Origin of the sequence: Congregibacter litoralis KT71 (assembly GCF_000153125.2) — a bacterium.
Lineage (GTDB): Bacteria > Pseudomonadota > Gammaproteobacteria > Pseudomonadales > Halieaceae > Congregibacter > Congregibacter litoralis.
This window is the reverse complement of sequence record NZ_CM002299.1, coordinates 985,684-1,041,869: the sequence shown is the minus strand read 5'-3', so window position 1 is coordinate 1,041,869 and position 56,186 is coordinate 985,684. Positions and strand designations below refer to the sequence as shown.

64 protein-coding genes and 1 tRNA gene (1 of these 65 running past the window's edge) are annotated in these 56,186 nt (G+C 57.0%); 7 read left to right on the top strand and 58 right to left on the bottom strand.

What is annotated here, in order from left to right:
• Positions 1-645: the 3' portion of a ferrochelatase gene (gene hemH, locus KT71_RS04850; protein ID WP_008292566.1), read on the top strand. Its footprint begins 450 nt before the window's first position; 645 of the gene's 1,095 nt are visible here — the last part of the coding sequence; its start codon lies off the left edge, out of view; it ends in the stop codon at positions 643-645.
• 103 nt (positions 646-748) lie between these two features.
• On the opposite strand, the gene KT71_RS04845 is transcribed toward hemH, so the two are convergent.
• From KT71_RS04845 to rplU, 5 genes are all read right to left on the bottom strand, one after another.
• Complete coding sequence (locus KT71_RS04845) at positions 749-1,654, bottom strand: ZIP family metal transporter (RefSeq protein WP_008292567.1); 906 nt, start codon at positions 1,652-1,654, stop codon at positions 749-751.
• Positions 1,654-2,781, bottom strand: coding sequence for a glutamate 5-kinase (proB, locus tag KT71_RS04840; RefSeq protein ID WP_008292568.1), 1,128 nt, complete (start codon positions 2,779-2,781; stop codon positions 1,654-1,656). The genes KT71_RS04845 and proB overlap by 1 nt, the downstream gene beginning before the upstream one ends.
• Positions 2,778-3,962 (bottom strand): Obg family GTPase CgtA, encoded by a 1,185-nt coding sequence (gene cgtA, locus KT71_RS04835; RefSeq protein ID WP_008292569.1) that lies wholly within the window; start codon positions 3,960-3,962, stop codon positions 2,778-2,780. Before cgtA ends, proB begins: the two co-directional genes overlap by 4 nt.
• 94 nt (positions 3,963-4,056) lie before the next feature.
• A complete protein-coding gene (rpmA, locus tag KT71_RS04830; protein ID WP_008292570.1) occupies positions 4,057-4,314 on the bottom strand; it encodes a 50S ribosomal protein L27 in 258 nt (85 codons plus the stop codon).
• Between the two features lie 12 nt (positions 4,315-4,326).
• Positions 4,327-4,635, bottom strand: a complete 309-nt coding sequence (gene rplU, locus KT71_RS04825; protein ID WP_008292571.1) for a 50S ribosomal protein L21 — start codon at positions 4,633-4,635, stop codon at positions 4,327-4,329.
• Between the two features lie 416 nt (positions 4,636-5,051).
• On the opposite strand from rplU, the gene KT71_RS04820 reads away from it, so the two are divergent.
• A complete protein-coding gene (locus KT71_RS04820; protein ID WP_008292572.1) occupies positions 5,052-6,014 on the top strand; it encodes a polyprenyl synthetase family protein in 963 nt (320 codons plus the stop codon).
• 14 nt (positions 6,015-6,028) lie between these two features.
• Here KT71_RS04820 and KT71_RS04815 read toward each other — a convergent pair whose 3' ends face one another.
• The 3 genes from KT71_RS04815 to KT71_RS04805 all read right to left on the bottom strand — a co-directional run bounded on the left by KT71_RS04815 (position 6,029) and on the right by KT71_RS04805 (position 9,731).
• Positions 6,029-7,381, bottom strand: a complete 1,353-nt coding sequence (locus KT71_RS04815; RefSeq protein WP_008292573.1) for a phosphohexomutase domain-containing protein — start codon at positions 7,379-7,381, stop codon at positions 6,029-6,031.
• Between the two features lie 8 nt (positions 7,382-7,389).
• Complete coding sequence (gene galU / locus KT71_RS04810) at positions 7,390-8,220, bottom strand: UTP--glucose-1-phosphate uridylyltransferase GalU (RefSeq protein WP_023659975.1); 831 nt, start codon at positions 8,218-8,220, stop codon at positions 7,390-7,392.
• Between the two features lie 101 nt (positions 8,221-8,321).
• Entirely contained in the window at positions 8,322-9,731 is a 1,410-nt protein-coding gene (locus KT71_RS04805) for a mannose-1-phosphate guanylyltransferase/mannose-6-phosphate isomerase (protein ID WP_023659974.1), read from the bottom strand.
• A 487-nt stretch (positions 9,732-10,218) separates the two neighbouring features.
• Between KT71_RS04805 and fabA the strand changes: the two genes are divergently transcribed.
• Together fabA and fabB are read left to right on the top strand one after the other, a co-directional pair.
• Positions 10,219-10,734, top strand: a complete 516-nt coding sequence (fabA, locus tag KT71_RS04800) for a 3-hydroxyacyl-[acyl-carrier-protein] dehydratase FabA (protein WP_008292576.1) — start codon at positions 10,219-10,221, stop codon at positions 10,732-10,734.
• Between the two features lie 15 nt (positions 10,735-10,749).
• Positions 10,750-11,976 carry a beta-ketoacyl-ACP synthase I gene (gene fabB / locus KT71_RS04795; protein WP_008292577.1) on the top strand — a complete coding sequence of 409 codons (1,227 nt, stop codon included), beginning with the start codon at positions 10,750-10,752 and terminating at the stop codon, positions 11,974-11,976.
• 83 nt (positions 11,977-12,059) lie between these two features.
• On the opposite strand, the gene KT71_RS04790 is transcribed toward fabB, so the two are convergent.
• The 5 genes from KT71_RS04790 to KT71_RS04770 all read right to left on the bottom strand — a co-directional run bounded on the left by KT71_RS04790 (position 12,060) and on the right by KT71_RS04770 (position 16,683).
• Positions 12,060-13,265: a molybdopterin molybdotransferase MoeA gene (locus KT71_RS04790; RefSeq protein WP_008292578.1), complete on the bottom strand. Its 1,206-nt coding sequence runs from the start codon at positions 13,263-13,265 to the stop codon at positions 12,060-12,062.
• A gap of 9 nt (positions 13,266-13,274) precedes the next feature.
• Positions 13,275-13,805 carry a molybdenum cofactor biosynthesis protein B gene (gene moaB, locus KT71_RS04785; protein ID WP_008292579.1) on the bottom strand — a complete coding sequence of 177 codons (531 nt, stop codon included), beginning with the start codon at positions 13,803-13,805 and terminating at the stop codon, positions 13,275-13,277.
• A 5-nt stretch (positions 13,806-13,810) separates the two neighbouring features.
• Positions 13,811-14,689 (bottom strand): sugar nucleotide-binding protein, encoded by an 879-nt coding sequence (locus KT71_RS04780; protein WP_008292580.1) that lies wholly within the window; start codon positions 14,687-14,689, stop codon positions 13,811-13,813.
• Positions 14,690-14,906: 217 nt separating this feature from the next.
• Positions 14,907-15,419 (bottom strand): single-stranded DNA-binding protein, encoded by a 513-nt coding sequence (gene ssb / locus KT71_RS04775; RefSeq protein ID WP_008292581.1) that lies wholly within the window; start codon positions 15,417-15,419, stop codon positions 14,907-14,909.
• Positions 15,420-15,495: 76 nt separating this feature from the next.
• Positions 15,496-16,683, bottom strand: a complete 1,188-nt coding sequence (locus tag KT71_RS04770) for an MFS transporter (RefSeq protein WP_008292582.1) — start codon at positions 16,681-16,683, stop codon at positions 15,496-15,498.
• 187 nt (positions 16,684-16,870) lie between these two features.
• Here KT71_RS04770 and uvrA point away from each other — a divergent pair, with 187 nt between their 5' ends.
• The gene (gene uvrA, locus KT71_RS04765; RefSeq protein WP_008292583.1) at positions 16,871-19,723 is read left to right on the top strand and encodes an excinuclease ABC subunit UvrA; all 2,853 of its coding nucleotides are present in this window, start codon (positions 16,871-16,873) and stop codon (positions 19,721-19,723) included.
• A gap of 428 nt (positions 19,724-20,151) precedes the next feature.
• Here uvrA and rplQ read toward each other — a convergent pair whose 3' ends face one another.
• The 30 genes from rplQ to KT71_RS04620 form a co-directional block, all read right to left on the bottom strand.
• Positions 20,152-20,544 carry a 50S ribosomal protein L17 gene (rplQ, locus tag KT71_RS04760; RefSeq protein WP_023659968.1) on the bottom strand — a complete coding sequence of 131 codons (393 nt, stop codon included), beginning with the start codon at positions 20,542-20,544 and terminating at the stop codon, positions 20,152-20,154.
• 128 nt (positions 20,545-20,672) lie between these two features.
• Positions 20,673-21,677 (bottom strand): DNA-directed RNA polymerase subunit alpha, encoded by a 1,005-nt coding sequence (locus KT71_RS04755; protein WP_008292585.1) that lies wholly within the window; start codon positions 21,675-21,677, stop codon positions 20,673-20,675.
• Between the two features lie 70 nt (positions 21,678-21,747).
• On the bottom strand, positions 21,748-22,368 hold the full coding sequence (gene rpsD, locus KT71_RS04750; RefSeq protein ID WP_008292586.1) for a 30S ribosomal protein S4: 621 nt from the start codon (positions 22,366-22,368) through the stop codon (positions 21,748-21,750).
• A 14-nt stretch (positions 22,369-22,382) separates the two neighbouring features.
• On the bottom strand, positions 22,383-22,775 hold the full coding sequence (gene rpsK, locus KT71_RS04745; RefSeq protein ID WP_008292587.1) for a 30S ribosomal protein S11: 393 nt from the start codon (positions 22,773-22,775) through the stop codon (positions 22,383-22,385).
• A gap of 93 nt (positions 22,776-22,868) precedes the next feature.
• Positions 22,869-23,225, bottom strand: a complete 357-nt coding sequence (rpsM, locus tag KT71_RS04740) for a 30S ribosomal protein S13 (RefSeq protein WP_008292588.1) — start codon at positions 23,223-23,225, stop codon at positions 22,869-22,871.
• A gap of 135 nt (positions 23,226-23,360) precedes the next feature.
• Positions 23,361-23,477 (bottom strand): 50S ribosomal protein L36, encoded by a 117-nt coding sequence (gene rpmJ / locus KT71_RS19995; protein ID WP_075998814.1) that lies wholly within the window; start codon positions 23,475-23,477, stop codon positions 23,361-23,363.
• Between the two features lie 27 nt (positions 23,478-23,504).
• A complete protein-coding gene (secY, locus tag KT71_RS04735) occupies positions 23,505-24,827 on the bottom strand; it encodes a preprotein translocase subunit SecY (RefSeq protein WP_008292589.1) in 1,323 nt (440 codons plus the stop codon).
• A gap of 60 nt (positions 24,828-24,887) precedes the next feature.
• Entirely contained in the window at positions 24,888-25,322 is a 435-nt protein-coding gene (rplO, locus tag KT71_RS04730; protein WP_008292590.1) for a 50S ribosomal protein L15, read from the bottom strand.
• A gap of 8 nt (positions 25,323-25,330) precedes the next feature.
• The gene (gene rpmD / locus KT71_RS04725; protein ID WP_008292591.1) at positions 25,331-25,519 is read right to left on the bottom strand and encodes a 50S ribosomal protein L30; all 189 of its coding nucleotides are present in this window, start codon (positions 25,517-25,519) and stop codon (positions 25,331-25,333) included.
• Positions 25,520-25,599: 80 nt separating this feature from the next.
• Entirely contained in the window at positions 25,600-26,106 is a 507-nt protein-coding gene (gene rpsE / locus KT71_RS04720) for a 30S ribosomal protein S5 (RefSeq protein ID WP_008292592.1), read from the bottom strand.
• Positions 26,107-26,118: 12 nt separating this feature from the next.
• Positions 26,119-26,469 (bottom strand): 50S ribosomal protein L18, encoded by a 351-nt coding sequence (rplR, locus tag KT71_RS04715; RefSeq protein ID WP_008292593.1) that lies wholly within the window; start codon positions 26,467-26,469, stop codon positions 26,119-26,121.
• A 12-nt stretch (positions 26,470-26,481) separates the two neighbouring features.
• Positions 26,482-27,009 (bottom strand): 50S ribosomal protein L6, encoded by a 528-nt coding sequence (rplF, locus tag KT71_RS04710; protein ID WP_008292594.1) that lies wholly within the window; start codon positions 27,007-27,009, stop codon positions 26,482-26,484.
• Positions 27,010-27,091: 82 nt separating this feature from the next.
• Positions 27,092-27,487 (bottom strand): 30S ribosomal protein S8, encoded by a 396-nt coding sequence (gene rpsH, locus KT71_RS04705; protein ID WP_008292595.1) that lies wholly within the window; start codon positions 27,485-27,487, stop codon positions 27,092-27,094.
• Positions 27,488-27,511: 24 nt separating this feature from the next.
• Entirely contained in the window at positions 27,512-27,817 is a 306-nt protein-coding gene (gene rpsN / locus KT71_RS04700; RefSeq protein WP_008292596.1) for a 30S ribosomal protein S14, read from the bottom strand.
• 8 nt (positions 27,818-27,825) lie between these two features.
• Positions 27,826-28,365 carry a 50S ribosomal protein L5 gene (gene rplE, locus KT71_RS04695; RefSeq protein ID WP_008292597.1) on the bottom strand — a complete coding sequence of 180 codons (540 nt, stop codon included), beginning with the start codon at positions 28,363-28,365 and terminating at the stop codon, positions 27,826-27,828.
• 23 nt (positions 28,366-28,388) lie between these two features.
• Positions 28,389-28,703, bottom strand: a complete 315-nt coding sequence (gene rplX / locus KT71_RS04690; RefSeq protein ID WP_008292598.1) for a 50S ribosomal protein L24 — start codon at positions 28,701-28,703, stop codon at positions 28,389-28,391.
• Positions 28,704-28,758: 55 nt separating this feature from the next.
• A complete protein-coding gene (gene rplN, locus KT71_RS04685; RefSeq protein WP_008292599.1) occupies positions 28,759-29,127 on the bottom strand; it encodes a 50S ribosomal protein L14 in 369 nt (122 codons plus the stop codon).
• Entirely contained in the window at positions 29,124-29,393 is a 270-nt protein-coding gene (gene rpsQ / locus KT71_RS04680; RefSeq protein ID WP_008292600.1) for a 30S ribosomal protein S17, read from the bottom strand. Before rpsQ ends, rplN begins: the two co-directional genes overlap by 4 nt.
• A 2-nt stretch (positions 29,394-29,395) precedes the next feature.
• Positions 29,396-29,587, bottom strand: coding sequence for a 50S ribosomal protein L29 (gene rpmC / locus KT71_RS04675; protein ID WP_008292601.1), 192 nt, complete (start codon positions 29,585-29,587; stop codon positions 29,396-29,398).
• On the bottom strand, positions 29,587-30,000 hold the full coding sequence (gene rplP / locus KT71_RS04670; protein WP_008292604.1) for a 50S ribosomal protein L16: 414 nt from the start codon (positions 29,998-30,000) through the stop codon (positions 29,587-29,589). The genes rpmC and rplP overlap by 1 nt, the downstream gene beginning before the upstream one ends.
• Positions 30,001-30,029: 29 nt before the next feature.
• Positions 30,030-30,698, bottom strand: a complete 669-nt coding sequence (rpsC, locus tag KT71_RS04665; protein WP_008292605.1) for a 30S ribosomal protein S3 — start codon at positions 30,696-30,698, stop codon at positions 30,030-30,032.
• A 19-nt stretch (positions 30,699-30,717) separates the two neighbouring features.
• On the bottom strand, positions 30,718-31,056 hold the full coding sequence (rplV, locus tag KT71_RS04660) for a 50S ribosomal protein L22 (protein ID WP_008292606.1): 339 nt from the start codon (positions 31,054-31,056) through the stop codon (positions 30,718-30,720).
• 28 nt (positions 31,057-31,084) lie between these two features.
• On the bottom strand, positions 31,085-31,360 hold the full coding sequence (gene rpsS / locus KT71_RS04655) for a 30S ribosomal protein S19 (protein ID WP_008292607.1): 276 nt from the start codon (positions 31,358-31,360) through the stop codon (positions 31,085-31,087).
• Positions 31,361-31,408: 48 nt separating this feature from the next.
• Positions 31,409-32,236: a 50S ribosomal protein L2 gene (gene rplB / locus KT71_RS04650; RefSeq protein ID WP_008292608.1), complete on the bottom strand. Its 828-nt coding sequence runs from the start codon at positions 32,234-32,236 to the stop codon at positions 31,409-31,411.
• Positions 32,237-32,250: 14 nt separating this feature from the next.
• On the bottom strand, positions 32,251-32,547 hold the full coding sequence (gene rplW, locus KT71_RS04645; RefSeq protein ID WP_008292609.1) for a 50S ribosomal protein L23: 297 nt from the start codon (positions 32,545-32,547) through the stop codon (positions 32,251-32,253).
• Positions 32,544-33,161: a 50S ribosomal protein L4 gene (gene rplD / locus KT71_RS04640; RefSeq protein ID WP_008292611.1), complete on the bottom strand. Its 618-nt coding sequence runs from the start codon at positions 33,159-33,161 to the stop codon at positions 32,544-32,546. The genes rplW and rplD overlap by 4 nt, the downstream gene beginning before the upstream one ends.
• A 17-nt stretch (positions 33,162-33,178) precedes the next feature.
• Positions 33,179-33,814, bottom strand: coding sequence for a 50S ribosomal protein L3 (gene rplC / locus KT71_RS04635; RefSeq protein WP_023659966.1), 636 nt, complete (start codon positions 33,812-33,814; stop codon positions 33,179-33,181).
• A 141-nt stretch (positions 33,815-33,955) separates the two neighbouring features.
• Positions 33,956-34,267, bottom strand: a complete 312-nt coding sequence (gene rpsJ, locus KT71_RS04630) for a 30S ribosomal protein S10 (protein ID WP_008292615.1) — start codon at positions 34,265-34,267, stop codon at positions 33,956-33,958.
• A 216-nt stretch (positions 34,268-34,483) separates the two neighbouring features.
• Entirely contained in the window at positions 34,484-34,804 is a 321-nt protein-coding gene (locus KT71_RS04625) for a TraR/DksA family transcriptional regulator (protein ID WP_008292616.1), read from the bottom strand.
• Positions 34,804-35,049, bottom strand: a complete 246-nt coding sequence (locus KT71_RS04620) for an HP1242/YdcH family protein (protein ID WP_008292617.1) — start codon at positions 35,047-35,049, stop codon at positions 34,804-34,806. Before KT71_RS04620 ends, KT71_RS04625 begins: the two co-directional genes overlap by 1 nt.
• Before the next feature lie 216 nt (positions 35,050-35,265).
• On the opposite strand from KT71_RS04620, the gene KT71_RS04610 reads away from it, so the two are divergent.
• Both KT71_RS04610 and KT71_RS19635 read left to right on the top strand, forming a co-directional pair.
• Entirely contained in the window at positions 35,266-35,649 is a 384-nt protein-coding gene (locus KT71_RS04610) for an NINE protein (protein WP_023659965.1), read from the top strand.
• Positions 35,650-35,685: 36 nt separating this feature from the next.
• Positions 35,686-36,402: an alpha/beta fold hydrolase gene (locus tag KT71_RS19635; protein WP_008292620.1), complete on the top strand. Its 717-nt coding sequence runs from the start codon at positions 35,686-35,688 to the stop codon at positions 36,400-36,402.
• A gap of 243 nt (positions 36,403-36,645) precedes the next feature.
• Here KT71_RS19635 and tuf (KT71_RS04600) read toward each other — a convergent pair whose 3' ends face one another.
• From tuf (KT71_RS04600) to tuf (KT71_RS04530), 15 genes are all read right to left on the bottom strand, one after another.
• Entirely contained in the window at positions 36,646-37,869 is a 1,224-nt protein-coding gene (gene tuf, locus KT71_RS04600; protein ID WP_008292621.1) for an elongation factor Tu, read from the bottom strand.
• Positions 37,870-37,897: 28 nt separating this feature from the next.
• The gene (fusA, locus tag KT71_RS04595; protein ID WP_008292622.1) at positions 37,898-40,006 is read right to left on the bottom strand and encodes an elongation factor G; all 2,109 of its coding nucleotides are present in this window, start codon (positions 40,004-40,006) and stop codon (positions 37,898-37,900) included.
• A gap of 48 nt (positions 40,007-40,054) precedes the next feature.
• A complete protein-coding gene (rpsG, locus tag KT71_RS04590) occupies positions 40,055-40,525 on the bottom strand; it encodes a 30S ribosomal protein S7 (protein WP_008292623.1) in 471 nt (156 codons plus the stop codon).
• A 169-nt stretch (positions 40,526-40,694) separates the two neighbouring features.
• A complete protein-coding gene (rpsL, locus tag KT71_RS04585; RefSeq protein WP_008292624.1) occupies positions 40,695-41,066 on the bottom strand; it encodes a 30S ribosomal protein S12 in 372 nt (123 codons plus the stop codon).
• Between the two features lie 336 nt (positions 41,067-41,402).
• Positions 41,403-42,161 carry a hypothetical protein gene (locus KT71_RS04580; RefSeq protein ID WP_023659964.1) on the bottom strand — a complete coding sequence of 253 codons (759 nt, stop codon included), beginning with the start codon at positions 42,159-42,161 and terminating at the stop codon, positions 41,403-41,405.
• Between the two features lie 190 nt (positions 42,162-42,351).
• Positions 42,352-46,575 carry a DNA-directed RNA polymerase subunit beta' gene (rpoC, locus tag KT71_RS04575; RefSeq protein WP_008292626.1) on the bottom strand — a complete coding sequence of 1,408 codons (4,224 nt, stop codon included), beginning with the start codon at positions 46,573-46,575 and terminating at the stop codon, positions 42,352-42,354.
• 85 nt (positions 46,576-46,660) lie between these two features.
• Entirely contained in the window at positions 46,661-50,734 is a 4,074-nt protein-coding gene (gene rpoB, locus KT71_RS04570; protein WP_008292627.1) for a DNA-directed RNA polymerase subunit beta, read from the bottom strand.
• Between the two features lie 153 nt (positions 50,735-50,887).
• Complete coding sequence (gene rplL / locus KT71_RS04565) at positions 50,888-51,268, bottom strand: 50S ribosomal protein L7/L12 (protein WP_008292628.1); 381 nt, start codon at positions 51,266-51,268, stop codon at positions 50,888-50,890.
• Positions 51,269-51,331: 63 nt separating this feature from the next.
• Entirely contained in the window at positions 51,332-51,865 is a 534-nt protein-coding gene (gene rplJ, locus KT71_RS04560) for a 50S ribosomal protein L10 (RefSeq protein WP_008292629.1), read from the bottom strand.
• Between the two features lie 381 nt (positions 51,866-52,246).
• Positions 52,247-52,942, bottom strand: coding sequence for a 50S ribosomal protein L1 (gene rplA, locus KT71_RS04555; RefSeq protein WP_008292631.1), 696 nt, complete (start codon positions 52,940-52,942; stop codon positions 52,247-52,249).
• Complete coding sequence (gene rplK, locus KT71_RS04550; protein WP_008292632.1) at positions 52,942-53,376, bottom strand: 50S ribosomal protein L11; 435 nt, start codon at positions 53,374-53,376, stop codon at positions 52,942-52,944. Before rplK ends, rplA begins: the two co-directional genes overlap by 1 nt.
• Positions 53,377-53,542: 166 nt before the next feature.
• Positions 53,543-54,076 (bottom strand): transcription termination/antitermination protein NusG, encoded by a 534-nt coding sequence (gene nusG, locus KT71_RS04545; protein ID WP_008292633.1) that lies wholly within the window; start codon positions 54,074-54,076, stop codon positions 53,543-53,545.
• A 20-nt stretch (positions 54,077-54,096) separates the two neighbouring features.
• Positions 54,097-54,459: a preprotein translocase subunit SecE gene (gene secE / locus KT71_RS04540; protein WP_008292634.1), complete on the bottom strand. Its 363-nt coding sequence runs from the start codon at positions 54,457-54,459 to the stop codon at positions 54,097-54,099.
• A gap of 55 nt (positions 54,460-54,514) precedes the next feature.
• Positions 54,515-54,590: transfer RNA gene (locus KT71_RS04535), tRNA-Trp, on the bottom strand.
• 317 nt (positions 54,591-54,907) lie between these two features.
• Positions 54,908-56,131: an elongation factor Tu gene (gene tuf / locus KT71_RS04530; RefSeq protein ID WP_008292621.1), complete on the bottom strand. Its 1,224-nt coding sequence runs from the start codon at positions 56,129-56,131 to the stop codon at positions 54,908-54,910.
• Positions 56,132-56,186: the final 55 nt, after the last annotated feature.

Genomic DNA, 56,186 nt, shown 5'->3' with positions numbered 1-56,186 from the left:
ACGGGTGGTTCCACCTTCGACGCCGTTGCAGAGGACCTCAGTAAACGACGCTGGATACCTGATTTGCAGTTTGTCGCCAGCTATCACGATCAGCCGGGCTATATCAGCGCGATCGCGGACACCATCAGGAACCATTGGAAAAGCCACGACCGCGCGGAAAAACTCCTGTTTTCCTATCATGGCGAGCCTCGACGCTATCTCGATGAAGGCGATCCCTACCACTGCCAATGTCACAAGACGACCAGGCTGGTCGCCGAAGAGCTCGGACTGGCAGAGGGTGAATATCTCAGCGCATTTCAATCGCGTTTCGGACGCGAAGAATGGTTGAAGCCGTACACCGACTACACGCTCAAGGAAATGGCGGGGGGCGGTGTGCGGTCAGTGCAGGTCATTTGCCCGGGCTTCTCCGCCGATTGTCTTGAGACCATCGAGGAGATCGGGGAAGAGAATCGGGATTACTTTCTTGAAGCTGGTGGGGAGCGCTATGAATACATCCCCTGCCTGAATTCCACGGAAGGACATATCGACTTCCTGGCGAGTCTTGTCAGTGATCGCCTCCAACCGTGGCTGGCAGCAAAGAAGACCGCCCAGGAAGCCCCCACCGCGACCATGGCCGAGGCCATGAAGGCGCGCTCAGCGGCCTAGACCGGCTGGCTCTGACTTACTCTGGCTCATTAAAGCGGTATGTATAGCGGCTTACAGCGGCGTAAATCGGTGTAAACAGACCTGGATCTGGTTTTACTCGCGGTTAAACAGGGCTCAGGGACGCAATAGCATGACTGTGTTTAGCCGCCGTGTTGGCCATCATGAAAGCAAGGGCTATGCCCAAAAGAAACACCGCCGTGAGCTTCACACGATCGTGACTGTGGAACTGAACCTCAGGCAACAGATCGCTGAGGGCAATACACACAAAGGCGCCGGCCGAGAACGCCAGCGCTGATGCAATAACCAGTTCACCGCTGCCGCCAAGTCCCATGGCATAGAAGTAAAACAGTAAGGCCCCCAGGGGGCACACAAAGGCAAACAGAAGGTTCGCGCGAGTCTGTGACGATGCCGTGGTTCCCGAGGCCTTCATTAGCGCTACGATGGACATGGCGTCCAGGGGCTTGTGAAGAAGAATCGCGAGAAACACCCCAAAGCCCAATAACTGCTGCTGATGTCCATGGGGCGCCGATAACAGCGCTGCACCCAGGGCCACGCCGTCGATAAAGGTGTGAAAGGTCAGTCCTATTAAAACGCCCCGCCAGCTCACCCCCGGCGCCATCACCGAAGTGACCTCCCGGGCGGCGGGTACGCCCGTCTCAGCGGCACCGTGCTTATGGCCGTGATCATGGCCATGCTCACAAACCGCAATCGCCTCGGCGGGGTAGTCCGGTTGGTGAAAATGCAGGATCCGCAACAGCAGAAGCATCACAATCAAACCACCCATGGTCCAGGACATCACCGTCGTCAAGCCGTGATGAATACCCAGGGTGAGCACGGCATGGGGCAGCAAGTGAAAAAACGCGATGCCCAGCATGAGCCCCGAAACGAGGCTCATGGCAAGCTGGGCTCTCGTATGGGTCATGGCAACGCGCTGGGTCAGGGCACCGCCGGCGACGGAGGACACAACGAGGGCAGCGCCGTAAACCGCCAGAAGCATCATCGGGGACATCAGAGGAGCACCAGATTGTCGCGATGAATAAGCTCTGCTTCACCACCGTAGCCAAGGGTTTCTGCAATGTTTTTTGAGCTCAAACCCATGATCTTGCGCACTTCTTTCCCACTGTAATTACTTAAACCCCGGGCGACTTCCCGGCCCTGCAAATCACGACAGAGGAGCACATCGCCCCGCTCGAAATCGCCGCTCACGGACTTCACGCCCACCGGGAGCAAGGAACGTCCCGAGCTTTTGAGAACCGCCACCGCTCCGTCGTCAATCACCACGGTACCGCGAAAGGTCACGAGACTTGCCAGCCACTGTCGACGGGCGTTTTCCGGAGCGCTGCCGCTTTCCAGCCATGTTCCGAGAGCCTCTCCCTCGGCGAGATGGATGAGCACCTGGGGGTGTCGTCCCCCGACAATCACGGTCTCGGTGCCGGAGCGCGCCGCAAGGCGGGCCGCGCGGAGCTTGGTCACCATACCCCCACGACCCAGCACACCGCCCTCGCCTGCCACCGTATCCAGCCTGGGATCATCGGCGCGCGCATGTTGAATGAGGCTCGCGCCGACCTCCTTCCGGGGATCGGCATCAAAGAGTCCGTCCTGATCTGTGAGCAACACCAGCACATCTGCATCCACCAGATTCGCCACAAGAGCGGCGAGGGTGTCATTGTCTCCAAAGCGGATTTCGTCGGTAACCACCGTATCGTTCTCGTTAATCACCGGCACCACGCCATGGGAAAGCAGGGTTTTTAGCGCAGCGCGGGCATTGAGGTAGCGATCCCTGGCAAACACATCGTCATGACCGAGGAGAATCTGCGCGACCATAAGGCCTTTGGACGCAAAGGCTTCCTCATAGCGCCGAAGAAGAGCGGATTGCCCCACCGCCGCCGCAGCCTGCAGTTCATGGAGTTCCTCCGGCCGCTCGGAGGCTCCCAGCCGGGAAAGACCCGCCGCCACGGCCCCACTGGAGACGAGGAGTACTTCACAGCCTCGTTGCCGCAGTTCAGCCAGTTGCTCAACCAGTGCCGCAATAACCGCCTCATCGATACCTCGTCCATCATCGGTGAGGAGCGCGCTCCCCACCTTGACCACCCAGCGTTTGGCTGAAGCCACCCAGTGTCGCGAATCGGCACTCACGGTGCGTATTCTATCTCCACGTCATGATCGTCATCGTCATCGTCGTCTTCATCAGACATCTCGCCACGCTTCCGCGAACGGAGCAGGTTCACTCGCTCCCGCGCCTCTTCCTGCATGGCCTGTTGTGCCTCGCGCTCGGCAATAATAAGGTCGGGGTTTTCCTCTTCTGCCTCGGCGCAGCGCTCAAGATATTGCATCATGTCCTGACAGAGTCGTTCGGTGCCATCATGAGCCAGGGCAGAGATACTGTAGACCGGCGCTGACCACTGGAGCTTCTCGATGACCCTGGCCTCGACATCAGCCAGCTCCTGTTCATCGATGAGATCGGTCTTGTTGAGTACCAGCCAACGCTCCCGCGCCGCGAGGGTGGGGCTGAAACGCTCCAGCTCCCGCACAATGGATGCGGCGCTGTCCGCCGGATCGCTGCCGTCCATGGGCGCCACATCCACCAGATGGAGCAGAATGCGATTACGGGTGAGATGCTTGAGAAAGCGAATCCCCAGTCCGGCGCCGTCTGAAGCGCCCTCAATCAAGCCGGGGATATCCGCAACAACAAAACTGCGCAGGGCATCGACTTTTACGACGCCCAATTGCGGCACCAGCGTGGTGAAGGGATAGTCGGCCACCCGGGGCCGGGCGGCGGATACGGAACGGATGAATGTTGATTTGCCGGCGTTGGGTAACCCCAGGAGCCCCACATCCGCAAGGACGTTGAGCTCGAGCTTCAGGGAACGCTCTTCGCCCTCACTGCCGGGACTGGTTTGCTGCGGCGCGCGATTGACGGAAGATTTGAAACGCGTGTTGCCCAGGCCGTGGAAGCCGCCCTGGGCGACGAGGAGTCGGTCACCCGGCGCCACGAGATCGCCCAGAGTCTCACCGCTGTCCTCGTCAAGGACCGTTGTCCCCACGGGCACGGGTAACTCAAGATCAGCGCCTCCGGCGCCGGTACAATTGCGGCCGCGGCCTTTCTCGCCGTTCTCCGCGCGATAAACCCGCTGGAAGCGGTAGTCCACCATGGTATTGAGGCTGTGATCGGCCACGAGATAGACACTGCCACCGTCGCCGCCATCGCCCCCATCGGGACCGCCGCGCTCTACGTATTTCTCTCGGCGAAAACTCAGGCAGCCATTGCCCCCTTTTCCGGCGAAAACTCGAATACTGGCTTCATCTACAAATTTCATGGGTACATTCTATAGGGCCACAGCGGCCCTGAGCGACAGACAAAAAAAAGCCCCGGATGAAACCGGGGCTTCTTCCTACGCTCTCGGTTTCGCCTCAGGCGCCAACGATGCGTACGAATTTACGGTTTTTGTTACCGCGGGTAATGAACTCGACTTTGCCTGCCACCGTTGCGAACAAGGTGTGGTCCTTGCCCAGGCGAACGTTCTCGCCGGCGTGGAAACGGGTGCCGCGCTGGCGAACGATGATGTTGCCGGCCTTCACCTGCTCGCCACCAAAACACTTCACGCCGAGACGCTTGCTTGTTGAATCGCGGCCGTTCCGAGTACTACCGCCTGCTTTCTTGTGTGCCATTAGTCAGTCTCCTTACGCGCTGATGCCGGTGATACGAACTTCCGTAAACCACTGACGGTGTCCGGTTTCCCTTCGGTAATGCTTACGACGGTTGAACTTAACAATCTTCACCTTGGCGTGACGCCCCTGGGAAACCACCTCGGCAGTCACCTTGGCACCAGCCACAAGTGGCGTTCCCACCTGCGTGTTTTCGCCACCGAGCATGAGTACGCGATCAAACTCAATCGTGTCACCAGTTGCCGCCTCGATTTTCTCGAGCTTGAGGGATTCACCCTCGGTCACGCGGTGCTGTTTTCCACCGCTTTCAATCACTGCGTACATCTTCTTCTTTCTCCGTTGTTAGCCTTCCCGCAGACTCGATTCACACCGTCGGCCACTGTGTTTGCCCGCTTTGATCGCTATATGGCGTTCCTGGCAAACCCCGTGGCGACCGGCAACACCGCTCTCGCAGTGGGCAGGGACAGGCACAAGTGTTTGTTTTAAAAAGGATTTTCATCTATTGCTAGGAGAAAAAACTTTTACCCCGGAGTCCGGTTAACCTACCTGAAAAGTGGTCAAGGGGCTACGGGGCGCGAGATTGTACTGAAAAGGCAGGCATAGCTCAAGAAAGTTTTCCGCCTGCTCCCTGGGACGATCACGAGCTTTTGCCCGGGTACGAGACGGCGAATCCTTGACACTCCCGCGGGGGGCACCTAGCATCCGCGACCAATTCCTCCGGGTCAAGGTCGTACCCCGCTATGCAAGAAGTCCGCGCCGTTGTCAGCAAAGAGCTAGACGCGGTCAACGCTGTGATCATCGAACAGTTACGCTCCGACGTCGAGATGGTCGAAAATGTCGGGCAGTACATCGTTGACGCCGGCGGGAAGCGGCTACGCCCGGTGCTGGTACTCCTCTCCTCGGCGGCCCTGGGATCCATCAGCGAACTGCAGATCCGCTTCGCAGCCGTGGTGGAGTTTATTCACACCGCGACCCTCCTCCACGACGACGTAGTAGACGTATCCGAACTCCGCCGGGGACGGCCCACCGCCAACAGTGCCTTCGGCAACGCTTCCAGCGTTCTTGTGGGCGACTTCCTCTATACCCGGGCATTTCAGTTAATGGTGACCCTGGGTAATCACGATGTCCTGAAGATGATGGCAGACACTACAAACACCATCGCCGCGGGAGAAGTACTGCAGCTTATCCGTGCGGGAGACTCCTCCACCAGCGAAGATCAGTACTACGACGTCATCGACCGGAAAACAGCGGCGCTCTTTGCTGCAGGATGTCAAGGTGCCGCACTCCTCGCCGGTGCAGATTCAGGAAATGTCCGGGACCTCAATATCTACGGCCGCAATGTCGGTATCGCCTTTCAGATTGTCGATGATCTTCTGGATTATCAGGGAGACCCCGAAGTCACGGGCAAGAACGTCGGCGATGATCTCGCGGAAGGCAAGCCCACGCTTCCTTTGATTCACGTGATGCGCGAGGGCAGCAACGCTCAGGCCACCCTGGTACGCGAGGCGATCAACGCCAAAGACAGAGAGCGGCTGCCCGACATCATTCAGGCCGTAAAGGACTGCGGAAGCCTCGAATACACCCGCGAAGCAGCCGTAAGCTGCCGGGATAAAGCCCTGGGCGCCCTGAAGGGTTTTCCGGAGTCACCGGCAAAGAAAGCGATGATTAATCTCGCCGCCCTTTCCCTGGAGCGCTCGCACTAAGCAGTGAGCGCTGCTCAGGCGGCATCGATGATAGCCAGAAGCTCCCGGGTTTTTTCTTCCATGAGCGGGACATCCCCTCTCGACTCAACATTCAAGCGCACCAAAGGCTCAGTGTTCGACCGTCGAAGATTAAAGCGCCAGTCTGCAAACTCGAAGCTTAGCCCGTCCACGGTCTCAAACTGCAGCGCGGAATCCGCGTAGCGCTCCTGAATCATCGAGAGCACCGCCCCAGGATCCTCGATGGAGCGGTTGATCTCACCGCTACAGGGAAAGGCCGCCATACGCTCCTCCACCATTGCGGCGAGGGACTGATCCCGCGAGCTGATGAGATCCGCCACGAGAAGCCAGGGAATCATTCCGCTGTCACAGTAGGCGAAGTCGCGGAAGTAATGATGGGCGCTCATCTCACCGCCGTAGATCGCATTCTCCAGACGCATCCGCTCCTTGATAAAGGCGTGCCCCGTCTTACTCTGCACCGCCCGGCCGCCAAGCTCCTCGACGACGGCACGGGTGTTCCAGGTGAGACGGGGATCATGGACCACGGGCTCTCCGGGGTGGCGTTTCAGAAATGCCTCCGCCAACAGCCCCACAAGGTAATACCCCTCGACGAAGCGGCCCTGGGCATCAAAGAAAAAACAGCGATCAAAGTCCCCATCCCAGGCAATACCCAGATCAGCATTGTGCGCTTTTACGGCAGCAATGACCGGCTCACGGTTCTCCTCAAGCATGGGGTTGGGCACGCCATTGGGGAAGTTCCCATCGGGTGCGTGGTGTAATTTAATAAACTCAAAGGGCAGATGAGGCTCCAGGAGGTCCACCACCTTACCCGCGCCGCCATTTCCGGCTTCCACAACGATTTTCAGAGGCTTTAACCCGGGAAGATCGACATAGCTCAATAGGTGAGCCACATAGGCCTGCTCTGTATCCAGTGGCCGCAGTTCTCCCCTAAGGTCTGCGTCCGTAAAACGGTTCTGCTCTGCGAGGGCCTTGATGTCAAAAAGCCCCGTATCACCCGAGATGGGCTTCGACCCCTCGCGCACAAACTTCATGCCGTTGTAGTCCTTGGGGTTGTGGCTTGCGGTGACCGCAATACCCCCATCCATGTCCGCATGGTGCGTGGCAAAGTAAATTTCTTCCGTACCACATAAACCGATGTCGTAAACGTCGACGCCCTGGGACAGAAGACCCTCGGTCAATGCCGCCTTGATTGCGGGACTGCTGAGACGTATGTCGTGACCCACCACCACCTTTTTGGGCTTTATCACTTCCGCGTAGGCGCAACCAATGCGCCGGGCAATGTCCTCATTGAGCTGATCAGGAACCCGACCCCGAACGTCATAGGCTTTGAAGCAGGTAATTTCGTCCATGGGAATACTCAGTTCTCTTTGAGGTAGTGGTTTTCATACATGTGGTTGGTGGCTTCTACGAAGCCGGGCACGCTACCGCAGTCAAAGCGTCTACCTTTGAACTTGTAGGCCATGACGCAGCCTCGATCCGCCTGTATCTGCAGGGCATCGGTAATCTGCACCTCGCCATTAGCCCCCGGTGCTGTCTCGCGAATAATGTCAAAGATATCGGGGGTCAGGATGTAGCGGCCGATGATCGCCAGGTTTGACGGCGCCTCCTCGGCGCTGGGCTTCTCCACCATTTTGTCCACGCGGTAGATGCCATCTTTGAGGGATTCTCCGGCAATAACGCCGTATTTATGAACCTCCTCTGCGGGCACCTCCATGATCGCGACAATGGAGCAGCGAAACTGGTTGTACAGTTCCGCCATCTGCGCCAGGACACCGGGGCCGTCGTTGATGCAGAGATCATCGGAGAGCACAACGCCAAAAGGTTCGCTGCCAATCAGCGTTTCACCGGTGAGAATCGCATGCCCCAAACCCTTCATCTCCCGCTGGCGGACCATGGTGAATATGCCCTTATCCAGCACGTTGCGGATGCTGTCGAGGTAGCCCTCCTTCGCCGTGCCGCTGATCTGGTGCTCCAGCTCATAGCTGATGTCAAAGTGGTCGGTGATCGCCCGCTTGCCGCGGCCCGTGACCATGGCGCAGGTTGTCATGCCCGCTTCGATGGCCTCTTCGACGCCATATTGCACGAGGGGCTTGTTGACGATGGGGAGCATTTCCTTGGGCATACTCTTGGTCGCCGGCAAAAATCGCGTGCCGTAGCCCGCCACGGGAAACATACATTTCTTGATCACTTCAAACTCCTGTCGGCTTTTCAATATGCTCGCTAAGGGTGTGCTGCATCATACTTCGAAATACCCAAGGCCCCATGCAACGCGCGTACCTGAACGCCCCGTCAGGAGCTTCGTCCGTAGACATCCTCAAAACGCACGATGTCATCCTCCCCCAAATAGCTTCCCGATTGCACCTCAATGAGCTCCACGGGGATTTTGCCGGGGTTCGCCAGGCGATGCTTGTGACCCAGGGGTATATAGGTTGACTGATCTTCCACCAGGGTAAAGACCCTATCCTCACAGGTCACCTCGGCGGTGCCATGCACCACAATCCAGTGCTCCGCACGATGATGATGCATCTGCAGGGACAAGGTCTGCCCCGGATTAACCACAATACGTTTCACTTGAAAACGGTCACCCTCAATAAGGGATTCATAGCTCCCCCAGGGGCGATAAACCCGCTGGTGGAGGGAAGCCTCGCTCCGCCCCTCGGCCTTCAGGCGGTTAACAATCTGCTTGACGTTTTGCACTTCGTCGCGGTCGGCAACGAGAATGGCGTCCGGGGTCTCCACAACGATGAGATTCTTGATACCCGTCGCAGCGATGAGTCGTGATTCGCTGCGTAGATAGCTGTCGGAGCAGCCCTCGATCATGACGTCGCCCAACAGGACGTTGCCATCACCGTCGCGTTCGGACACCTGCCATAGGGTGGACCAGGCCCCCACATCGCTCCAACCACAGTCCAGGGGAATAACCCCACCGCGCTGAGTGCGCTCCATAACGGCGTAGTCGATGCTATCGGAGGGACAGCCCAGAAACGCCTCTTTATCGGGGCGTAAAAAATCGAGATCGGCAATGGCGTTTGCCATGGCCCGCTCACAGGCGCTATGGATGTCCGGCGCATGGGTCTTGAGCTCATCCAGGTACACCGAGGCGGATAGCAAAAACATACCGCTGTTCCAGTGGTACTGCCCACTTTCCAGATACTGCTTTGCCGTCTCCGCATCGGGCTTCTCAACAAAGCTGTCCAGGGCAAAGAGTCCGTCGCCATCGCGCTCCCCCAGACGCAGATAACCGTAGCCGGTCTCTGCGGCGTCGGGGACCACACCAAAAGTCATGAGCGCACCGCTCGCGGCTTTGGAGAGGCCCTGCTTCACCGCCTGGGTGAAAGACTCGGGGTTACGGATAACGTGATCCGCCGGCAGCACCAGAAGCAGCGCGTCGGGGTCCGTAGCAACGGCCTGAAACGCAGCCAGGGCAACTGCGGGCGCCGTGTTGCGACCCTCGGGCTCCAAAATGATGGCCGCGGGGTCTACGGACAACTGACGAAGTTGTTCCGCTACCATGAAACGATGCTCGTCATTGCAGATGACCAGCGGAGGTGCGCTCTCGAGATCTGAAGTGCGCGCCATAGTGTCCTGGAGCATTGATAACTCACTGGCCAGGGCGAGAAATTGTTTAGGGTAAGCTTCTCGCGAGACAGGCCATAAACGGCTGCCCACCCCACCGGACAACAACACTGGTATCAACATCAATCGTGAGCCTCAACAATTAGTAAACGGAACACATCATCCTCAGGGCAATACAAAACCAGCGGCGACGCAGCAGGGCTTCAATGACCTAAGGTCTTGTTACCCCATAGTTTTTACCGTGACGGGTGGACTTGTCGGACGCATGCTTTAAACTAGCGTAAATAGATGCAAGACCCACATTGCACAGACTAACCATTTGGCAGACGCTGGCAAGTGCAGGCAGGTAAAAACGCCGCCAAAGCCACAGAAGATTTGCAGCAAACGCCGACTGCATCACAATATGACCGCGCTTATTACCGCGGTTTTGTTTGCTAACAAGTCGTGTATGAACTGAAAATCCGTGACAGAAAAACCAGACTCACGGAAACAGAGAATCGGCGTTGACCGCGTGCAGGAACAGACCGCAGAAATCACGTGTGAGACAGCGTGCAAAGTAACGCTGAAGCCCAGTCACCCCCCATTAATCACTCCGGACGATACTAAGCACATGAATCCTCAATCGAGCTATGCGAAAGACGAACTTATTGCCTGTGGCCACGGCGATTTGTTTGGTCCGGGGAATGCTCAGCTGCCCGTGGGCAATATGCTCATGCTCGATCGGATCACGCACATCAGCTCCGAGGGCGGTGCCCACGATAAGGGTCAGATTATTGCCGAGCTGGATATACACCCGGATCTCTGGTTTTTTGACTGTCATTTCCCGGGGGACCCCGTGATGCCCGGCTGCCTCGGACTCGATGCCATGTGGCAATTGGTGGGGTTCTTTCTGGGCTGGCGGGGCAACCCCGGTCGCGGACGGGCTTTGGGCTCCGGTGAGGTAAAATTCACAGGGCAGATCCTGCCATCGGCTTCGAAAGTGACCTACAACATAGACATTAAACGCGTCATCGAGCGAAAGCTGGTGATGGGTATCGCAAACGGTACCGTCAGCGTAGACGGAAAAGACATCTATCACGCCTCTGATCTTCGCGTCGGGCTATTCCAATCGACGGAGAGCTTTTAAGTCATGCAACAAGCCATGGGACGACGAGTCGTTGTCACCGGTCTGGGGATCGTGTCCTGCCTCGGCAATGACGCAGAGACGGTAACTCAGGCGCTTCACGATGGACGTTCGGGCATCAGCACTAACCAGGCCCAGATCGATGCTGGCATGCGCTCCCACGTCGCGGGTGCTCCGGACATAGACTTTAAAGAACATATCGATCGCAAGCAGCTTCGTTTTATGGGTGCTGCAGCGGCTTACGCCTACATAGCGATGCAGCGATGCATCGCCGATGCCGGCCTGAGTGACAGTGAAATATCTAACGACCGGACGGGCATTATCGCCGGCTCCGGCGGCGCCTCCTCCGCCAGCCAGACCGAGGCTGCCGACATCCTGCGCGAGCGGGGCCTGCGCCGGGTGGGACCCTACCGGGTGACCCAGACCATGGGGAGCACCGTCTCCGCCTGTCTCGCCACCCCCTTCAAGATACGTGGTGTGAACTACTCGATATCGTCGGCCTGCTCCACCAGTGCTCATTGCATTGGCAATGCCATGGAGCAGATTCAGCTGGGTAAGCAGGACCGTGTGTTTGCGGGCGGTGGTGAAGAGCTTCACTGGACCATGAGCAGTCTTTTTGACGCCATGGGTGCCCTCTCGACCAAGTATAACGACACACCGGAGAAGGCTTCCCGCGCCTACGATGCGGACCGCGATGGCTTTGTGATCGCCGGCGGCGGCGGCATGGTGGTACTTGAGGCACTGGAGGTCGCCCAGGCCCGCGGCGCGAAAATCTACGCAGAACTCGTTGGTTACGGCGCAACATCCGATGGTTACGATATGGTCGCACCCTCCGGGGAAGGCGCCGTTCGATGCATGCAACAGGCACTAGCAACCGTGGAAGGCCCCATCGACTACATCAACGCCCACGGCACCAGCACACCCGCAGGCGATATTCAGGAGCTCAAAGCGGTGCGGGAAGCCTTTTCGGATAAGGGTTACACACCGGTAATCGGTTCCACGAAGTCCCTGTCGGGACACTCCCTCGGCGCAGCCGGGGTCCAGGAGGCGATCTACAGTCTGTTGATGCAGAAAGCGGGCTTTATCGCGGCCTCGGCAAACATCGAAAATCTCGACCCGGAGGCTGAGGGCATGCCCATTGCGCGGGAGCGTCACGACAACCAGGAGCTTCAGCGGGTAATGTCCAATAGTTTTGGCTTCGGGGGCACCAACGCGTCCCTGGTTTTTCAGGCCTTTAAGGACTGATTCCCGCTTACACGCGCTGACACCCACTGACACCCGCTAACACCTAAAGACGCAGGCCGTAGGGCACAGCGCAGAGGGCTGCATCACGGGAGCATGTCGTCCAGCCTCATAACCTGAAGCCATTGACCGTTCTCGATGGTCTCCCCCACGGGAACAACAGCCAGGGCATTACTGGCGGACAGGGAAGAGAGCACACCCGAGCTCTGATTGGCATAGGGAGCCGCCCAGAGTTCGCTATCCCTCTCCGACAGCGAGACACGCAGATATTCCTGACGGCTGCCCGGGCTTGCCACCGTAAAGTCCGCTCGCGCCCGCAGTGTGATCGGTGGCGCTTCTCGACGCCCCTGCAGAGCACACAGATAAGGGCGCGCCAACAGCAGAAACGTGACGAATGCGGACGAAGGATTGCCGGGAAGACCGATAAACGGCGTGGCCGCCACGTGGCCGAACGCAAAGGGTTTGCCAGGCTTTATCGCAATACGCCACAGGTCGATCTCACCGAGGGCTCTGACCGCGTCGCGCACGTGATCGGCCTCCCCCACCGATACTCCACCACTGCTCACAATCACATCGGCCCTCGCGGCCGCGTCCAGCAGCGCCTCCCGGGTTGCCTCGGGGGTATCGCGGACAATCCCCAGATCCAGCACCCCGCAACCCAGGGTACTGAGGAGACCCACGAGCATGGGACGGTTGCTGTTAAAAATCGCACCGGGGGGTAACGCGCCGGAACCGGGCTCCCGCAATTCGTTGCCCGTCGATAAAAGGGCTACCGTGAGTTTCTGGAATACGGGCACCTGAGCGATGCCCTGAGAGGCCAGAAGACCGATGTCCTGAGGTCTGAGCCGCCGTCCCGAGGGAAGGAGCCGGCTTCCCGCCCGACAGTCCTGACCTTTACGGCGGATGTGCTGCCCGGCCCGGATCTCGCCGGGCAGCTCGGCAACGCCATCCACCAGGCCCATATCTTCCTGCATGACCACGGCATCAGCACCCGCAGGAATCTCTCCGCCGGTGAAAATTCTCGCGACGCTGTCCTCTCTCAGAGTCGAGGCCGCATCGCCGGCCGCGACGCGCTCGCTAACCGGTAGTTTGCGTCCGGCATCCCTGGCCCGGAGGGCGTAGCCATCCATAGCGCTATTATCGGCGGGAGGCACGTCAATAACCGCATGCTGATCCTCCGCCAGAATTCTGTCCAGGGCAGCCTGCAGAGATACCTGCTCAACCTCGGGGCAAGTGGCGACACGGGCAAGGAGTTGCTCCAGGGCTTCGCTCAAGGGAAGAAGAGGCGTCACGGAACAGACTCAGAGATTGTTGAGCACGCCCACAAAATTGCAGGGGCGGTGACGGCTGTCCAGCTGATCCTTCAAAATGCCGTTCCAGGCGGTCCGGCAGGCGCCCGTGGATCCGGGCATGCAGAATATGGCGGTGCGATTTGCCAAACCCCCGAGGGCCCTGGACTGCACCGTAGAGGAACCGATCTCGGCGAGAGACAGGCCACGAAACACCTCACCGAAGCCCTCGATGGTCTTATCAAAAAGAGGAGATACCGCCTCCGGGGTTGAGTCCCTCCCTGCAAAGCCGGTGCCCCCCGTTACCAGAATCGCCTGCACGCTGGCGTCAGCAATCCATTGGGAGAGCACCGCCCGGATGGCGTAGATATCATCAGGCGTTAAAGCGCGCTGAACAAGCTGATGTCCCGCCTCCAGGGCCGCCTCTGCGAGAAAATCCCCCGAGGTATCGTTTTCCGGCCCTCGGGTATCTGACACGGTGAGGACGGCGATGCCGAGGGGAACAGGCTCATTTGCTGCGGAATCTGATGGTTTGGATGGCATGGCGGTCAAGCCACCTCCTCTGTTGTTTCGCTGGCGATGTAATCTTTCACCGTGGCGTTCATGAAGCCACGCCAGGGCACCTGCTTGATGGCGAAAGTGTCACGCAATCGACTACAGTCAAAAAACCGTGTTTCGGCATTCTCGTCCGCACGCTTGTCTTTAGCGCTAATAACAATGTCACCACAGTCGCGATACTGACTCATGGCAGCCAGCGCCGCCTCTGCAAAGGCGTACTCCGTGGTGCGGTCACCGGAACTATAGTGATAGACACCTCTTGCCTCTGCTCCGACGCTCAGCTGATCGAGCATTGCCGCGAGGACCCGCGCCACGTCAGCACAGGCAACCGGTGTAAAAACATTCTGATCATCGAAACTGGCCTGACGCTCGCTGGTCATGTGGGACAGCATCCGCGTCAGAAAATTATTGTCAGCACTCGCAAACAGGGGCCCCGTCCGCAAGACAATCGCTGAGGGCGCGGCCTGAGTGACCCGCGTCTCTGTCTCGATAATCTGAAAGCCGGGCTCGTCAAAGGCATCAGGCGCATCGAATTCCCGCAGGCTCCGGGTGCCCTGCCCCGAAAACACAAGATCACTGGAAAGGAGCAGATACGGTATTGCGCTGTGCTCGCAGGCTTTTGACAGCCAATGGGCGCGCTCGATATCCGTGGACTGGGGGACTTCTCCCGTGGCGATCTGCCAGGCGAGGCGCAGGTCCACTACTGCTTGAGGTTTATCCTTCCGGGCGGCCTTCTTGGCCTGCCGTTCGCTGCGCCAACGTGCCGCGGCGGTAGTGAGCTGCACCCCCTGATGACGCCCCCATTGAGCAAAAACGACGTTAAGTGCCGTGCCCACGGGATTGTCCGCACCAATAAGGAGAACGTCCACGACTACTCAGCGTCCCCCGTGCCGACAACGACTGCCTGCCCCGGGGCGGCACAGCATCCCGACCTTCTGCACCGAAGAGAGGCCGGACGGGGCGTATCTCAAGGACAACATTGATGATGGGTTCGAGGTTGTGATCGAGAAGGTCAACAGGGATGTCATCGAGGGTGTCTCGAATGAGGCATCGGATAAAACAGACGGGGGCGCATAGCAAGTCGCCCTAGAATGGAATGTCGTCGTCAATATCACCCATGGCTGCCGGCTGCGACGAGGGGGACGAAGATGAAGGAGACGGTGATCCGCTCTGAGGGGCAGCGCCCATTCTCGATCCACCACCACTCGCTTCCGGATAGCTCTGATCAAAGCCGGCATCGTTGCCTCCGCCGCTCCCGCCGCGGCTATCGAGCATTTGCATCTCGTTCCCGACGATTTCCGTGGTGTAGCGGTCCTGTCCCGACTGATCCTGCCATTTTCGGGTCCGGATGGAGCCCTCAACGTAAACCTTGGAACCTTTTCGCAGGTACTCGGCGGCCACCTCTGCAAGGCGGTTGAAAAACACGATGCGGTGCCATTCAGTGCGTTCCTGCGGCAGCCCCGTCTGCTTGTCTTTCCAGGTCTCAGAGGTGGCCAGACTGAGGTTGGTCACGGAGCCGCCGGAGGGCATAAACCGCGTTTCAGGATCTGCGCCCAGATTGCCCACAAGAATCACTTTATTGACGCCGCGCGAAGCCATATAGCTATTTCCGAATCTTAAGAAAAAGGCCGATCAATATAGCAATCCACCCCCTGAATTGCGACAGCATAAACGCTCAGAAAGCGCTGGCTGCGGCCCCGGATTCAGAGCGGGGAGCGATGCGCCAGATCAATAACAGCCAGAGAATCGCCGCCGCTATCACCAGCCACAGGAGCGCCGGCAGCCCTCCGGATCCGTAGACCAACCCCCCCGTGGTCCCGCCGGCAAAAGCACCGAGAAACTGGCAGGTGGCGTAGATACCCATAGCGGTCCCCTTACCGTGGGCAAACACGGCCTTACTGACGAGGGACGGCAACGCCGCCTCAAGGTAATTCACCGCTGTGAAGAAGCCACACAATGCGGCATAGAGCAGCAGCGTATTCTTGCCGAGGAACAATGCCGCCAGAGACAAGGGCATGATCAGCACCGTCAGTTTCAGCGCCAGCCCGGGCCGGCCTCCCCGTTCGGAAAGTCGCAAAAAGGGATACATACCCAGGAGGGACACCACCAGCACCGGGAGATAGACCCGCCAGTGGGAATCCCGGGGAACCCCCATACTCCCTTCAATCACCGCCGGCACGACCAAAAAGGAGGCCGTCAGCATAAAGTGGAGCAGGAACACGGATCCATTCAGCCGCTGTAAGACGGGATCTTTGAGTACGGGTCGGAACATATTGCGATCCGCGCCCACACCCTCGTGGGTGCGGGCTACCGCCGAGGGAATGCCCAGAAGGACGATGGCCATACCCAGCACCGCCAGCGCCGCGGTCATCCAGAACACCGCCGCCAGGCCGCCCCAGGCCGCGAGGAGCGGGCCGCAGATCAGCGCCAGGGCAAAGGAGAGGCCGATGCTGATGCCGATCACGGCCATGGCCTTGGTGCGCTGCTCCTCCGAGGTGAGGTCCGCAGCCAGGGCCATCACCGATCCGGAGATGGCACCGGCACCCTGCAGCGCGCGGCCCACGGCAATCATCGGCACGCTCTCCGCCAGCGCCGCCACGACGCTACCGAGCACAAACAGCGCGAGGCCGCCGAGGATAACGGGCTTGCGGCCGATTTTATCCGAGAGCCAGCCAAGGGGAATCTGCAGCAGGGCCTGGGTGGCACCGTAGGCGCCGAGAGCCACACCAATCATCAATGGCGATGCACCCAGCATGTCCGCGGCATAGAGCGCCAGCAGGGGCAATGCCATGAACAGACCGAGCATGCGAAAGCTGTACAGGAGCGCCAGGGCAGCTACGACGCGGCGCTCCAGCGCTGTCATGGGATGAGTTGTTAGCAAGTCAGAGGTACCTCACGAATGGCGCGAATGGTAACAGTTTTTCAGCGGCCTCCGACCATCCATGGCGTCATCGCCGGCGTATATTTAATCGGTTTTCTGACTATTCTTTGTTCGCCCCCGGCCGTCACCTTATACTGGGTGGCTTTTGCCTGTTAATGCGGAAATCAGCATGGATACAATTCAACTGCGTGGTGCGCGCACGCACAACCTGAAGAATATCAACCTCGATATTCCCCGGGATAAGCTGGTCGTCATCACGGGACTATCGGGTTCAGGGAAGTCCTCCCTCGCCTTTGACACGCTCTATGCGGAAGGTCAGCGGCGCTATGTGGAATCCCTGTCCACTTACGCGCGCCAGTTCCTGAGCATGATGGAAAAACCCGATATCGATCATGTGGAGGGACTTTCGCCGGCGATCTCCATCGAACAGAAGTCCACGTCGCACAACCCCCGGTCCACCGTGGGCACCATCACGGAAATCTACGACTATCTCCGACTGCTGTTTGCCCGGGTCGGCAAGCCTCACTGCCCCACGCACAAACGCCATCTCCAGGCGCAGACCGTCAGTCAGATGGTGGATACGGTGCTGGCGCAGCCCGAGGGTGCGAAGCTGATGTTATTGGCGCCTGTGGTTCGCGAGCGGAAAGGCGAGCATCACCATGTGTTTGAAGAGCTGCGCGGCGCCGGCTTTGTCCGTGCCCGGGTAGACGGCAGCGTCAGGGACCTTGACGATCTGCCCGATCTGGATAAAAAGAAGAAGCACAGCATCGAGGTCGTGGTGGACCGCTTTAAGGTGCGGGATGACCTCAAGCAGCGCCTCGCGGAGTCTTTTGAAACAGCGCTGGAACTGACGGACGGTTTAGCCCTGGTGGTGGACATGGACGGCGAATCGGCCGATCTGGTGTTCTCAGCGCGCTTTGCATGTCCCGAGTGCGGCCACAGCATTAACGAGCTGGAGCCACGCCTGTTCTCCTTCAACAACCCCGCGGGCGCCTGTGGAAGCTGCGACGGCCTGGGCGTCAGGCAGTTTTTTGACCCCCAAAGGGTCGTTCTGTTTCCCGAGGCCAGCCTCGCCGAAGGCGCGATCCGGGGCTGGGATCGCCGCAACGTGTACTACTTTCACATGCTGACGTCCCTGGCCAGCCACTTTGGCTTTGATATCGATACGCCCTTTGAGGAACTTTCGGCAAAGCACCGCAAGATTATTCTCGAGGGTAGCGGCAAGGAAGAAGTCAGTTTTTCCTATGTCAACGATCGCGGGGACGTGTTCAAGCGCTCCCATGCCTTTGAGGGCATCATCCCCAACATGGAGCGACGCTACCGGGATACAGAGTCCCAGTCCGTACGGGAAGACCTGGCAAAATTTCTGACCACAGCCCCCTGCGCCGAGTGCGGTGGCAGCCGTCTTTGTGAGGACGCGCGGCATGTCCTCGTAGACGACCGCAATCTGCCCGAGATTACCGCCTTACCGGTAGGTCAGGCAGAGGATTACTTCGCCGCCCTGGATCTGAAAGGCAGAGACGCGGAAATCGCCGATAAAATACTCAAGGAAATACGTGCCCGATACCGTTTTCTTGTCGATGTAGGGCTTAACTACCTGAGCCTTGATCGCAGCGCCGAAACCCTTTCCGGCGGCGAGGCACAGCGGATTCGCCTGGCCTCCCAGATCGGTGCCGGACTCGTAGGCGTAATGTACATCCTCGATGAGCCGTCTATCGGCCTGCACCAGCGCGATAATGAACGTCTCCTGCGCACCCTCACGCATCTTCGGGATCTGGGCAACACGGTGCTCGTGGTAGAGCATGATGAAGATGCCATTCGCACCGCAGACCACATCATCGACATCGGCCCGGGTGCGGGTGTCCATGGCGGCACTGTTGTGGCCGAGGGCGATGCCCAGGCCATCATGGACGAGAAAAACTCTTTGACGGGTGCGTATCTCTCCGGGGAGCGGTGCATCGAAGTCCCCGAGAAGCGCGTAGGCAAAGATGACGACAAACTCCTTCGTCTCAGCAAAGCATCCGGCAATAACCTGCAGGAGGTGGATCTGGAGATTCCTGTAGGCCTCCTGACCTGCGTAACCGGCGTGTCCGGCTCCGGCAAGTCAACGCTGATCAACGCGACCCTGTATCCCCTCGCAGCCACAGCGCTGAACGGTGCAACCACGCTCACGCCGGCAGCCCACGAAGGCATGGAGGGTCTTGAGCACATCGACAAGTGCATCGATATCGATCAGAGCCCCATCGGACGCACGCCCCGGTCCAATCCGGCCACCTACACCGGAATCTTTACCCCGGTACGGGAGTTGTTCTCGGGCACCCAGGAGGCCCGTTCCCGGGGCTATAAACCCGGGCGCTTCAGTTTTAACGTAAAGGGCGGCCGCTGTGAGGCCTGCCAGGGCGACGGTGTCACCAAGGTTGAGATGCACTTCCTCCCGGACATCTATGTGCCCTGCGACATCTGTAAGGGCCGGCGCTACAACCGCGAAACCCTGGATATTCGCTACAAGGGCAAAAATATCCACGAAGTGCTGGATATGACCGTCGAAGATGCCCTGGCGTTTTTTGAGGCGGTCCCGACGATCGCCCGCAAGCTTCAGACTCTCATGGACGTGGGGCTCAGCTACGTGCGCCTGGGCCAGGCCGCCACCACCCTCTCCGGCGGTGAAGCCCAGCGCGTTAAGCTCTCCCGAGAGCTGTCAAAGCGGGATACGGGCCGCACACTTTACATTCTTGATGAACCCACCACGGGCCTGCACTTTGAGGACATCCGTCAGTTACTTCAGGTGCTTCACAGGCTTCGGGACCATGGCAACACCGTGGTTATCATTGAACACAACCTCGACGTCATCAAAACCGCCGACTGGATCGTCGATCTCGGCCCCGAGGGTGGCAGTGGTGGCGGCCAGATCATCGCGACGGGCACGCCGGAGACTGTGGCCAAGAACAAGCAGTCGCATACAGGGCATTTTTTGAAGCCCATGCTCGGTACGAACAAGCCTGGCAAGAGTAAGGCGGCTTGATCTGCCGCAGTATCGATACTGCGTAGCCTAAGTCCACGCCAGCGCCGCCGCAGGCCTTGCTGCGCGTCGCGCGGGGCGCTCCTTATTGCTTCGCAAGACCTCCACCGACGCTGGCTGGGCTCGTGCTCTCGGCAGGTATGTAGCTTGGTGCTTCGCGACGCGCTACAGAGCACACAGCGCGCGGAATAGAACGCTACCGCTCAATAACTTCGGGCAGCAAAGTGAAGCCGGACCTACAGCCTGGCGTCCGCGGGTGACACCATGCCTGTTGTGGAGCAATCAGGAGCGCCCTGCGCGACGCGTAACAACAGGTGTGGTGTTATCCGCAACCACTCGTTTAATAAAACCGGCCTCGAGCAATGGGCACAAAAAAACCGGGCTATTGCCCGGCTTCTCGTAAGCTTTGTGAACGGTCTAAGCCAACCGGCTTATTCTTCGCCAGCGTCGTCGTAGCTCTCGGGCTCGGGACGATCTACGAGCTCCACGTAAGCCATGGGTGCCTTGTCCCCGGTACGGTATCCGCACTTTAGAATGCGGATGTAGCCGCCAGGACGCGCCTGGTAGCGTGGACCCAGCTCCGTGAACAGCTTGCCCACAGCAGCCTTGTTGCGCACGCGATCAAAGGCCAGGCGGCGGTTCGCAACGCTGTCGTTTTTCGCCAGCGTGATGAGGGGCTCTGCATAACCACGAAGCTCTTTCGCTTTAGGCAGGGTAGTACGAATCAGCTCATGCTCGACCAGAGATATGGTCATGTTACGAAACATGGCTTTCCGGTGTGAGCTATTGCGGTTTAACTGACGTCCGCTTTGACGATGACGCATTTTTCCAGTCCTTTACTCGGCGTCTCTCGACGCCCTGTTGTCTTTTGTGTACGTAGCTTTTCTTGCAAATCTTTACAACTATATTTGCAAATGCCGGGGCGGACTCTTTGCCCGCCGCTCAGCCCTGATCAGGCGCTCAGCACCTTCTCATCATTCCGGAGACTGGCCGGTGGCCAGCTCTCAAGTCGCATGCCCAGAGACAGACCGCGCGATGCCAGTACGTCCTTGATCTCTGTCAGTGACTTCTTACCCAGGTTCGGGGTCTTGAGCAGCTCGACTTCCGTGCGCTGAACCAGATCACCGATGTAGTAAATGTTCTCAGCCTTCAGACAGTTTGCAGAGCGCACAGTCAACTCGAGGTCGTCTACGGGACGGAGCAATACGGGATCCACTTCGTCTTCAGCATCGCTGGTGACCGCCTGCGTCTCACTCTGCAGATCCACAAACACGCGAAGCTGATCATTTAGAATCGTGGCGGCGCGACGAATTGCTTCCTCGGGATCAATCGTGCCGTTGGTCTCCAGATCGAGTACCAGCTTATCGAGGTCCGTTCGCTGTTCTACCCGCGCCGCTTCTACCACGTAGGAAACCCGCATTACCGGCGAGAAAGTGGCATCCAACTGAAGACGACCGATGGAGCGCGTCTCTTCTTCAGGGTTCTCACGGGCATCCGCCGGTGAGTAACCACGACCGCGAGCAATGGTCAGCTTCATATGAACCGCAGACTTGCTGTTCAGAGTGCAGATCAGGTGCTCTGGATTACAGATTTCAATATCATGATCAGTCTGGATGTCTGCCGCTGTAACCGGGCCTTCGCCTTCCTTGCTCAGTACCAGCTCTGCTTCGTCCTTGCCATTCATGATCAGCGCGACACCCTTGAGATTCAGAAGAATCTCGATCACATCTTCCTGAACACCCTCAATCGCGGAGTACTCGTGTAGCACACCATCGATTTCCACCTCGGTAATGGCGCAGCCGGGCATGGAAGAAAGCAGGATACGACGCAAAGCGTTACCCAGCGTGTGTCCAAAACCACGCTCCAGGGGCTCAAGGGTTACCTGAGCACGGGTCTTGCTCTTTTCCGCAACGTTAATCTTGCGAGGAGTCAGTAAATCTTTAACTGATGATTGCATCTATGGCACCTGTATGTGTGTTCGGAACGATCGGCTCTGGATACTCTGAAAAGGCGCTCAGCGCCCTTTCTTACTTGGAGTACAGCTCGACGATCAGGTTCTCGTTGATCTCAGAAGTCAGTTCCTGCCGATCCGGCGCAGCCTTGTAAACCGCCTCCAGCTTCTCGACATTCACGTCAATCCACTCAGGCTCACCGCGCTGTGCGGCGAGGGCCATTGCCGACTGCACACGCAGCTGCTTTTTAGCCTTCTCGCGCAGGGACACTACGTCACCTGCCTTAACCTTGTAAGACGCGATGTTCACAACCTTACCGTTCACCAGGATCGCCTTGTGAGCGACCAGCTGACGTGCTTCGGAGCGCGTGGAGCCGAAACCAATGCGATAAACCACGTTATCCAGACGGCTCTCGAGAAGCTGAAGCAGGTTTTCACCGGTCGCGCCCTTCAGGCGAGCAGCCTCCTTGTAATAGTTGCGGAATTGCTTTTCGAGCACTCCGTAAATACGACGTACCTTCTGCTTCTCGCGCAGCTGCACGCCGTAATCGGACAAACGTCCACGGCGAGCACCATGCTGCCCGGGGACAGACTCCGGCTTACACTTCGATTCAAGCGAACGAACGCCGCTCTTCAAAAACAGGTCAGTGCCCTCGCGGCGAGCGAGCTTACACTTTGGGCCAATATAACGAGCCATATTCTTGCTCCCTCTTAAACGCGACGCTTCTTGGGCGGACGACAACCATTGTGGGGGATCGGCGTCACGTCAGTGATATTGCTGATCTTGTAACCACAGGCATTCAGGGCACGGACGGCCGACTCGCGACCAGGTCCCGGACCTTTTACCTGTACATCTAAATTCTGAAGACCGTACTCTTTAGCCGCTTCACCGGCGCGCTCTGCTGCAACCTGTGCGGCAAATGGCGTGCTCTTACGTGAACCACGGAAACCTGACCCACCGGAGGTGGCCCAGCTCAGGGTGTTGCCCTGACGATCGGTGATAGTGATGATGGTGTTGTTAAATGACGCATGAATGTGCGCGATTCCATCAGCGATGGTGCGCGTGATTTTCTTGCGCGTGCTCTTGGCACCTGGCTTAGCCATGTATCTAATCCTGCTTAATATCAACACTGCACTGCGGTGCAGCTACACTAATTAAGGACTCACTGTTAACGCCGGTATCAGACCGGCGCGGAATTAACGGCGAATCGGTTTTCTTGGTCCCTTACGGGTACGCGCATTGGTCTTGGTGCGCTGTCCGCGAAGCGGCAGGTTACGACGGTGGCGAAGACCACGGTTACAACCCAGATCCATCAATCGCTTGATATTCATGGAGACTTCCCGGCGAAGGTCGCCCTCGACGGTCAACTCACCCACTTTGTTACGCAGCACGTCGAGCTGATCTTCTGAAAGATCTCCGACACGGGCGCTCTCTTCTACGCCGCTGGCCTCGCAAATGCGCTTGGCCTGGGTACGCCCTACACCAAAAATATAGGTGAGGGAGATTACGGCGTGCTTGTTGTCGGGTATGTTGACCCCGGCTATACGAGCCATTCACTTATCTCCGAAAAACTGTATACCCGCATCGAACCCGGCAGATTGTGCCTGCCGCGACGCGAGATTGCGAAACCCTGAAAAAAGGCGCGCGATTTTAACGATTTCGTTGCCAGAACGCAATGCCTGCAACCCTTAGCCCTGACGCTGCTTGTGACGAGGATCTGTGTTGCAGATCACGCGAACCACACCCTTGCGACGAACGACCTTGCAGTTTCTGCAGATCTTTTTTACCGATGCTCTAACTTTCATCTTCTTACTCCCAAACAGGTCCGGTTCTTAACGAACACGGCCCGCGCTTCCATAATTCTTCAGATTGGCCTTTTTCATCACCGAGTCGTACTGGTGAGACATCATGTGGCTCTGCACCTGCGCCATGAAGTCCATGACCACTACAACGACGATGAGCAGCGATGTACCGCCCAGATAAAAAGGTACGTTCCAGGTCACCACCAGAAACTGCGGCAGTAGACATACCAGGGCAATGTAGGCAGAACCAAACACCGTGAGTCGCGTTAACACGCCATCGATGTAATTAGCCGTCTGCTGACCCGGACGGATACCGGGCACAAACGCTCCGGACTTCTTCAGGTTATCTGCAACTTCCTGGGGGTTGAACATCAACGCCGTGTAGAAGAAGCAGAAGAACACGATAAATATGGTAAACAGCAGAATGTTCAGGGGCTGCCCGGGACCAATAGCCACCGCGAGATCCTGGAGCCAGTCGGCGCCACCGGACTGCCCGAACCACTGGGCAATGGAGGCGGGGAACAGCAGAATGCTGCTCGCAAAGATCGCTGGGATCACGCCCGCCATGTTGACCTTGAGGGGCAGATGCGAGCTCTGCGCCTGATACATCTTCCGCCCCTGCTGTCGCTTGGCGTAATTCACGGTGATCCGGCGCTGACCCCGCTCAATAAATACAATCATGTAGATCACGGCTATCGCCAGGGTGAGGATCAGCAAGAGGGCCAATATGTTGATCTCTCCCTGCCGGGCCTGCTCCAGAGACTGACCAATGGCGGATGGCAGGCCGGCCACAATTCCCGCGAAGATCAGCAGAGAAATACCGTTACCTACACCCTTCTCGGTGATCTGCTCGCCGAGCCACATCATGAACACGGCGCCGGTAACCAGGGACGTGATCGCAATGATGAAGAACAGCAGGCCCGAGTTGTAGCTCATGCCCTGGTTCGCCATACCCACGGTCATGCCCGTCGCCTGCACGATGGCGAGTACCACCGTCAGGTAGCGCGTGTACTGACTTATCTTGCGTCGCCCAGCCTCACCTTCTTTCTTGAGCTGCTCCAACTGGGGTGTCACCGCGGACATCAGCTGCATGATGATGGATGCAGAGATGTACGGCATGATGCCCAGGGCGAGAATACTCATACGCTCCAGAGCGCCGCCGGAAAACATATTCGCCAGTCCCAGAATGGTGCCCTGATTCTGGTTAAAAAGCGCCGCGAGCTGATTCGGATCGATACCCGGCACAGGAATGTGCGTACCGATGCGGTACACAATTATCGCGACCAATACAAAACGAAGGCGAGCAAAAAGCTCGCCCAGTCCGGCACGGTTTGCTGAGGGTAACTCGGCCATCAGTTTCTCGTTGTCGCTCCCAAATACCTAATATCTTTACGCAAGCAGTAATCCGAAGACCTAGTCTTCGATCTTGCCGCCAGCCTTTTCGATCGCTTCGCGGGCACCCTTACTCACGGGAATTCCCTTCAACGTTACCGCTTTTTTGATCTCACCAGACAAAAACACGCGTACACGCAGGACGTCGTCACGAACAACATCGGCGCTCTTCAGTGCTTCAAGATCAATCACTTCACTATCGACCTTGTTCAACTCACCCAATCGAACCTGGGCAGTCGTGCGAGAAATACGCGAAGTAAAACCGTACTTGGGCAGACGTTTCTGGAGAGGCATCTGACCACCCTCAAAGCCTGGTGCCACAGTGCCACCGGAGCGAGACTTCTGGCCCTTGTGTCCACGGCCGGCCGTCTTGCCCAGGCCGCTGCCGATACCACGGCCGACACGCTTTCCTGCCTTGCGCGAACCGGGAGCCGGGCTCAGGGTGTTGAGTCGCATTGTATCGCTCACGCCTGTTCCTCCACGTTCAGCATATAGCTGACTTTGTTAATCATGCCGCGTACCGAGGGGGTGTCTTCCACCTCCACCGTGTGTCCAATGCGGCGCAGTCCCAAACCGGCTACGCAGGCGCGGTGATTCTTTAACCGCCCGTTGCTGCTCTTGGTCAGGGTGACCTTAATCGTTGCCTTAGCCATGACTCGCTAATCCGTGTTGTTGCACAAAATTGGTGCTGAAATTACTTAAACTACTGGAAAAACAGCCCTTAAATAGCCTGTTAACCGTAAATCTCTTCGACGCTCTTTCCACGCTTGGCAGCCACCGACTCGGGAGATGCCATATCACGCAGACCATTGAAGGTGGCTCGCACCACGTTCACCGGGTTTGTGGAGCCATAGCATTTGGCCAGAACGTTGTGGACACCGGCGATCTCGAGAACCGCGCGCATGGCGCCACCAGCGATCACGCCGGTACCTTCAGAGGCAGGCTGCATGTACACCTTGGAAGCACCATGACGTGCCTTGATGGGGTACTGGATCGTCCCGTTGTCGAGATCCACCTGAATCATGTTGCGTCGAGCCGCTTCCATTGCTTTCTGAATGGCAACAGGCACTTCACGCGCCTTGCCACGGCCGAAACCAACGCGACCCTTGCCGTCGCCAACAACAGTAAGCGCGGTAAAACCAAAGATCCGGCCGCCCTTCACTACTTTTGCCACACGGTTGACCTGAACCAGTTTTTCCTGGAGATCGCCGTCTTGCTGCTTCTGATCGTTAAACGCCATCGTCTATATACCCTAGAATTCCAGTCCGCCTTCGCGCGCGGCTTCAGCCAGCGCCTTCACCCGCCCGTGGTACTTAAAACCACCGCGATCAAAAGCGACCTTTTCAATACCCGCAGCCTTTGCACGCTCAGCGAGGAGCTTGCCAACAGCGGATGCTGCATCAATGTTGCCCGTCGCACCGCCACGCAGACTGCTGTCCAACGTAGAAGCACTTGCCAGAACGGCATCGCCTGCAGGCGCGAACACCTGCGCGTAAATGTGACGCGGCGTACGGTGTACGCTCAGACGGTTAGCACCCTGGGTGCGCATACGCTGACGCGCTTTGCGGGCGCGACGGAGACGCGAATCGTTCTTTGCACTCATCTCGTTGTCCTGTTACTTCTTCTTGGCTTCCTTACGACGGACATGCTCATCCGCGTAACGAATACCTTTGCCTTTGTATGGCTCCGGTGGACGGAAGGCACGGATTTTCGCCGCCGCTTCGCCCACAGCCTGCTTGTCTATTCCGCTGACCACGATCTCAGTCTGGGACGGTGTCTCAGCGCTGAGCCCTTCGGGCAGCTCAAAATCGACCGGGTGGGACAGTCCGATGGTCAGATTGACCGACTTTCCCGACGCCTTGGCACGATAACCAACACCGTTGAGGACCAGCTTCTTCTGCCACCCCTCAGACACGCCCTTGACCATGTTGTTCACCAGCGCACGGGTCGTACCCGCCATCGCTTTTGACGCATCGCTGTCATAAGCGAAGGTCACAGTGCCATCTTCCTGGTCAATGTTGACGCCATCATAAAGAGACAGGGTCAGAGAGCCCTTGGCACCCTTTACCTGCACTTCACGACCGTCCACGGTCAACTCCACGCCTTTCGGCAGGGAGACTGGATTGTTTGCAACTCTGGACATACTTCGCCCTTTCTCTTCAACTTTTATCGCTGCTGCAAAGCAACGGTAAATCTTTTAACTAGCCAAGCTCGCACAGGGGTCTTTAGAAGACCGTGCAAAGCACCTCGCCACCTACGCCGGCAGCACGAGCCGCTCGGTCGGTCATTACGCCACGGGAGGTCGACACGATTGCGACTCCCAGGCCACCACGAACGGTCGGCAACTCATCCTTGCTGGCGTAACGACGCACGCTAGGACGACTGACGCGATCTATCTCCGCGATGACGGGCTTCCCATCAAAATATTTAAGGTCCAGACGCAGACGCGGCTTCACACCATCGGCGTGGGCCTCGAATCCTGCGATGTAACCTTCTTCTTCAAGTACTTTCGCTACCGCAGCTTTAAGCTTTGAACCAGGCATATCGATGCTGGTTTTGCCGGCCATCTGCGCGTTGCGAATGCGGGTCAACATATCCGCCAGGGGGTCTTGCATACTCATGTTTCTATTCCTTCTCGGCTTCGCTTACCAGCTGGCCTTGACCAAACCGGGGACGTCACCGCGCATGGCGGCCTCACGGAGCTTGTTACGACACAAACCAAACTTGCGATACACACCATGGGGGCGACCGGTGATCTGGCAGCGACGCTGCTGACGCACGGGGCTAGCATTGCGCGGCAGCTTCTGCAGCGCGACCTGCGCATCCCACTTCTCTTCATCGGTGGCCGTTGTGCTGGCCAGGACCGCTTTGATTTCTGCACGCTTCGCCGCGTAGCGGGCGACGGTACGAGCACGCTTGTCTTCACGCGCAATCATCGACTTCTTTGCCATAACCCGAATTACCCTTTCAGCGGAAAATTGAAAGCACGCAGCAAGGCACGACCTTCGTCGTCCGTGCGGGCTGTCGTTGTAATAGTGATATCCATACCGCGGAGGCTATCGACTTCGTCGTAGTTGATCTCCGGGAAGATAATCTGCTCTGTAACGCCCATGGCAAAGTTACCGCGGCCGTCAAAGGACTTGGGGCTGATGCCACGGAAGTCACGGATACGCGGTATTGCAATGCTCACCAGGCGATCAAGAAACTCGTACATGCGCTCACTGCGCAGGGTTACCTTGCAGCCGATCGGCCAACCATCACGGATCTTGAAGCCGGCAATGGAGCGACGCGCCAGGGTTACAACGGGCTTCTGCCCGGCGATCTTGGTCATATCAGAGAGCGCACTCTCCATGACCTTCTTGTCGCCCACAGCTTCGCCGACACCCATGTTCAGGGTGATCTTGGTAATCCGCGGTACTTCCATCACGTTATCCAAGCCCAGCTCTTCTTTGAGCTTGACCGCGATTTCATCCCGGTACTTATCTTTCAAGGTTGCCATTTGCTTGTACCTGTTCCTTGCCCTTAGGCGTCCAGCGCTGCGCCGCTGGACTTATAAAATCTGACCTTCTTTCCGTCTTCAACGCGAAAGCCGATACGATCCGCCTTGCTCGTCTCTGGATTGAAGATAGCTATGTTTGACACCTGGATCGCCGCTTCACGCTCTACGATTCCGCCCTGTACGCCCGCCTGGGGGTTAGGCTTGGTGTGCTTCTTAATCATGTTGACACCTGTGACGATCACACGGCTGTCATCTACGATTTTTCGCACTTTGCCGCGCTTGCCCTTGTCTTTGCCAGCGAGCACGATTACTTCATCGTCACATTTAATCTTCAACATTGCTCTCTACTCTTTACTCTTTCTACTGCGCGGCAACCTTTTGAGTCGCCCGCCGTCAGATCACTTCCGGTGCAAGGGAAATGATCTTCATGAATTTCTCACCACGAAGCTCGCGGGTTACCGGCCCAAAAATACGGGTGCCGATAGGCGCTTCCTGGTTGTTCAACAGGACCGCTGCGTTGTCGTCAAACTTGATCAAAGATCCGTCCGGCCGGCGAACACCTTTCTTGGTACGCACAACCACGGCGGTCATGACCTGACCCTTTTTCACTTTTCCGCGAGGAATAGCTTCTTTAACGGTCACCTTGATGAGATCGCCAACGCGCGCGTAGCGACGCTTGGAGCCACCGAGGACCTTGATGCACATAACACGACGGGCGCCGCTGTTATCTGCTACTTCCAAATAAGATTCTGTCTGGATCATGGCGCGATAGTCTCCCCTTTCTCTACAACCTCAACGAGGTTCCAGGTCTTGCTCTTGGAGATAGGACGCACTTCCGCAACCGTCACGAGATCACCAATAGCACACTGGTTCTCTGCGTCGTGCGCATGCACCTTCGATGAGCGTGTCATGTACTTGCCATACATAGGATGACGTACGCGACGCTCAATAAGCACCGTGATGGACTTGTCCATCTTGTTGCTTACTACACGGCCGGTTACGGTCCGGGTTCTTTTTTCAGCTGACATCGCTATTCACCTGCCTTTTCGTGCAACACGGTTTTTACCCGCGCGATGTCGCGCTGGTTGGCCTGCAGGAGGTGCGTCTGGCTCAACTGGCCCGTCGCCTTCTGCATACGCAGCTTGAACTGCTCCTCGCGGAGTGCCAGCAGCTGCTCGCCTAGTTGTTCTGCGCTCTGCTCGCGCAATTCGCTGCCTTTCATCACATCACCGATCTTTTAACAAATGCAGTGGACACCGGAATTTTCGCCGCCGCGAGCTCAAACGCCTCGCGCGCCAATTCTTCCGACACACCCTGTACCTCGTAGAGCACCTTGCCAGGCTGAACCTGAGCTACCCAGTACTCGACGTTACCTTTACCTTTACCCTGACGAACCTCCAACGGCTTGCCGGTAATTGGCTTGTCCGGGAAAACACGGATCCAGATCTTGCCGCCACGCTTGATGTGACGGGTCATGGCACGACGGGCCGCCTCAATCTGGCGCGCAGTAACACGCCCGCGGCCCGTGGCCTTCAGTCCGAATTCGCCAAAGCTAACCTTGCTACCACGATGAGCCAGACCACGGTTGCGGCCCTTCATCATCTTGCGAAACTTTGTACGTTTTGGTTGCAGCATTCTTCTAAACCCTTAGCTTCTTTGGCCGCTTAGCTGGCCGCTGCCTTACGGCCGTTATCAGCCTCGTCGGCGCCTAGCACCTCACCCTTGAAGATCCAGACCTTGACGCCCAGAATTCCGTAGGTAGTTGCTGCCTCGTATGTTGCGTAATCAATGTCAGCCCGCAGCGTGTGCAAAGGCACTCGACCTTCGCGATACCACTCGGTGCGTGCAATCTCAGCACCGCCGAGGCGTCCACTGACCTGAACCTTGATGCCTTCGGCGCCCTGGCGCATCGCGTTTTGAACAACCCGCTTCATGGCCCGACGGAACATCACCCGACGCTCAAGCTGCTGCGCGACGTTCTGCGCAACCAGGCGTGCGTCCAGATCCGGCTTGCGGATCTCTTCAATATTGATGTGCACGGGCACACCCATTTCCTTAGTCAGCTGCTTACGCAGCTTGTCGACATCCTCACCTTTTTTACCAATCACGATACCGGGGCGAGCCGTGTGAATGGTGATCCGTGCCGTTTGAGCCGGACGCTCAATCACAACGCGACTTACGGAGGCGTTGTCGAGCTTCTTTTCGATCAGGCTGCGCACCTGCAAATCGGTCACCAATTGCTTGGCGTAGTTCTTACGGTCCGCATACCAAACCGAAGTATGGTCCTTGACGATGCCAAGGCGGATGCCCGTGGGATGTACTTTCTGACCCATGTGGTCCTCTCCTAATCCTTTAGCTTTCGCCGTCGGCGACTTTAACGGTGATATGACAGCTGCGCTTGAAAATACGATCTGCGCGACCCTTGGCTCGTGGGCGAAGACGCTTCATGGTCATGCCTTCATCGACAAAAACCGTCGAAACCTTCAGCTCATCGACATCCGCGCCTTCGTTGTTCTCAGCATTCGCAATAGCAGAGTTCAACACCTTGCGAACAATGTGCGCTGCCTTCTTGTTGCTGTACTCCAGCACCGACAGAGCCTCTTCGACGGGCTTGCCGCGAACCTGGTCTGCAACCAGCCGCGCTTTTTGCGCGGAGATGCGTGCACCCTTTAATCTAGCTGAAACTTCCATCAATCCGATTCCTATTCCCGGCTAGCGCTTAGCGCTTGACCTTCTTGTCCACAACGTGGCCCTTGAACGTGCGCGTTACCGCGAACTCGCCAAGCTTGTGGCCTACCATGTCTTCGTTGACCAAAACAGGCACGTGCTGTCGCCCGTTGTGTACGGCAATCGTCAAACCAACCATATCCGGAGACACCATAGAGCGACGCGACCAGGTCTTGATGGGTCGGCGATCATTGGCCTCCAGCGCGGCCTCCACCTTCTTCATGAGGTGAAGGTCAATAAACGGGCCTTTCTTTAATGAACGTGGCACTGTTTTGTTCCTCTAATTCTATTCGTCCAATCCCAAAGGGCGCCGGCGTTACTTCTTGCGCCGGCGACGCACGATGAGATCATCGGTACGCTTGTTCTTGCGGGTCTTGTAACCCTTGGTCGGCGTGCCCCAGGGGCTGACCGGATGCCGTCCACCCGAAGTACGGCCTTCACCACCACCATGGGGGTGATCAACGGGGTTCATGGCAACACCACGTACCGTCGGACGAACACCGCGCCAGCGCGCAGCACCCGCTTTACCCAGCTTGCGCAGGCTGTGCTCTGAGTTGGACACTTCGCCCAGGGTCGCGCGGCAATCCGCCAGCACCTTGCGCATCTCACCGGAGCGCAGGCGAATCGTTGCGTAACGACCTTCACGAGCAGCGAGCTGCACAGACGCACCGGCAGAACGAGCGAGCTGCGCACCCTTACCGGGCTTCAACTCCACACCGTGGACTACAGAACCCACGGGAATATTCCGTAATGGCAGACAGTTACCGGTCTTGATCGGTGCCGCCGACCCTGACTGCACGGCATCGCCTGCTTTCAAGCCCTTGGGTGCGATGATGTAACGACGCTCGCCATCGGCGAACAACAGCAGTGCGATGTGCGCAGTGCGGTTAGGGTCGTATTCAATACGCTCTACCTTCGCGGGGATCGCATCTTTGTTGCGCTTAAAATCGATAACGCGGTAGTGCTGCTTATGTCCACCGCCAACGTGACGCGTGGTGATGCGCCCGTTATTGTTTCGACCGCCATTGCGCGACTGCCTTTCCAGCAGCGGCGCGTAGGGTGCGCCCTTGTGCAGATCCTGATTAACGACGCGAACCTGGTGACGGCGGCCCGCTGACGTCGGCTTACTTTTTGCAATTGCCATTTGCCCGCTCTCCCTTACTCAGCTGCCGCGAAGTCGATGTCCTGCCCCTGGGCAATTCGGACATAGGCCTTCTTCCAGGTCGGCTTGGTGCTAAAACCGTAACGATTCCGCTTCATCTTGCCCTTGACCTTAAGAGTCTGGACATCCTCAACACTAACCTTGAACAGCTGCTCCACAGACTTGCGGATCTCGTTCTTGGTAGCGTCGAGAGCTACTTTAAATACGTACTGATTGTTGGCATCGGCAACAATGGCTGCCTTTTCCGACACATGCGGACCCATCAGCACCTGAAATACGCGCTCACGGTTCATGCCAACATCTCCTCAATCTTCTTAATGGCGTCTACGGTAACCATGACCTTGTCATGAGCCAGCAGACTTACGGGGTCGATGGCCTGAACATCACGGACATCAACCTTTTGCAGATTGCGCGACGCCAGATACAGGTTTTCGTTAACCTGATCGGCAATCAGCAGCGCACTGTTTACGCCGTAGCCATCCAACTGATTGACCAACAGCTTTGTTTTAGGCGCATCAAGGTCCAATGTTTCAACCACTACCAGACGATCCTGACGAGTAAGCTCGGACATGATGGTCTTCAGGGCGGCGCGGTACATCTTGCGATTTACCTTGACACTGTGATCCTGGGGCCGTGCAGCGAAGGTCACGCCACCGCTACGCCAAATCGGCGAGCGAATCGTCCCCGCACGGGCACGGCCTGTGCCCTTCTGGCGCCAGGGCTTCTTACCACCGCCGCTGACATCAGATCGCGTCTTTTGAGCTCGCGTTCCCTGACGGGCACCTGCGAGAAAAGACGTCACAACCTGGTGTACCAGGTCTTCGTTGTACTCGCGCGCGAAGTTGGCATCGGACACGGAAAGCGTGCCTGCCGACTCGTTCCCGGGCTTTAATATACTCAGTTCCACCTATATTCCTCCCGCGCTCAGCCTTTAACGGCCGGACGTACGACAACGTCCCCACCGGGTGCACCAGGTACAGCACCTTTAATCAGGAGCAGATTACGCTCTGCATCTACGCGCACGATCTCAAGACCCTGAACCGTAACGTTTGTGTTACCCATCTGGCCCGACATCTTCTTGCCTTTGAAGACGCGACCCGGGGTTTGACACTGGCCAATCGAGCCAGGCGCACGGTGCGACAGGGAGTTACCGTGGGTAGCATCCTGCATGCTGAAGTTCCAACGCTTAATGACGCCCTGGAAACCTTTACCCTTGGACTTGCCAGCAACATCCACTTTCTGGCCTTCTTCGAAGCGCTCTACGGTCAGCTCAGCGCCAACCTCAAAGCCTTCTTCTTCAGCAGACAGACGGAATTCCCAGAGGCCACGGCCGGCTTCAACACCAGCCTTGGCGAAGAGACCCGCCTCGGACTTGCTTACTTTGGCGGCCTTTCGGCTGCCCGCAGTTACTTGAATCGAACGATAGCCATCGCTGTCGTTTTCTTTGATTTGAGTAACGCGGTTTGGAGAAACCTCCACTACGGTTACTGGTATAGATGCGCCGTCTTCAGTAAAGACGCGCGTCATGCCGGATTTCCGGCCGACTAAGCCAATAGTCATTTTGCCAACCTCACAGTGTACGGGGCTCTCACCCTCTATGGCCGCCCATTTCCTCACCATTGAAGACTTGGGCGTTACACACCTCGCGCCGTCCTTTGTGTTACCACCGGTGGCCGAGGCAGGTCTTGCTACGAATTGTCGTTAACCAAGACTGATTTGTACTTCCACGCCCGCCGCCAGGTCGAGCTTCATCAATGCGTCAACGGTCTTTTCCGTAGGCTCAATGATGTCGAGAAGGCGCTTGTGGGTACGAATCTCGTACTGATCACGGGCGTCCTTATTAACGTGCGGTGAAACCAGCACGGTGTAACGTTCTTTGCGCGTAGGTAAAGGTATAGGGCCTCGTACCTGTGCGCCGGTTCGCCGAGCTGTTTCAACGATTTCCTGAGTCGAGGTATCGATCAGGCGGTGGTCAAAAGCTTTCAGGCGAATACGTATGCGTTGATTCTGCACGCGATCAGTCTCCAATCTTTTCAAAAAACCAGAGCCCCGCGGTGGGGACCCCGACAAATGGAGCGCGAATTCTAGGTATGAGCACCCCGACTGTCAAGGAATATGTTGTGAAATATCGACAGACCGGGGAGTTTATCCCCTTGGGATCGCCGGGGCCCTAGGGTACGGCGGGAGAGGAAGGTGCTTTGACTCGAACTACTTCATGTCGAAGGGGCGTCAGTCCGCGCAGTTGATGCAATGGGTGGCCTCCGGGCGTGCCTCAAGACGCGCGGCAGCAATAGTGCCCCCACACTCGACGCATACCCCATAGCTTCCCTCCTCCATTCTGAGGAGCGCGGCCTTCAGGGCAACGATAGCTTCCCGTGTCTCGACGCCAATGGCATCAACCACTTCGTCGTTCTCCCGCTCCTGGGCCTGCTCGGCGGAGTCGGAGGAGTGCGCCTGAGCGGCATCGCGCTTAAGCTTTTCGAGACGTCCCTCCAACTCCTCTAATCGACGCTGAAGCGCCTGCTTTTCCTGTGAGCCATCGACAGTCATTAATGGGCCTCTTGGGTAATCATGCGATAGAGCTCATCTTTTAGATGCAGGCGCTTAAGCTTGGCGTCTTCTTCGGTCTGCGTCGTCACAGGTGTGACCTCGTTTTCCATGTTTTCAACTTCGCGAGTCAGATCGTGGTACTGCTCGAAAAGCTTGCGAAAATGCGCATTACTGGTTTTTAAATCATGAATACGCTCTTTGTGCTCGGGAAATTCATGCACAAGATCGTGATGTGTTACAGACATAGGAAACTCCTGAAGTTATTTTAATGACCAGTTTTAGCGGCCGCTTTCGTGACTGCTTTTGCCACTATAACGACGGTGACCGTTGCGTTCACCGCAGCATTGATTCAGCTTACCGCGCGCCTTTCGTTCGATACCATGACCTGTGTCATGATCAACGCAGGATTCATCGCGAAGCGTCCGTAACAGACGGACGCTGAACCAGGAGACATATCGCATATGGAACGCTCTCACTCTGTTGTCATGGGTTATCTTCTGTGGATATTCGGCTTTATGGGCGCCCATCGCTTTTACTACGGGCGTCCCATCACCGGTACGATCTGGTTCTTCACCTTCGGGCTTTTATTTGTTGGCTGGATTATCGATCTATTGCTGATTCCCGGCATGAACGACGATGCTGATCGCCGCTATTACGAAGGGGATGTCGACTACAATATTTCGTGGATCCTCCTCACCTTCCTCGGCGCTTTCGGCATTCATCGCTTCTATATGGGCAAGATATTCACGGGGGTCCTCTACCTGTTGACGCTGGGTCTGTTTGGTATCGGCATCCTCTATGATTATTGGACGCTGAATGAACAGATCGATGAGATTAATGAGTAGGCGTCTCAGAACGCCAACATCGCTCATTACCGCGATTTGACACATTTTTGCTACTTCCACGGTCTTCCCGGCTCCAGCGCCGAGCTGTATTTTCTCGATGCCCAGGACATAGAAAAACCGGAGGTCCTGCATCCCGCAAACTGGGGCACGGAAAAACGCCACGACAGCAGAGGCAGTGTCAGCCTCATCGGGTTTTCCATGGGCGCTTTCGGCGCCCTAAAAGCCGCGGCAGCTAACAGCGCGGTAGACTCATTGCATCTCATAGCGCCGGCTGCGCCTTTGGAATTAGGCGAATTCCTCCATGACATGGCAGGGGCGCCGGTGTTTCGCCTGGCAGCAAGACACCCATGGTTACTTTCCGCTCTAACGGGCGCACAGGGCGCCGTGAATCGTTTCGCGCCCGACGCACTCTTGAACCGAATTTTCGCGGAAAGCCCTCCAAGCGATAAAGCCTTACTGGATGACGAGGATTTCCGAAAGGCCTCCCGTCATGGCTTTCACTCAGCGTTCGTGAGGGACCGACAGCGCTACCTGTCAACCTTGAAAGACTACGTGCATCCCTGGGCGGGGTTGACTCGTGAAATCCGCTGTCCGGTACACATCTATCAGGGCAGCGCCGATACCTGGACACCCCCGGCCATGGCAGAGGCCCTTGCCCGACATCTCGGTAACCGTTGCACCCTGAAGTCGCTGCCGGAGTTGGGGCATTATTCGGCCTTACATACCGTACTGCCCCAGATACTTCGCAGCTGAACAGTCATCACAGGTACAACTGCAGAAGTCAGGCACAAAAAAGCCCAGCTAAGAAGCTGGGCTTTTTTGCAAGATTCCGCGATTCTCGCCGGTATTACTACGCTCGCATCGCAACACCACCGTGACTCGCTTGGGTTGTGCCTAAGGCTTGTGCCGGTGTGCCTGTTTCGCAGCAATCAGGAGCGCAAAGCGCGACGCGAAGAAACAGGTGCAGCGGTGCAAGCCGAAGTAACTACCTTCGCCTTACTCGATGATCTTAGCGACAACGCCAGCGCCAACCGTTCGACCACCCTCACGAATAGCAAAACGCAGGCCTTCTTCCATCGCAATCGGTGCTATCAAGGTCACAACCATCTGTACGTTGTCACCCGGCATCACCATCTCAACGCCGTCAGGAAGCTCACATGCGCCGGTTACGTCCGTCGTACGGAAGTAAAACTGCGGACGGTAGCCCTTGAAGAACGGCGTGTGACGACCACCCTCATCCTTGGACAGAACATAAACCTCAGACTCAAACTTCGTGTGAGGATTCACGCTGCCGGGCTTGGACAGAACCTGACCACGCTCAACTTCTTCACGCTTCGTACCACGCAGGAGAACACCTACGTTCTCACCCGCACGGCCTTCGTCAAGGAGCTTGCGGAACATCTCAACACCGGTGCAAGTCGTCTTCGCCGTGTCCTTGATGCCGACAATCTCGATCTCGTCGCCAACGGTCACAATGCCACGCTCAACACGACCGGTCACAACCGTGCCGCGACCGGAGATAGAGAACACGTCCTCTACAGGCATCAGGAAAGGCTGGTCAATGGCACGCTCGGGCTCAGGGATGTAAGAATCCAGCGTCTCAACCAGGGTCTTAACAGCCGTGGTGCCCAGTTCGTTGTCGTCTTCGCCGTTCAGAGCCATCAGCGCTGAACCACAGATGATCGGTGTGTCGTCACCGGGGAACTCGTACTGGTCAAGAAGCTCACGAAGCTCCATCTCTACCAGTTCTTTCATCTCTTCGTACTCTTCGGAGTCCGCACCGCCACAGTCTTCAGCCAGCAGATCCGCCTTGTTCAGGAAGACCACGATGTAAGGCACGCCTACCTGACGAGACAGGAGGATGTGCTCACGGGTCTGAGGCATAGGGCCGTCCGTCGCGCCACATACCAGGATAGCGCCGTCCATCTGCGCCGCACCGGTGATCATGTTCTTCACATAATCCGCGTGCCCGGGGCAGTCAACGTGCGCGTAGTGGCGTGAATCCGACTCGTACTCAACGTGTGAAGTCGCAATCGTAATGCCGCGCTCTTTCTCTTCCGGTGCGTTATCAATACCGTCAAACGCTACGAGATCGCCGCCCCATACCTCTGAGCAAACCCGTGTGAGCGCCGCCGTCAGCGTCGTCTTACCATGGTCAACGTGTCCAATCGTTCCCACATTAACGTGGGGCTTATCGCGCTCAAATGCTGCTTTTGCCACTTTGCTTTACCTCTCCAGTGAGACTTGGTTAGTAGGGTTGGGTCTTGGAAATAATGGCCTGGGCGACGTTGTTCGGCGCCTCGGCGTACTGCAAAAATTCCATGGTGTAGGTTGCACGCCCCTGGGTTGCGCTCCGCAGATCGGTGGCGTAGCCGAACATTTCGGCAAGGGGTACGTCCGCGTTAATCACTTTACCTGAGGGGTTCTCGTCCATTCCCGCAATCACGCCGCGGCGGCGATTGAGATCACCAACGACGTCGCCCATGTTTTCTTCAGGGGTGACTACTTCGACCTTCATTATGGGCTCAAGAAGCACCGCCCCACCATCCTGGGAAAGCTGCTTCGTCGCCATAGAGGCCGCTATCTTAAAAGCCATCTCATTCGAATCCACATCGTGAAAGGAGCCATCGTAGAGTGTCGCCTTGAGACCGAGGAGAGGATAACCGGCAAGCACGCCGTTTTGCATTTGATCTTCGATGCCCTTCTGTACCGCAGGAATGTATTCCTTGGGCACGGATCCGCCAACAATCTCGTTTACAAACTCAAGCCCCTCGGCGGTGGCATCCTCCGCCGGCTCAAAGCGTATCCAGACATGGCCGTACTGACCGCGACCGCCGGATTGGCGAACGAACTTACCCTCGATCTCCGAGGTATTTCGGATCGCTTCCCGATAGGCAACCTGGGGATTACCGATATTCGCTTCAACACTGAATTCCCGGCGCATGCGGTCGATGATGATATCGAGGTGCAGTTCACCCATACCGGAGATGATGGTCTGCCCTGTCTCTTCGTCGGTCTTTACGCGAAAAGATGGATCTTCCTGAGAGAGCTTCCCGAGAGCCACGCCCATCTTCTCCTGATCCGCCGTAGAACGGGGCTCCACGGCCACAGAGATAACCGGCTCCGGGAATTCCATGCGCTCGAGAATAATCGGGCTGTCCTGGCAGCACAGCGTATCCCCGGTTGTGACGTCTTTCAGACCCACTGCGGCCGCGATGTCTCCAGCCAGCACTTCTTTGATTTCTTCGCGGGAATTCGAGTGCATCTGCACCATTCGCCCCACGCGCTCTTTTTTTCCTTTGACGGAATTGAACACCGCAGTGCCGCTTTCCAATTTTCCCGAATAAACGCGGAAAAACGTCAGCGTGCCGACAAAGGGGTCGGTAGCAATCTTGAACGCCAGAGCGGCGAACGGCGCAGAATCGTCCGCCTCACGCTTCTCCACGGTTTCACCGTCATCAAGCGTGCCCTCAATGGCCTTTACTTCTGTGGGAGCGGGCATGTACTCAATAACTGCGTCCAGAACCGCCTGCACACCCTTGTTTTTGAAGGCAGATCCACCAAGGACCGGAACAATCTCACTGGCAAGGGTTCGGGCACGGATGCCGGCCTTAATCTCTTCCTCGCTGAGCTCCTCTCCTTCGAGATATTTGTTCATAAGCTCGTCGTTGGCTTCTGCTGCCGCCTCGACAAGAAACTCGCGCATTTCTGCAACCTGGTCTACGAGTTCTTCGGGAACCTCGGAATACTCAAAGGTCATGCCCATATCGTCGGCGCTCCACCGAATCGCCTTATTCTTCACGAGGTCGACAACACCCCTGAACTCCTCTTCGGCTCCAATGGTCATTTGCAGCGGAACAGGATTAGCGCCCAGGCGCTCCTTGAGCTGAGCAATAACGCTATGGAAATCTGCTCCTGCGCGATCCATCTTATTGACGAAGACCATTCGGGGAACATGATACTTGTTGGCCTGACGCCAGACGGTCTCGGTTTGCGGCTGAACGCCGGAAGATCCGCACAGAACGACGACCGCGCCATCGAGTACGCGCAGGGAACGCTCGACTTCAATGGTGAAGTCGACGTGCCCCGGCGTGTCGATGATATTGATGCGATGCTGGTCGAACTGCTGATCCATGCCCTGCCAAAAGCAGGTGGTAGCAGCCGAGGTAATAGTGATGCCTCGCTCCTGCTCCTGCTCCATCCAGTCCATGGTGGCAGCGCCGTCATGAACCTCGCCTATCTTGTGAGACAGACCGGTGTAAAACAGGATGCGCTCCGTGGTCGTGGTTTTACCCGCGTCCACGTGCGCAACAATACCGATATTTCGATAACGACCAATTGGAGTCTTGCGAGCCACGTTACTGCCCCGTTAATCGAACGAAGGAGAGTCCTAGAATCGGGAGTCCTAGAATCGGAAGTGCGAGAATGCTTTGTTGGCTTCTGCCATACGGTGCACATCTTCACGCTTCTTCACGGCGTTTCCTTTGCCCTGAGAGGCGTCAAGAATCTCACCAGCAAGACGCTGACGCATGGACTTCTCACCGCGGTTACGGGCGTATTCCACCAACCAGCGCATGGACAGCGCGATGCGTCGCGAGGGGCGAACTTCTACGGGGACCTGGTAGGTGGCACCACCGACACGTCGAGACTTCACCTCGACCATGGGAGCAATGTTCTCCAGGGCCTCGTCAAACACTTCGATGGGGTCTTTGCCAGCGCGTTCCTGAACGAGGTCAAGGGCACCGTACACAATACCTTCCGCAACGGACTTCTTGCCGCTAACCATGACGTGGTTCATGAACTTGGCGAGGGTGACGTTGGCAAACTTGGGATCAGGCAGCACTTCACGTTTTGCTACCACTCTTCTTCTTGGCATGATCTATTCCTTTTCTTCAGGTTATCCGGATACCGTCCTGCCACCTGTTAGGCGGGGGGCGGCAGAGATCCGGCCTTACTACGTTGTGCCCGAGGACCGTTGCCGACCATCGGGTTGCTACGATAAGCGTAGTCTTTTAATGCAGGGCAACTGTAATCACCCGCGTTTCTTACTTAGGTCGCTTGGCGCCGTACTTGGAGCGGCCGTTCTTGCGATCGGCAACGCCGGAAGTATCGAGGCTGCCACGAACCGTGTGGTAGCGAACACCGGGGAGATCTTTAACTCGACCACCACGGATCAGTACAACACTGTGCTCCTGCAAGTTGTGACCCTCACCACCGATGTAGGAAGACACTTCATAGCCGTTGGTCAGGCGGACACGGCATACTTTACGCAGTGCAGAGTTAGGCTTCTTCGGTGTCGTCGTGTAAACACGGGTGCACACACCACGACGCTGAGGACAGCCCTGCAGAGCCGGAACGTCGCTCTTTTCGATCTTACGCTTGCGCGGCTTGCGCACGAGCTGGTTAATTGTTGCCATTAATACTGGACTCCAGTCTCACTAAAAAGAAGGCGGTGTTAGCTGTCGCTTTTGCAAAGCTGGCGGATAAAACTCCGATGGGCAGGGCAATAGCGGACGGGCAAAGAAAAACCGCCCTCCATAAAAAGGAGGCGGCATTCTATAGATGCGTTGTAGGGGAGTCAACAGAATTGCGCCTTCAAGAATGGTGGCAGCGAGGCCCCAGAGTCTCGGGTTGCCACCTGGGAGTGAAGCGCGCTCGTCAACGGTCGCACAGGCCGCAGTCGCGGTCCTGTGCGATTTATGACTCAGGCCAACTTAAAGTGACCTGGGACAGTCTGCAGAGGTCTACTCCCCCTACTCCCCCGCGTGCACGAGTCGGAAGGTGTAGAGATTAGGTGAGGCACACTCAACGACGTCATCCTGCGCGTCTGCCTGCACCTTCCAGCCCCCCTTGTTGAAGTAATTATCAAAGCCCGAGCCGAGCTGTGAGTAGGATGGCCACGCCTGCACATGGTAGTAGTCAAACTCGACGTCGCCAAAGCCCAGGGCTGGCAAAAACGCCCAGCTCACGGAGGTCTGCCCCATATCAGTCATGGCGGAGGCCATGGTGCGATGGGCTCCTATCGCGTCGCTGAGCCCTGCATCGTCATCCAGTTCACAACGGGAAAACCAGACCACACCACGCTCCCAGGGACCGTCGTCGTCCTCGCCCTGAATCGGCGTGACGGAAGCGAGAGAATAGTTACAGTCCATTACATCCTGGAACATGGCACCGACATCGTCGTCATCATTCATCCATGCGTCGTAGCCCGCGCCCATGCCCGCTCCGCTGGTCCAGCTTCCCACCCAGGCAAAATCCCAATCGGAAGCGTCCTCATGCCAGTTCGGTGACAATAGGTAATAGGTATAAGCGGTATCGTTCTTTTTCACCCACTTGGTAAAAGCATTGGTCAGCTTTTTGAGATCATCGTTGTCTTTGCCTTCTTTATAGGCGCAGGTCATCAACTCCGTGGGCGCAAACTGCATCTCCATGTGGTGATCAGCCTGTACCGGAAGCCCGATAAGAGAAAAAACCCCTGCACTTAAAGCCACACTGCCAAGTTTTATAGTCATATTTATAGCCTCGTTGTGGAACAACACACGGCAAGAGTGCCGCGCTGTATCTTCAGCGTAGACCACAAAGGGGGTAGGTCAATGACAATTCATACGAGACACAAAACGTAGGCATAAAAAAAGCGGCGCTGGATAAACAGTCGCCGCTTTCAGCGCCTCAGAAGAGGCCATGCAGTTTAAGTAGAGTGGATTACTCCGAGCTCTCTTCCTGCAATGCTTCCGTAAGGGCCGCTTCGATATCCTGAGCAGATACAGACATCTCGCTTTCTTCCTCGGACCGCTTCTTGCGCTCTTCATGATAGGTAAGACCCGTTCCCGCAGGAATGAGACGACCAACCACCACGTTTTCCTTCAGACCCCGGAGGTAATCCCGCTTACCGGTAACCGCAGCCTCGGTAAGGACACGGGTCGTCTCCTGGAAGGATGCCGCAGAGATGAAGCTTTCCGTAGCCAGAGACGCCTTGGTGATACCCAGGAGCTCACGCTCGCCGGTAGCGCATACCAGACCTTCGGCCTGGAGACGCTCGTTCTCCTCGAGGAAGGTTGTGTATTCGACCTGCTCACCCTTGATAAGCGACGAGTCTCCCGAGGAGGTGATAACCACCTTGCGCAGCATCTGACGAACAATCACTTCGATGTGCTTGTCGTTGATCTTCACACCCTGGAGTCGGTAGACCTCCTGAATCTCGTTGACAATGTACTTAGCCAACTCGGAGATACCTTTCAGACGCAGAATATCGTGGGGACTGAACGGTCCTTCGGAGATCATCTCGCCCTTCTCTACGGACTCACCCTCAAACACCGAGAGGTTTCGCCACTTGTGAATGAGCGCTTCGTAATGATCAGATCCGTCGGGCAAAGGCTTCCCATCGGTGGGCGTAATCACCAGACGACGCTTGCCTTTGGTTTCTTTACCAAAGGATACGGTACCGGAGATCTCTGCAAGGATCGCAGGCTCCTTGGGCTTCCGTGCTTCGAAGAGATCAGCAACCCGTGGCAAACCACCGGTGATATCGCGGGTCTTTGACCCTTCCTGGGGAATTCGCGCAAGAACATCACCCGCATCAACCGCCGAGCCATCCTCGTGACCCACCAGGGCCAGAGCCGGAAGGAAGTAGTGCGCAGGCACGTTGGTATCCGCAAGGCAAAGTTCTTCGCCTTTATCGTCTACCAGCGTGATCGCAGGACGCACATCCTTGCCCGCCGCGGGCCGTTCGCCGGTTTCCATCACTTCGATACTGGACAGACCGGTGAGATCGTCCGTCTGGCGACGAATAGTAATACCTTCGTCCATACCGCTGAACTTCACGGTACCGGCCACCTCGGTAATGATGGGGTGCGTGTGCGGATCCCAGGTTGCCACGATGTCGCCAGCGGTCACGGGGCTGTCGTCAGCCACCTTGATGATGGCACCGTAGGGCAGCTTGTAACGCTCACGCTCCCGGCCCACCTTATCCAGAATGGACAACTCACCCGAACGCGATACGGCGATCAGGGTGCCATCTTTACGACCAACGGTTTTCACATTGTGAAGGCGTACCACACCATCATTGATGATCTGGATATTGTCCTGAGCCGTGGCTCTCGACGCCGCACCACCAATGTGGAAGGTACGCATGGTGAGCTGTGTACCCGGCTCACCGATGGACTGGGCGGCAACAACACCAATGGCTTCACCCATATTGACGCGATGGCCCCGGGCGAGGTCACGGCCGTAGCAGGTAGAGCAGATACCGTGGCGCGTGTCACAGGTAATCGGCGAGCGCACTTCCAGCTCATCGATACCCATTTCCTCAAGACGGCGGATCCAAAGCTCATCGAGCATGGTACCGGCGGTGATGGCAATCTCATCTTCAGAACCGGGACGGAAGACGTCCTTCGCAACGATACGACCGAGGACTCGATCACCGAGGGTTTCGATGATGTCGCCACCGTCGATAACCGGCGTCATGAGAAGACCGTGATCAGTGCCACAGTCCACTTCCGTCACCACGAGGTCCTGGGCCACGTCCACAAGACGACGGGTCAGATAACCGGAGTTGGCTGTCTTAAGTGCCGTATCCGCAAGACCCTTTCGGGCACCGTGGGTGGAGATGAAGTACTGAAGTACGTTCAAACCTTCACGGAAGTTCGCGGTAATTGGCGTCTCGATAATTGAGCCGTCGGGCTTGGCCATGAGACCACGCATACCCGCCAACTGACGAATCTGCGCCGGGGAACCACGAGCACCGGAGTCCGCGTAGATGAATACGGAGTTGAAGGAGTCCTGATCTTCATCTTCGCCATCACGATTCTTGACCGTCTCTTTCGAGATACCCTTCATCATGGACTTGGATACCAGGTCATTGGCGCGGGACCAGATATCGATCACCTTGTTGTACTTCTCACCCTGGGTAACAAGACCAGCGGCGTACTGCTCCTCGATCTCCTTCACTTCAGCCTCAGCGCTCTCGATGAGCTCGGCCTTCTCTTTCGGAATTTCGAAGTCATTCACGCCGATAGACGAGCCGGAACGCGTGGAGTACTCGTAACCGGTGTACATCAGCTGGTCGGCAAAGATAACCGTCGCCTTGAGACCCACCGCGCGATAGCACTGGTTGATGATCTGGGAGATCGCACGCTTCGCCATGGGCTTGTTGACCATGTCGTAAGAGATGCCCTCGGGCACGATGTCCCAAAGGAGTGCGCGACCGACGGTCGTATCAACAACAGCGGTACGCTCCAGGCTTTCACCCTCATCAGTAATAGTGACTTCGTGGATACGCACTTTGACGCGAGCTTGCAGATGGGCTTCACCCGTTACATAGGCGCGATGCACTTCGTTGAAATCGGCAAACACACGACCTTCACCGCGGGCGTTAACGCGCTCACGCGTCATGTAATACAGACCCAATACGACGTCCTGGGAAGGAACGATAATCGGCTCACCGTTCGCAGGTGACAGGATGTTGTTCGTAGACATCATCAAGGCACGGGCTTCCAGTTGTGCTTCGATGGTCAGGGGCACGTGAACCGCCATCTGGTCGCCGTCAAAGTCGGCGTTGTAGGCAGCACAAACCAGCGGGTGCAGCTGAATCGCTTTACCTTCAATCAGCACGGGCTCGAAGGCCTGAATACCAAGACGGTGAAGGGTCGGAGCGCGGTTCAGCAGTACCGGGTGCTCACGAATCACTTCCGCGAGAATATCCCAGACTTCCGGCGGCTCGCGCTCGACCATCTTCTTGGCTGCCTTGATCGTCGTCGCAAGACCACGAGCTTCGAGCTTGCCGAAGATAAACGGCTTGAACAGCTCCAGGGCCATCTTCTTGGGAAGACCACACTGGTGCAGTCGCAGCGCCGGACCAACAACGATCACGGAACGACCGGAGTAATCCACACGCTTTCCGAGAAGGTTCTGACGGAATCGGCCCTGCTTACCTTTAATCATGTCCGCAAGAGACTTGAGCGGGCGCTTATTGGAACCGGTAATCGCACGACCGCGACGACCGTTATCCAGCAGTGCGTCTACAGACTCCTGCAGCATGCGCTTTTCGTTGCGCACGATGATGTCCGGCGCATTCAAATCCAGAAGACGCTTCAGACGGTTGTTACGGTTGATCACCCGACGATAAAGATCGTTCAGATCGGAAGTCGCGAAACGGCCACCGTCCAGGGGCACCAGGGGACGAAGATCCGGCGGCAGAACGGGCAGCGCATTCAGCACCATCCACTCCGGCTTGTTACCGGAGCTCGCAAACGCTTCCATGAGCTTAAGGCGTTTGGAGAGCTTCTTGATTTTGGTTTCGGAGTTCGTCTGAGGGATTTCTTCCCGCAGGGTCGCTACTTCTGCTTCAAGATCCAGCTGCTTCATAAGATCCTGAACAGCTTCCGCACCCATTTTTGCGGTGAACTCGTCGCCAAACTCTTCCATGGCTTCGTAGTACTGCTCGTCGGTGAGCAGCTGACCGTGCTCCAGCGTGGTCATGCCCGGATCGGTCACAACATATGACTCAAAGTACAGGACACGTTCGATATCACGCAGAGTCATATCCAGCAGAAGGCCGATACGTGACGGCAGGGACTTCAGGAACCAGATGTGCGCAACGGGGCTGGCCAGTTCAACGTGCCCCATGCGCTCACGACGCACCTTGGCCAGAGCGACTTCAACACCGCACTTCTCACAAATGACACCACGATGCTTGAGGCGCTTGTACTTGCCGCACAGGCACTCGTAATCTTTTACCGGCCCAAAAATCTTGGCGCAGAACAAGCCATCCCGCTCGGGCTTGAACGTACGATAGTTAATTGTTTCGGGCTTTTTCACTTCCCCGAAGGACCAGGAGCGGACCATTTCCGGTGACGCCAGGCCGATGCGAATCGCATCGAACTCATCTGACTGTCCCTGGGACTTCAGTAGGTTAAGTAAGTCTTTCAAGGCATTTCCTCCACGAGGTTTGCTTGCCGTGTCGGCCGTCCCGAGGACGACCGACTACCGATTCCTAAATATGTACTCTTTTTTCTTACTCGCTTTCCAACTCGATATCGATACCGAGGGAGCGAATCTCCTTCACGAGCACATTGAAGGACTCGGGCATACCCGGCTCCATGCGATGGTCACCATCGACAATGTTCTTGTACATTTTGGTTCTACCCGCCACGTCATCCGACTTGACCGTCAGCATTTCCTGCAGGGTGTAGGCGGCGCCGTAGGCTTCCAGAGCCCAGACCTCCATCTCCCCGAAGCGCTGACCACCAAACTGTGCTTTGCCACCCAGCGGCTGCTGCGTAACAAGGCTGTAGGATCCGGTGGAACGGGCGTGCATCTTGTCATCCACCAGGTGGTTGAGCTTGAGCATGTACATGTAACCCACGGTCACGGGACGATCAAAGGCATCCCCGGAGCGTCCATCATAGAGCGTAACCTGACCGCTGCGATCCAGCCCGGCCAGCTCCAGGAGGGCCTTGATAGACTCTTCGGCAGCGCCATCAAAGGCCGGCGTCGCCATGGGCACACCGGCTCTCAGATTTTTCGCCAGATCCATGACTTCATTGTCTTTCAGACCTTTAATGTCGGCAGCCCGGCCAGCACCGTTGTTATAGATGCTCTCGAGGAACTTGCGGATGTCAGCGGTTTTGCGCTGCTCCTCAAGCATCTCGTTGATCTTGTCTCCAAGACCGCGAGCCGCCATACCCAGGTGAGTCTCCAGAATCTGTCCGACGTTCATGCGCGAGGGAACACCCAGAGGGTTGAGCACGATGTCCACGGGCTCACCGTTTTCATCGTAGGGCATATCCTCCACCGGCATGATCACGGAGATCACACCCTTGTTACCGTGACGGCCGGCCATCTTGTCACCCGGCTGAATACGACGCTTCACGGCGAGGTAAACCTTGACGATCTTCAGGACGCCCGGCGCCAGATCATCACCGCTCTGGAGCTTGTTCTTCTTGTCTTCAAAACGCTCCTCGAGATGCTTGTTCTGCTCCTCAAGCTGGTTTTGCGCGGAAGCCAGGGCTTCGTTGAGCTCCGGGTTATCAAGCTTGAGCTTGAACCACTGCTCACGATCGAGACCTTCGAGCACTTCAGCGGTCAGCTTGGTGCCCTTGGACAGACCACCACCGCTGACGGTTTTCGCACCACTGATGAGATTGCCCAGCCATGAGAAGGTCGCCTCCTCATAAATACGAAACTCTTCCTTGAGATCCTTTCGATACTCATCGAGCTGCGTCTTTTCGATGTGCTTGGCCCGGGCGTCCTTCTCGAGGCCGTCGCGGGTAAAGACCTGAACGTCAATGACCGTACCCTTGGTGCTGGAGGGCACACGCAGGGAGGTGTCTTTCACATCCGATGCCTTCTCGCCGAAGATCGCGCGGAGGAGCTTCTCTTCCGGGGTAAGCTGTGTCTCGCCCTTGGGGGTCACCTTACCAACAAGAATGTCACCGGCGTCCACTTCCGCACCGATGTAAACGATGCCGGACTCATCCAGATTTGACAGCGCACCTTCACCGACATTGGGGATATCACCGGAGATCTCTTCGGAGCCCAGCTTGGTATCCCGTGCAATACAGGTCAGTTCCTGGATGTGGATCGTCGTGAAACGGTCCTCCTTCACAACCCGCTCGGAGACGAGAATCGAATCCTCGAAGTTGTAACCATTCCAGGGCATGAACGCGATGCGCATGTTCTGCCCCAGCGCCAGCTCACCCAGGTCGATGGACGGTCCATCGGCAAGGATATCGCCGCGTGCCACGGTATCGCCGCGACTCACGATGGGACGCTGGTTGATACAGGTGTTCTGGTTCGAACGGGTGTATTTGGTCAGGTTGTAGATGTCGACGGGCGCCTCACCGGCCCCCACCTCTGAATCGTCCACTCGCACCACGATGCGGCTCGCATCAACAGAATCGATGAATCCGGGACGCTTCGCGACGACACACACACCCGAGTCTGCGGCAACAAAACGCTCCATGCCGGTACCGACAAGGGGCTTCTCACTGCGCAGGGTAGGCACTGCCTGACGCTGCATGTTCGAGCCCATGAGGGCGCGGTTGGCGTCATCGTGCTCAAGGAACGGAATCAGCGCTGCCGCTACCGATACGATCTGCTGGGGAGACACATCCATGTAGTCGATGCGCTCAGGATCCATGACCGTAAATTCGTTCAGGTGACGAACGGCAATCAGATCGTCAACAAAACGATTCTTGCTGTCGAGTTCCGCAGAGGCCTGGGCAATCACGTGCTCGGCTTCGTTGATGGCCGACAAATACTCAATCTCGTCGGTAACAACGCCGTCGATCACTTTTCGATAGGGACTCTCAAGGAATCCATACTCGTTAGTGCGGGCATAGACCGCAAGAGAATTAATCAGACCGATGTTGGGTCCTTCCGGTGTTTCAATCGGGCATACACGGCCGTAGTGCGTCGGGTGTACATCGCGCACTTCAAAACCTGCTCGCTCACGGGTCAGACCACCGGGTCCAAGCGCAGAAACACGGCGCTTGTGCGTCACTTCGGACAGAGGGTTGTTCTGATCCATGAACTGGGACAACTGGCTTGAGCCAAAGAACTCTTTCACCGCTGCCGATACGGGCTTGGCGTTGATGAGATCCTGGGGCATCAGGCCTTCGCTTTCTGCCATGGACAGACGCTCTTTAACTGCGCGCTCTACCCGGACCAGACCGACGCGGAACTGGTTCTCAGCCATTTCGCCGACGCTTCGAATACGGCGGTTACCCAGGTGATCGATATCATCAACCATGCCTTTACCGTTGCGGATGCCCACCAGGGTCTGGAGCACGTCAACGATATCCTCACGGGAAAGCGTACCTTCACCGACAATCTCTTCGCGACCGAGACGACGGTTGAACTTCATACGACCCACGCCAGACAAGTCATAGCGATCAGGGGAGAAGAACAGATTCTGGAACAGGTTCTCGGCAGACTCCTTGGTCGGCGGCTCGCCGGGACGCATCATGCGATAGATCTCAACCAGCGCCTCGAGTTCGTTGCGCGTGGAATCCTGACGCAGGGTGTGAGAAATGAAGGGCCCGCAATCCAGCTCGTTGGTGTACAGGGTTTCGATAGCCGTGATCTTGGCTTCCGCAAGCTGCGAAAGCACTTCTTCATTCACTTCGGTGTTGCATTCAAACAGAACTTCGCCGCTCTTTTCATCGACTATGTTCTTCGCCAGGGCGCGTCCATGGAGATACTCCGGGGGTACGGGCAATTCCGTAGCGCCGGCTTTCTCAAGCTCGCGAATGTGACGGGCAGTGATGCGACGACCCTGCTCAACAATCACTTTCTTGCCGATCATGATGTCAAAGGCAGCAACATCCCCACGGAGACGCTCGGGGATAAGCTCCATGTTGTAGCCGCCGTCAGCATCGACGGTGAACACGTTGAAGTCGTAGAACATGGACAGAATTTCTTCTGACTCATAACCCAGGGCGCGCAGGAGGATAGTCGCGGGCAGCTTGCGGCGACGATCGATTCGCGCAAACACCATGTCCTTGGGATCAAACTCAAAATCCAACCAGGAACCGCGGTAGGGAATGATCCGCGCAGAGTACAGAAGCTTGCCCGATGAATGGGTTTTGCCCTTGTCGTGATCAAAGAACACACCGGGGGAGCGATGCAGCTGGGAAACAATTACCCGCTCGGTACCGTTGATGACGAAGGTACCGTTGTCTGTCATGAGCGGAATCTCGCCCATGTAGACTTCCTGCTCTTTGATGTCCTTGATGGTCTTGTTGGAGCTTTCCTTATCGTAGATGATCAGCCGCACCTTGACCCGCAGGGAGCAGGAATAGGTGACGCCACGGAGCTGGCACTCGCTCACATCGAATACGGGGGTACCGAGACGGTAATCCACATATTCGAGTGCCGCATTGCCGCTGTAGCTGACAATCGGGAACACGGACTTAAAGGCGGCATGTAAGCCGTAGTCCAAACGCTCTTCCAGGGATACGCCCTGCTGCGTGAACTTGCGATACGAATCAAGCTGAATCGCCAGCAGGTAGGGCACATCCATGACCGTCGGCATCGTGCCGAAATCCTTGCGGATGCGTTTTTTCTCAGTGTACGAGTAAGGCATCTATACTCCCCAGCGTTAAAAGCCAAGCAACGTTGGCCAAAAAAATTCGTTCTCCGCTAGCGCTGAATTAACAACGACCAGAGCGGGAAAAGGCCGGTGGGCAAAGACCCACCAGCCTTTCGGTGCCCGGGCGTACCCGAGCAGACTTCAAGATTACTTAAGCTCCGCGGAGCCACCAGCTTCTTCAAGCTGCTTCTTGATGTCTTCTGCTTCTTCTTTGGAAGCGCCTTCCTTGATTGCAGAAGGAGCGCCGTCCACCAGACCTTTGGCTTCTTTCAAGCCAAGACCGGTTACTGCACGAACAACCTTGATGACGTTCACTTTCTTCTCGCCCGCGGCGGTCAGCATCACGTCAAACTCAGTCTGCTCTTCGGCTGCGCCGCCGGCGTCACCACCAGCTGCTGCCGGAGCTGCTGCTACTGCAGCCGCTGCGGTTACACCGAACTTCTCTTCCATTGCATCGATGAGCTCGACTACTTCCATTACGCTCATCTCGGCGATTGCCGTAAGAATGTCGTCTTTTGACATACCCATGAGGTCTATCTCCTAATCTTCTGCTATTGCTAGCGGATTCTGGCTGAATGCAAAAAGGGGTTTTTAGGCCGCTTCCTGCTCTTTCTGATCGCGTACTGCTGCCAGCGTGCGAACCAACTTTCCAGGTACTTCGTTCATCGTCTGAGCCAGCTTCGTCACCGGCGCTTTCATCACACTCATCAACATCGAGAGTGCCTGATCGCGCGTTGGCAACTTCGCCAGCACATCCAACTGATCCGCACCCAGCATCTGGCCGCTCACCGCCAATGCTTTCACTTCAAAGGCATCGTTATCTTTCGCGAAGTCCTTGAAGAGTCTCGCTGCAGCGCCCGGATCTTCCATAGAAAATCCGAACAGTGAAGGACCGACGAGGGCGTCATTGACGCACTCGTAATCGGTTCCTTCCAGAGCCCGTTTGGCCAAGGTGTTGCGCACTACACGCACAGTTACCTGACTTTCACGAGCTTCCTTGCGCAGCGCCGTCATCCCGCCTACCGACACACCACGTGCATCAGCAATAACGAGAGACATAGCACTGGTGGCAGTCTCATTGACTTCAGCTACGATCGCTTTCTTGTCCTCGAGTCCAATTGCCACTGGTTATACTCCTGGATTACTTACTCAGGCACCGAAGGCAGCGTGCAAAGCACGTTGCGCGACGACACCACTCATGTGGTGAATCTTCTCACCATCTGCGCAGGCTCAACCTCTTGGCTGGATTAAGAGCGACACACTGCCCCGAGAGGTCAATAGTCTGTCGCGCACCTACGGTCTTTGATGGTCATCAGCGCCTGGCAAATCCCGCACACTTTCGCGTGCTGACAGCCTTTTGCAGAGACCTCATCAAAGGACGACATCGACCGGGTTTCGGCTATTGTCATCGTTGACCACACCTCCCTGTGCGGCCCCGGCAACGACGCTCTTGTGAAGCCCCGCTGCCTTGTCTTACCAATCGTTCTGTGGGATCAAACGGTGGCGTTAAGCCTCCAGAGACGTTTGATCCAGGGTAACGCCGGGACCCATGGTGGTGGACAGCGTTACCTTCCTCATATAAACGCCCTTGGACGCAGCGGGTTTGCCCTTACGGAGATCCGCGAGCACCGCTTCGAGGTTGCCACGAATCGCATCCGCTTCGAAGCTGATCTTGCCAATGCCACCGTGAACAATGCCGTTCTTGTCCGTGCGGTACCGCATCTGGCCCGCCTTGGCGTTCTTTACAGCAGTTTCTACGTCGGGAGTTACCGTTCCGGTTTTCGGGTTCGGCATCAGACCACGCGGACCCAGCACCTGACCCAGCTGACCAACGACGCGCATGGCGTCGGGAGAAGCAACAACTACGTCAAAATCCATCATGCCGCCCTTGATTTGCTCAGCAAGGTCATCCATGCCGACAAGATCAGCGCCAGCGGCAGTCGCTTTCTCGGCCGCGTCACCCTGGGCAAACACGGCAACACGCACATCGCTACCCGTGCCGTGAGGCAAAGTAGTAGCGCCGCGAACCGCCTGGTCAGATTTACGGGCATCGATGCCGAGCTTCACGGCGACCTCTACGGTCTCGTTAAACTTTACCGTTGACACTTCCTTGAGCAGGCTCACCGCCTCGTCAAGAGAATAAGCGCGTGTGGGGTCGATTTTTTCGCGAGCATTTTTAACCCGCTTGCTGAGCTTAGCCATTACTTAACCCCCTCAACGTCAATACCGGCAGAGCGAGCACTGCCAGCGATGGTACGTACTGCAGCATCCATGTCCGCAGCCGTCAGATCAGGCCATTTCTGCTCCGCAACTTCTTCAAGCTGCGCGCGATTCACTTTTGCCACCTTCTTGGTGTTCGGCTCACCGGATCCCTTGGCGATACCGGCAACCTTGCGCAGCAGTACCGATGCGGGCGGAGTCTTCTTGATGAAGGTAAAGGAGCGGTCACTGTAAACGGTGATCACTACAGGAATGGGAAGACCGGGCTCCGTACCCTGCGTTTCCGCATTGAAGGCCTTACAGAATTCCATGATGTTGACGCCGTGCTGACCCAGCGCCGGGCCCACGGGAGGACTCGGGTTTGCCTGACCGGCAGGCACCTGAAGCTTGATGTAGGCTTCGACTTTCTTTGCCATGATTACATTCTCCTGGGTTCAAACGGTTGAGCCGCAAATTCTCTCGGGACACTGCCCCGAGAACTCTGCGCTACAACCTCCCCAATCTGGACGGGTTACCGTCCGCCTCTATTTGCTGCGCCGGCCCGAAAGTCCAAAAGACCCCCTTCGCCGCCGCAACCCTTGATCAGGCCTTTTCGACCTGACCGAATTCCAGCTCTACCGGCGTTGAACGCCCGAAGATCAGTACCGCAACGTTCAAGCGGCTCTTTTCGTAATTCACTTCTTCAACAACACCATTAAAGTCGTTGAAAGGACCGTCGATAACGCGAACCATTTCACCAGGCTCAAACATCGTCTTGGGCCGCGGTGCTTCGGTGCCCTCTTCGATGCGACTCAGGATGGCCTGGGCCTCCGCGTCGGTGATGGGCGCAGGCGCATCCGCCTTGCCACCAATGAAGCCCAATACCCGGGGCGTCTCTTTCACCAGGTGCCAGGTATCGTCGCCCAGCTCCATTTGCACCAGGACATAGCCCGGGAAAAACTTGCGCTCACTGCGGCGCTTCTGACCAGCCCGCATCTCAACGACTTCCTCTGTGGGCACCAGCACATCGCCGAAGCGATCGCCCATACCGTGCAGCTCGATTCGCTCCTGAAGAGCGGTCGCTACTTTTTTCTCGTAGCCCGAGTAGGCGTGCACAACATACCAACGCATTGCCATTCTCTTTCTCCGATCCAACCCTAGCCAATGACTAGCGAAACAAGCCAACCCAGGAACGAATCCAGTCCCCAGAGAATCAACGCCACCACCAAAACAAAGGCCACAACAATCATTGTGGTCTGCACTGTTTCCTGTCGCGTGGGCCAGACAACCTTACGGATCTCCGTGCGCGAACCCTTTACCAGGGACCAGAAAGACGCGCCCTTCGCGGTCTGCAGCGCTACAAAACCAGCGGCTGCCGCGAGCGCCACGATACCGAGCACGCGATACAACAACGATTCGTTTGCGAAATAGCTATTGCCCACAACGGCCACGGCGACCAAGGCGGCAACAACCAGCCATTTCATGCCGTCAAAACGGCTTACGGGTGCTTCTGCACTCATTCAACTACCTTCATAAAGCTCAGGAGCTCTCGCTCCGAACTATATCCTGCCGATATGGCAGGCCAGGAGGGAATCGAACCCCCAACCTGCGGTTTTGGAGACCGCTGCTCTGCCAATTGAGCTACTGGCCTGGAACCTGTTATGTCGTCGTCCACAGACTCTTTCGTCTTCAGACGACGAAGCCGAACCGTCAAACAACGGTCCGGCTTGGTCGTTACAGCATCTTGAGCCGCAGCGGATCACACAATTTATCCAGTGAGATCCGCGATTCTCGCCGGTATTACTACGCTCGCTGCTAGCGCTCTGACACTCGCTTCGCAACACCACCGAGATTCGCTAGTCCTGCCGAGGGCAGTGCCGCCGTGTCCGTTTCGTAGCAATCAGGAGCGCAAAGCGCGACGCGAAGAAACGGATGCGGCGGCGCTGACCGCAACAAGACTAGTCAGCGTTACTCGATGATCTTAGCGACAACGCCAGCGCCTACGGTTCGACCACCCTCACGGATAGCAAAACGCAGACCTTCTTCCATCGCAATCGGTGCAATCAGGGTCACAACCATCTGTACGTTGTCACCCGGCATCACCATCTCAACGCCGTCAGGAAGCTCACATGCGCCGGTTACGTCCGTCGTACGGAAGTAAAACTGCGGACGGTAGCCCTTGAAGAACGGCGTGTGACGACCACCCTCATCCTTGGACAGAACATAAACCTCAGACTCAAACTTCGTGTGAGGATTCACGCTGCCGGGCTTGGACAGAACCTGACCACGCTCAACTTCTTCGCGCTTCGTACCACGCAGGAGAACACCTACGTTCTCACCCGCACGACCTTCGTCAAGGAGCTTGCGGAACATCTCAACACCGGTGCAAGTCGTCTTCGCCGTGTCCTTGATGCCGACAATCTCAATCTCGTCGCCAACAGTCACGATACCGCGCTCAACTCGACCAGTAACAACCGTGCCACGACCGGAGATAGAGAACACGTCCTCTACAGGCATCAGGAAAGGCTGGTCAATGGCACGCTCGGGCTCAGGGATGTAAGAATCCAGCGTCTCAACCAGGGTCTTAACAGCCGTGGTGCCCAGTTCGTTGTCGTCTTCGCCGTTCAGAGCCATCAGCGCTGAACCACAGATGATCGGTGTGTCGTCACCGGGGAACTCGTACTGGTCAAGAAGCTCACGAAGCTCCATCTCTACCAGTTCTTTCATCTCTTCGTACTCTTCGGAGTCCGCACCGCCACAGTCTTCAGCCAGCAGATCCGCCTTGTTCAGGAAAACCACGATGTAAGGTACGCCTACCTGGCGAGACAGGAGGATGTGCTCGCGGGTCTGGGGCATAGGGCCGTCCGTCGCGCCACATACCAGGATAGCGCCGTCCATCTGCGCCGCACCGGTGATCATGTTCTTCACATAATCCGCGTGCCCGGGGCAGTCAACGTGCGCGTAGTGGCGTGAATCCGACTCGTACTCAACGTGTGAAGTCGCAATCGTAATGCCGCGCTCTTTCTCTTCCGGTGCGTTATCAATACCGTCAAACGCTACGAGATCGCCGCCCCATACTTCTGAGCAAACCCGTGTAAGCGCCGCCGTCAGCGTCGTCTTACCGTGGTCAACGTGTCCAATCGTTCCCACGTTAACGTGGGGCTTATCGCGCTCAAATGCTGCTTTTGCCATTACAACTACTCTCCTTGCACCGGTGGCGATTACCCGCCACACATCATCTTTGATT

Bases quoted from the DNA above. Each gene is read 5' to 3' on its own strand.
- rplL (WP_008292628.1), bottom strand. From the start codon at position 51,268: ATGGGTATGTCAAAAGACGACATTCTTACGGCAATCGCCGAGATGAGC.
- KT71_RS04845 (WP_008292567.1), bottom strand. From the start codon at position 1,654: ATGTCCCCGATGATGCTTCTGGCGGTTTACGGCGCTGCCCTCGTTGTG.
- rplV (WP_008292606.1), bottom strand. From the start codon at position 31,056: ATGGAAGTTTCAGCTAGATTAAAGGGTGCACGCATCTCCGCGCAAAAA.
- rplA (WP_008292631.1), bottom strand. From the start codon at position 52,942: ATGGCTAAGCTCAGCAAGCGGGTTAAAAATGCTCGCGAAAAAATCGAC.
- rpmD (WP_008292591.1), bottom strand. From the start codon at position 25,519: ATGGCTAAGGCAACGATTAAGGTCACCCTGACCAAGAGCAGCAACGGG.
- KT71_RS04755 (WP_008292585.1), bottom strand. From the start codon at position 21,677: ATGCAATCATCAGTTAAAGATTTACTGACTCCTCGCAAGATTAACGTT.
- rplR (WP_008292593.1), bottom strand. From the start codon at position 26,469: ATGAGTGCAAAGAACGATTCGCGTCTCCGTCGCGCCCGCAAAGCGCGT.
- KT71_RS04580 (WP_023659964.1), bottom strand. From the start codon at position 42,161: ATGACTATAAAACTTGGCAGTGTGGCTTTAAGTGCAGGGGTTTTTTCT.
- ssb (WP_008292581.1), bottom strand. From the start codon at position 15,419: ATGGCTTCGCGCGGCGTCAATAAAGTGATTCTTGTGGGCAATCTGGGC.
- rpsG (WP_008292623.1), bottom strand. From the start codon at position 40,525: ATGCCAAGAAGAAGAGTGGTAGCAAAACGTGAAGTGCTGCCTGATCCC.
- rpsH (WP_008292595.1), bottom strand. From the start codon at position 27,487: ATGAGTATGCAAGACCCCCTGGCGGATATGTTGACCCGCATTCGCAAC.
- KT71_RS04620 (WP_008292617.1), bottom strand. From the start codon at position 35,049: ATGTCTGTAACACATCACGATCTTGTGCATGAATTTCCCGAGCACAAA.
- rplU (WP_008292571.1), bottom strand. From the start codon at position 4,635: ATGTACGCAGTGATTGAAAGCGGTGGAAAACAGCACCGCGTGACCGAG.
- rplN (WP_008292599.1), bottom strand. From the start codon at position 29,127: ATGATCCAGACAGAATCTTATTTGGAAGTAGCAGATAACAGCGGCGCC.
- KT71_RS04805 (WP_023659974.1), bottom strand. From the start codon at position 9,731: ATGTTGATACCAGTGTTGTTGTCCGGTGGGGTGGGCAGCCGTTTATGG.
- tuf (WP_008292621.1), bottom strand. From the start codon at position 56,131: ATGGCAAAAGCAGCATTTGAGCGCGATAAGCCCCACGTTAACGTGGGA.
- rplO (WP_008292590.1), bottom strand. From the start codon at position 25,322: ATGCGACTCAACACCCTGAGCCCGGCTCCCGGTTCGCGCAAGGCAGGA.
- rpsK (WP_008292587.1), bottom strand. From the start codon at position 22,775: ATGGCTAAGCCAGGTGCCAAGAGCACGCGCAAGAAAATCACGCGCACC.
- rplX (WP_008292598.1), bottom strand. From the start codon at position 28,703: ATGTTGAAGATTAAATGTGACGATGAAGTAATCGTGCTCGCTGGCAAA.
- fabB (WP_008292577.1), top strand. From the start codon at position 10,750: ATGGGACGACGAGTCGTTGTCACCGGTCTGGGGATCGTGTCCTGCCTC.
- rpsE (WP_008292592.1), bottom strand. From the start codon at position 26,106: ATGGCGTTTAACGATCAGAAGCAGCAAGACGGCGATCTCCAGGAAAAA.
- moaB (WP_008292579.1), bottom strand. From the start codon at position 13,805: ATGCCATCCAAACCATCAGATTCCGCAGCAAATGAGCCTGTTCCCCTC.
- KT71_RS04815 (WP_008292573.1), bottom strand. From the start codon at position 7,381: ATGGACGAAATTACCTGCTTCAAAGCCTATGACGTTCGGGGTCGGGTT.
- rpsD (WP_008292586.1), bottom strand. From the start codon at position 22,368: ATGGCTCGTTATATTGGCCCAAAGTGTAAGCTCGCTCGCCGCGAGGGC.
- KT71_RS04625 (WP_008292616.1), bottom strand. From the start codon at position 34,804: ATGACTGTCGATGGCTCACAGGAAAAGCAGGCGCTTCAGCGTCGATTA.
- KT71_RS04610 (WP_023659965.1), top strand. From the start codon at position 35,266: ATGGAACGCTCTCACTCTGTTGTCATGGGTTATCTTCTGTGGATATTC.
- rplB (WP_008292608.1), bottom strand. From the start codon at position 32,236: ATGGCAATTGCAAAAAGTAAGCCGACGTCAGCGGGCCGCCGTCACCAG.
- nusG (WP_008292633.1), bottom strand. From the start codon at position 54,076: ATGGCAATGCGTTGGTATGTTGTGCACGCCTACTCGGGCTACGAGAAA.
- secY (WP_008292589.1), bottom strand. From the start codon at position 24,827: ATGGCCGAGTTACCCTCAGCAAACCGTGCCGGACTGGGCGAGCTTTTT.
- rplW (WP_008292609.1), bottom strand. From the start codon at position 32,547: ATGAACCGTGAGCGCGTATTTCAGGTGCTGATGGGTCCGCATGTGTCG.
- rplQ (WP_023659968.1), bottom strand. From the start codon at position 20,544: ATGCGTCATCGTCAAAGCGGACGTCAGTTAAACCGCAATAGCTCACAC.
- KT71_RS04820 (WP_008292572.1), top strand. From the start codon at position 5,052: ATGCAAGAAGTCCGCGCCGTTGTCAGCAAAGAGCTAGACGCGGTCAAC.
- rpsN (WP_008292596.1), bottom strand. From the start codon at position 27,817: ATGGCAAAGAAGTCGATGATTGCGCGTGAAGACAAGCGTGCTCGTACC.
- rpsC (WP_008292605.1), bottom strand. From the start codon at position 30,698: ATGGGTCAGAAAGTACATCCCACGGGCATCCGCCTTGGCATCGTCAAG.
- rplK (WP_008292632.1), bottom strand. From the start codon at position 53,376: ATGGCAAAGAAAGTCGAAGCCTACATCAAGCTTCAGGTGCCTGCCGGT.
- rpmC (WP_008292601.1), bottom strand. From the start codon at position 29,587: ATGAAAGGCAGCGAATTGCGCGAGCAGAGCGCAGAACAACTAGGCGAG.
- uvrA (WP_008292583.1), top strand. From the start codon at position 16,871: ATGGATACAATTCAACTGCGTGGTGCGCGCACGCACAACCTGAAGAAT.
- rplE (WP_008292597.1), bottom strand. From the start codon at position 28,365: ATGGCAACCTTGAAAGATAAGTACCGGGATGAAATCGCGGTCAAGCTC.
- rplC (WP_023659966.1), bottom strand. From the start codon at position 33,814: ATGACTATTGGCTTAGTCGGCCGGAAATCCGGCATGACGCGCGTCTTT.
- rpoB (WP_008292627.1), bottom strand. From the start codon at position 50,734: ATGCCTTACTCGTACACTGAGAAAAAACGCATCCGCAAGGATTTCGGC.
- rpsM (WP_008292588.1), bottom strand. From the start codon at position 23,225: ATGGCTCGTATAGCCGGGGTCAACATACCCGACAACAAGCACGCCGTA.
- rplF (WP_008292594.1), bottom strand. From the start codon at position 27,009: ATGTCCAGAGTTGCAAACAATCCAGTCTCCCTGCCGAAAGGCGTGGAG.
- rplP (WP_008292604.1), bottom strand. From the start codon at position 30,000: ATGCTGCAACCAAAACGTACAAAGTTTCGCAAGATGATGAAGGGCCGC.
- rpsQ (WP_008292600.1), bottom strand. From the start codon at position 29,393: ATGTCAGCTGAAAAAAGAACCCGGACCGTAACCGGCCGTGTAGTAAGC.
- rpmA (WP_008292570.1), bottom strand. From the start codon at position 4,314: ATGGCACACAAGAAAGCAGGCGGTAGTACTCGGAACGGCCGCGATTCA.
- rpsL (WP_008292624.1), bottom strand. From the start codon at position 41,066: ATGGCAACAATTAACCAGCTCGTGCGCAAGCCGCGCAAGCGTAAGATC.
- cgtA (WP_008292569.1), bottom strand. From the start codon at position 3,962: ATGAAATTTGTAGATGAAGCCAGTATTCGAGTTTTCGCCGGAAAAGGG.
- fabA (WP_008292576.1), top strand. From the start codon at position 10,219: ATGAATCCTCAATCGAGCTATGCGAAAGACGAACTTATTGCCTGTGGC.
- rpmJ (WP_075998814.1), bottom strand. From the start codon at position 23,477: ATGAAAGTTAGAGCATCGGTAAAAAAGATCTGCAGAAACTGCAAGGTC.
- KT71_RS04770 (WP_008292582.1), bottom strand. From the start codon at position 16,683: ATGACAGCGCTGGAGCGCCGCGTCGTAGCTGCCCTGGCGCTCCTGTAC.
- secE (WP_008292634.1), bottom strand. From the start codon at position 54,459: ATGAGTGCAGAAGCACCCGTAAGCCGTTTTGACGGCATGAAATGGCTG.